The sequence below is a fragment of the Streptomyces sp. NPDC002328 genome (genome assembly GCF_042890065.1).
Taxonomy (GTDB): domain Bacteria; phylum Actinomycetota; class Actinomycetes; order Streptomycetales; family Streptomycetaceae; genus Streptomyces.
Genome location: NZ_JBIARQ010000002.1, coordinates 325,261 through 382,302, shown reverse-complemented (window position 1 = coordinate 382,302; position 57,042 = coordinate 325,261). Strand labels below are relative to the sequence as shown.

The following is a 57,042-nucleotide window of genomic DNA, read 5'->3' as shown; positions in this document are numbered from 1 at the left end:
CGGCTGCGCACACTCGCGCTCGTGGTCGTCGTCGCCGCGCTGGTCGGCGGCGGTACGGCGCTGACGTTGCAGAACTGGCACGACGACCGGCGGTCGGACTCCGGCTCCGCCGCGTCGGGCGCCTCGCCGACCGACGATCCCGGCCCGACGCCCACCGGCAAGCCCGCCCAGCAGGGCGCCGTGCCCGACTCCTGGGAAGAGGTCACCGACCCGCTGGGCTTCGGGCTCTCCCTGCCCGAGGGCTGGGAGCGGCAGGTGTTCCAGGACGACGGCGACCTGAAGCAGATCGACTACACGCCCGACGGCGGCGAGCACTTCCTGCGCATCGCCGTCGACGCCTCCCCGGACTTCGACGACCCCTACGCCCACCAGATCGACCTGGAAGTGCAGTTGCAGCGGCTGGTCGACTACAAGCGGGTCACCCTGGAGCGGAACGTGTACCGCGACCGCGAGGGCGCCGAGTGGGAGTACACCTGGACCGCGCTCGCCAAGGACACGGAGTTCCCCGGCCCGCGCCGCGCGATCGAGGAGACGTACATCGCCCGGGACGGCACCGAGTACGTGATCTACATGTCGTCCCCGGCCGAGGACTGGGAGACCGCCTCCCAGCAGTTCAAGTCGGTGCTGCGGAGCTGGCGGGAGCCGACGGGCACGCCGCCCGAGTCGACGGACACCTCCCCGGAGTCGACGGCCACCTCCCTGGAACCGACGCGCACTTCCTGAGCCGGCGAGAGCACGACCCTGAGCCGGTGAGAGCACGATCGCGAGCCGGTGAGAGCACGTTCGTGAGCCGGTGAGCACGTCCTGAACCGGTGAGCGCGGTTCTGAACCGGCGTGCGCCCGGGGGTCCGTGACTTGGCCGGTCGGCGCCCCGGAGGCGCGGCATCCGGTGCGGCATGATGGGGCGCATGGGGACCGAGGGGGACGACGGCCGGGTCATCGCAGGCCGCTACCGGCTGGAGACACGGCTCGGGCGCGGTGGCATGGGCGTCGTCTGGCGGGCCACGGACCGGCTGTTGGGACGGCGTGTCGCCGTCAAGGAACTGGTCCAGGACGACGCGCTGTCCGAGCAGGAGGCCCGTGGCCGCCGCGACCGGACGCTGCGCGAGGCCCGCGCGGTCGCCCAGTTGAGCCACCCGCACATCATCGTCGTGCACGACGTCGTCGTGGAGGACGAACGCCCTTATATCGTCATGGAGTTGATCGACGGCGGCTCGCTCGCCGACCGGATCGCCGAGAGCGGCCCCGTGGAGGCGCGCGAGGCGGCCCGGATCGGCGCGGATCTGCTCGGAGCCCTGCGCGCCGCGCACGCGGCCGGCGTGCTGCACCGGGACATCAAGCCCGCCAACGTCCTGATCGAGTCCGGCACCGGCCGTGCCGTCCTCACCGACTTCGGGATCGCCCAGGTCGCGGGGGCCACCACGCTCACCGAGACCGGTTCGTTCGTCGGCTCGCCCGAGTACACCGCGCCCGAGCGGATGTCGGGGGAGCGGACCGGCCCCGCCTCCGACCTGTGGTCGCTGGGCGCGCTGCTGTGCACTGCGCTCAGCGGTGAATCGCCGTTCCGCCGCGACTCGTTGGGCGGCATCCTGCACGCCGTCGTCTTCGCCGACATCCGGACGCCGCCGCAGGCCGCGCCGCTGCTGCCCGTCGTACGGGGGCTGCTGGAGCGGGACCCGGACCGGCGGCTGGACGCGGCGGAGGCGGAGCGGATGCTGCGCGCCTTCCTGGACACCGGGCGCACACCGACGGCGCATCGGGACACCGGGCGCACGGGGTCGGCGTGGCGGAACTCGGGGCGTACGCCGTCGGCGTGGACGGCGCGGGTCGGGGCGGCGCGAGCCGGTGGGGCGCGGGCGGGAGCGGGGGTCGGATACACGCCGACGCAGGCCGACCTGCCGTTGGGGCAGCCCTCGCTCCCGGAGGGCGGAGCGGGCGGGCCCGGCGGCCGGGAACGCTCCCCGCGGGGCATGCTGGTGGCGGCGCTGCTGGTCGCCGCGATGGCGGGGGCCGGGGTGTCCGCGGTGGCGCTGCTGGTGGACCGGGACGGCGACGGGGGCGGCGGCTCGACGACGAGCTCCGCGCCGGGACTGCCCACGGGCGCTTCGCCGACGGGTACGTCCTCGACGGCGGGCGCGTCCTCGACCGGGGGTTCCTCGACAGGGAGTTCCTCGGCATCCGCGGGGGAGCGGCCCTCCGCTCCCTCCGGTTACCGCGTCGCCGACGACCCCGCCGGGTTCGCGCTCGCCGTGCCGGACGGGTTCACCCGCGTCCCGCAGGGCGAGCGCATCTTCTACCTGTCCCCGGGCGGGACCTTCCGCCTCGGCATCAAGGTCTCCGCCCCACAGGAGGGCGGCCCGCTGGCCGTGATGCGGCGCGCCGCCGCCGAGGGCGCGGCCACCAACCCCGGTTACCGCGACGGCCGGGTCACCGAGACCACGCGCGACGGACGCCCCGCCGCTCTCTGGGAGTTCACCTGGAACGGCTTCAGCGCGGCGGAGGGCCCCCGGCACACCTACGACCTGTGCTGGGAGGAGGGCGGCCGGATGTACGACGTGTGGGTGTCGGCGCCGGTCGGCAGGGCGCGGGAGGCACGGGAGTACTTCGACGTCGCGGTCGACACCCTCGTACCGGCGTGACGCATATCATGTGCAAGCTCACCGTGGCCTGTCCGGGCGCGGGCGAATTCACCGAGCGCTGCCGCGAGGTGGTGCGGACGGCGATCGCGGGCCTGGAGCTCGACACGTTGTAGCGTCCGGCGGCGGGTCGCCGTGGTAGTCATGGGACATGAGCTACGACGGGGAGCCCGGAGGCGACAAGGGCCGGATGGTCGGCGGGCGTTACCGGTTGCTCGAACGCATCGGCTCCGGCGTCACCGGCACCGTCTGGCGGGCGCACGACGAGGTCGGCGAACGCGAAGTAGCCGTCAAACGCCCGCACTTGCCCGACGATCCCGAGGACGAGGCCCATCGCAGGGCCGCCCACCGCCTCTACCGGGAGGCACGCGCCGCCGCCCGCGTCGACCACCCCTCCGCGGTCGCCATCCACGACGTGGTGATGGAGGAGGACGAGGGCCGCCAGGACGGACTGCCCTGGATCGTCATGGAGTCGATCCGAGGCGAGTCCCTCCACGACGCCCTGCGCCGAGGCCCCCTCCCCCCACCCGAGGCCGCCCGCATCGGCCTCGCGGTCCTGGGCGCACTGCGCGCGGCGCACGCCGTGGGCATAGTCCACCGAGACGTGAAAGCCACGAACGTCCTGCTCGCCCCGGACGGCAGAGTGGTCCTGACGGACTTCGGCATAGCGGACGCCCACGGCGAGGAACCGGCAGGCGGGTTCGTCGAGCAACTCGCCGCTTCGCAGGGCGACTTCGTCGTCCCGCCGGAGTTCGTGGTGCCGCCCGAGCGGACGGACGGGCTGGGGGCCGCCGGGCCCGCCTCCGATCTGTGGTCGCTCGGAGTGCTGCTGTACGCCGCCGTCGAGGGGCGTCCCCCGTTCCGCCGTACGGTCCCGCAGGACACCCCCGACGCGGAGCCGCCCGCGCCGAAGCAGGCCGGGCCGCTGGGGCCCCTGCTCGTACGGCTGCTGGAGCGGGACCCCGAGCGGAGGCCGTCCGCGGCCGAGGTCGCCGTGGCGCTGGAGGCGGCGGAGGGGCGGACGCCGCCGGACCCCGGGGCGCTCCCGCCCGGACGGGACACGGCACCCTCCTCCGAGCCGCCCCGACCGGCACGATCCCCCGAGCAGGCAGCCGCCCCGCCCTCCAGCCGGCCGACGCCGGATGCCGGCCCGCCGACGCCCGATGCGGCACCGTCCCCCGGCCGCCCCGCCCCCGATGCGGAATCGTCCCTCGGCCGCCCTGCCCCAGAGGTGGAATCGTCCCCCGGCCGCCCTGCCCCCGAGACGGCACCGCCGCCGTCCCGCTCCCGCCGCACCCTCCCCCTGACCTTCCTCACCCTCCTCCTCGCCGGTGGCGCCTGGCTGGGGACGTCCTTCCTGGGCGAGCCCGACAGCGGGGCGAGCACGGAGCGGACGGGAGCCGCCGGCACCGCGGCCCCCGCACCGGCCGCCACCTCCACCCCCGCGCCCGCCACCACCCCGGCCGTCACCTCCACCCCCACCCCTACCTCAACCCCTGCCGCCACCCCCTGGATCGCTCACCCGCAGCCCGCCATGGACGCCGTCCTCTCCCTCCCCGCCGGTTTCCGCGAGACCGGCCCGCAGGGCGCGAGCGGCGGCGGGCCGCAGCCGCGGTTCGCGGTCTACTCGGCCGGGGCCGTCGTCGTACGGCTCACGCAGTGGGACCGGGCGCCCGCCTCCCCGGCGGAGCGGGCCGCGCAGGCGCGCGAGGCGTGGAGCGGGGCGGAGGGCGGCGCGCGGACGCTGACCACCGGCACGAGCCTCCACGGCTACGACGCCGTCCTCGCCGACACCGCCCGCGGCCCCGCCGACCGCCCGTCCCGCGTCGTCGAACTGTTCGTCCTCACCGACGACCGCCGCATGTACGAACTGCGGGTGGACATGCCCAAGGGGACGGCGGACGAGCGACGCGGCATGGAGGTTTTCGAGTCGGCCCGCGACCGTCTCCGGATCGGCGCACCCTGAGGCACCCCGCCTGATCAGCGGCTTTGTTGCCAGTGACCACTGGCGTCGTGTGCGCGCCCGGTGAATGACTATTACCGACGGGTACCAAAAGCCTCGCGCGCGTCATACTCTGCGCCTCATGACGGACTCGCAGGCCCCGGAAAAGACCGGCACCACGACCACGGCCGGTACCAACCCCCTCGCCCCCGCCCCCACGGGCGTCCGCACCGCCGCGGACGTGGTCACCCCCCAGCTCATCGCGCAGCTGACCAAGGACGTCGTGGGCTCCGGGCGCACGGCCAACCACACGCCGTTCACCGGCGAGAAGCTCGCCGACCTGCCGGAGTCCACCCCGCAGGACGTGGAGAAGGCGTTCGCGGCGGCCCGCGCCGCCCAGCGGGTCTGGGCGCAGGTCCCGGTGCGTGAGCGCGCCGCGGTCCTGCTCCGCTTCCACGACCTGGTGCTGGCCCGCCAGGGCGAGATCCTGGACCTGATCCAGCTGGAGACCGGCAAGGCGCGCCTCCACGCCCACGAGGAGGTGCAGTCGGTCGCCGTCGCCGCCCGCCACTACGGCCGCAAGGCCCCCGCCTACCTCAGGCCCAAGCGGCACGCGGGCGCCATGCCGACCCTGACGAAGGTCACCGAGCTGCGCCACCCGCGCGGCGTCGTCGGCCAGATCGCCCCCTGGAACTACCCGCTGGAACTGTCCGTCGGCGACGCCCTCCCCGCCTTCGCCGCGGGCAACGCCGTCGTGATGAAGCCGGACACCGAGACCTGCCTCACCGCCCTGTGGGCCCGTGACCTGCTCATCGAGGCCGGCCTGCCCGCCGAGGTGTTCCAGGTCGTGCTCGGCGAGGGACCGGTCGTCGGCCCCGAGGTCGTCAAGCACGCCGACTACGTCTCCTTCACCGGCTCCACCCGCACCGGCCGCGAGGTCGCGCAGGGCGCCGCCGCCCGGCTGATCGGCGTCTCCCTCGAACTCGGCGGCAAGAACGCCATGTTGGTCCTGGAGGACGCCGACATCGAGAAGGCCGCCGCGGGCGCGGTCCGCGCCTGCTTCTCCTCCGCGGGCCAACTGTGCATATCCATCGAGCGGTTGTACGTCCACGAGTCGATCGCCGAGGCCTTCGTGGACCGCTTCGCCGCCCGCACCAAGGGCATGCGCCTCGGCACCTCCCTGGCCTACGGCGCCGACATGGGCTCCCTGGTCGGCGAACGCCAGCTGGAGACCGTGCGCCGGCATGTCGACGAGGCCGTGGCCAAGGGCGCGAAGCTCGTCGCCGGCGGCGTCGCCCGCCCGGACGTCGGCCCGTACTTCTTCGAACCGACCATCCTGGACGGCGTCACCGAGCCCATGTCGGTCTGCACCGAGGAGACCTTCGGCCCGGTCGTCTCGATCTACCGCTTCCGCACCGACGACGAGGCCGTCGAGCTCGCCAACTCCACGCCGTACGGCCTGAATTCCTCCGTGTGGACGAAGGACGCCCGCCGTGGCCGCGAGGTCGCCGCCAGGATCCGCACCGGCACGGTCAACGTCAACGAGGGCTACGCGCCCGCCTACGGCAGCGTCCAGTCCCCCATGGGCGGCATGAAGGACTCCGGCCTCGGCCGCCGGCACGGCTCCGAGGGCATCCTCAAGTACACCGAGGCCCAGACGATCGCCCAGCAGCGGCTGCTGCCGCTGGCGCCCGCGCTCGGCATGGACGACGAGAAGTACGCGGAGTTCATGACCCGGAGCCTGCGGGTGATGAAGGCGTTCCGCTTCCGCTAGACAGCACCCGTTCTCAACGAGGAGAGCACGTGTCCCAGGACGCTTACGACTACGACGTCATCGTCGTCGGCTCCGGCTTCGGCGGCTCGGTGACCGCCCTGCGCCTGACGGAGAAGGGCTACCGGGTAGGCGTCCTGGAGGCCGGCCGCCGCTTCACCCGCGCCACGCTCCCGAAGAACTCCTGGGACCTGAAGAACTACCTGTGGGCGCCCAAGCTCGGCCTCTACGGCATCCAGCGCATCCATCTGCTGGGCAACGTCATGGTCCTGGCCGGCGCGGGCGTGGGCGGCGGCTCCCTCAACTACGCCAACACCCTCTACGTCCCGCCTAAGCCGTTCTTCGAGGACCCGCAGTGGCGGGACATCACCGACTGGCAGGACGAGCTCCAGCCGTACTACGACCAGGCCCGCCGTATGCTCGGCGTCCGCCTCAACCCGACGACGACCCCGTCCGACGTGCACCTGAAGGCGGCGGCCGAGCGGATGGGCGTCGGGGACAGCTTCCACATGGCGCCGGTCGGCGTGTTCTTCGGGGACGGGCAGGACGCCGACGGCTCGGCGCGCGCGAAGCCGGGGGAGGAGGTCCCGGACCCGTACTTCGGCGGCGTCGGGCCCGCCCGCAAGGCCTGCGCCGAGTGCGGCGAGTGCATGACCGGCTGCCGGCACGGCGCGAAGAACACCCTCAACGAGAACTACCTGTACCTCGCGGAGAAGGCGGGCGCGGTGGTGCACCCGCTGACGACGGTCGTCTCCGTCACCGACGACTCGCGCGGCGGCCACGCGGTCGCCACCCTGCCCACCGACGACCGCCGCAAGGCGAAGGGGCGCACCTTCACCGCCCGCAGGGTCGTCCTCGCCGCCGGCACCTACGGCACCCAGACCCTCCTGCACCGCATGAAGGCGACCGGCCGGCTTCCCCATCTCTCCGACCGGTTGGGCGAGTTGACCCGAACCAACTCCGAGGCGCTGGTGGGCGCCCAGACCGACGACCGCCGCTACCGCAGGGCGACGGGCCACAAGAAGGTCGACTTCACGCGCGGCGTCGCCATCACCTCCTCCATCCACCCGGACGAGAACACCCATATCGAGCCGGTCCGCTACGGCAAGGGCTCCAACTCGATGGGCGGCCTGTCCATCCTCCAAGTGCCGTACGCCGAGGGCTCGTCGAGGGTGGCCGGCTGGCTGGCGAACGCCGCCCGCCATCCGCTGCTCGTCCTGCGCTCCCTGTCCAACCGGCGCTGGTCGGAGCGGACCATCATCGGCCTGGTGATGCAGTCGCTGGACAACTCGCTGACGACGTACCTGAAGCAGGACGGCGTCGGCAAGGGACTGCTGACGGCACGTCAGGGACACGGAAGTCCCAACCCCAAGCAGATCAAGGCGGCTTCGGAGGCGGCCTCAGCGATCGCCGCCGACATCAACGGCTTCGCCGGCTCCAACGTGGGCGAACTGATGGGCACCCCGCTCACCGCCCACTTCCTGGGCGGCTGCCCCATCGGCTCCTCCCGCGAGAACGGCGTCATCGACCCCTACCACCGCCTCTACGGCCACCCCGGCATCTCCGTCGTCGACGGCGCCGCGGTCTCGGCGAACCTGGGCGTCAACCCGTCGCTGACGATCACCGCCCAGGCGGAGCGCGCGATGTCCTACTGGCCGAACAAGGGCGAGGAGGACCCGCGCCCGGCCCAGGGCGCGGCGTACGAACGCCTGAAGCCGGTCGAGCCGAAGACGCCGGCGGTCCCGGCGGACGCCTTCGCCGCGCTGCGGCTGCCGTTCCTGGGGATGCCGGCGGTACCGCCGAAGAAGTAGGACGCCGGGGCGGCGAGTCGGCTCACGGAGGTGGGCGCACATGAAAGAGGGACCTGCGCCCCCCTCCGAGTGCAGGTCCCTCTTCGTCCGTGGCCGACCCTCAGGGCCGGCTCAGGTTCACGCCACCGTCGTCTTGCGGCGACGCACCGCGAACACCACGCCGACACCGGCGACGACGGTCACACCGCCGACCAGGGCGATCATCGGCAGCGCGGAGTCGGAGCCGGTCTCGGCGAGGCTGCCGCTGATCGGCTTGGCGCCGCCCTGGGTCTTGGTGCCCTCCGTGCCGGTGGGCTTGTTCCCGTTGGGCTCGGCGTCGTCGACGTCGCCCGGCTTGCTGCCGGCGGCGAGGATCTCGACGTCGTAGAGGTCACCGTTGAAGTAGCAGGAGGAGTTCTCACCGGCGTAGAAGGCCGCGCTCAGTGCGAACGCCGAGCCGGCCGGCGCCGACGCCTTGATCTTGACCCGCAGGTCGAGGGAGGCGGAGCTGTCCTTCTCCAGCACGTCGAGCAGTCCCACGAAGGTGCCCGTGAGGTTGACCGTCTTGCCGTCCTCGTCCTCGTAGGACTCCTGGTAGGCGTCGGTCCACTTGCCGTCCTCCTTGACCTGGACGACGGCGAGGCCCTCGGTCAGGAAGACGTCCGTGTCGTCGCCGTACTCCAGCCCGGCCTCCATGTACACGTTCTTGAGGTCTTTGCTGGAGTTGTTCTCGACGACGTACTCGAAGTCGTGCCAGCCCGAACCGGCGACGATCTTGTTCGGCAGGCCCTTGATGTTCGCCGAGAGATTCTCGTCCAGGTCCAGCGACTCGCAGTCCTCCGCCGGGTCGAAGATGTCCTCGTCGGCCGGCGTGCTCGTCGAAGGCGTCGGCTTGCCGCCGGAGGAGTCCGAGGCGGAGGCGGACGGCGAACCGCTCGCGCTTCCGCTCGCCGACGCGGAGGCCGAGCCGGACGGGCTCGAGGTCGAGGACTCGGAGGCGCTGGGGCTCGTCGTGTCGGAAGCGGAGGCGGAGGCGGAGGCGGAGGAGCTCTCCGACGCCGACGCGCTCGGCGACGCGCCGTCCTCGGCGAAGGCGACGGGCGCGGACAGCAGGGCGAGCGGCGCGATGACGGCGGTCGCCGCCATGGTGACCATGGCGCGGCGGAGCTTCATGAAGACCTCGAAAGAGCAGGGATGAGCAGGCGTGATCCTTGGTTCTGTAGGTGTGACGGGTGAAAGCTGTGAACAGTTGTGCAGATCTCACGGGATCTTTATGTGCGGCGCGTCACATCGCTCCGGCGTCGCGATCGGCATGGCAATCGACATGGCGAAGGGCCCCGCGGGACGGATCCGCGGGGCCCTTCTTTCGTCAGCACCGGCGTCAGGGCAGCGCCGGTGCTTGGGAGCGGCGCCGGGGGGTTGCGCCGCTGGCTTGTCGTGCCGTCGGCCGCTCACGCGGGGGTGACCGCCGCGCCGTCGGGCCGAGTGTGCGCCGGGTCGCCGCCCCGGCGCACAAGGGATGTGCGACAGGTCTGGACCTTTGGCGGTAGAGCAGGACACCGCACCGTAAAGCGGGGCCCGGAAAGACAGTTGTGCTGTTCGGGGCTTTCTGTGCATCGTGCTGGATGAACGCGGCGCCCGCAACCGTTTGACCCAGCCTTTGTGCATTTTTGCAGTTTCCGCCGGTCGGCCCCGGGCGTCCCCGGGGCCGACCGTTCTCTTGGGTGACCGGGCTGCTGTCCCCTGCCGTCCGGTCACTTTCCTGGAGCGAGGTCCCACGACGCACGGCACGATCCGTACGTCTCATCGCTCCAGCGAGCCACGCGTGGTTCTTCCGGGCCCGCCCCTGGCTGGAACGGACACCGGGACCAACGAAGCCGTCCGGGGCCGGTCACGCGCCGTACGGGTGAGAGGGGCGCCGAACTCAGATGCGACCGCGGCACAGTTCGAGGAGCGTCATCGCGAGGGACGTGCCGGGCTTGCCGAGGGCCTCGCTGTAGTGGCCGAGGATCTCCATCTCGCGGGACAGGTTCACGCGCCGGCCGCCGGAGGCGATCCGGGCGTCCTGGATCACGGCCGAGACGGCCATCCGTTCCTGGATCAGACCGATGATCCGGTCGTCGAGCGCGTCGATGCGCTCACGGGCGCCGCCGATCACGTCGGCGGCCTCGGAGGTCCGGGCGCCGGTCACGTCGAGGGAGGTCGTGGTGGTCATGGAGGCTCCTGTGCTGGATCGGGAGCACCCCGGAACGGCAGGACCCGGAACCTACGACAGACGCCCCGGGCCTTGTCGGCCCGGGGCGCCTGGGAAGTCGCTCGGCGTTCAGCTCAAGCGGCACGACCATGGCAGCCGGCGGGCCGGGTGCCATAGGTAAAGAGGAAGGTCGTGTGCGCGAGCATGCGGCCAGTATGCCACGGCTCGTTCTCGGCCGACCGAGTCGGGCGGTGGGTGGGCGAAGGCCGGGGGGCCGGGGGCGGGAGCCCCCGGTGACGGGACCTTCCCTACGGTCACCCCGGTAGAATTGGCCAGCACAGAGACCCCGCCCCACCGCCGGAAGGCTCCCGTGTCATCAGCGACTCCCGCTGCCGCCGCCCCCGACACCGTCCTGGTCGTCGACTTCGGCGCGCAGTACGCCCAGCTCATCGCCCGTCGAGTCCGCGAGGCCCGGGTTTACAGCGAGATCGTGCCGAGCACCATGCCGGTGGCGGAGATGCTCGCCAAGAACCCGGCGGCGATCATCCTCTCCGGCGGCCCCTCGTCCGTGTACGAGGAGGGCGCCCCCCGCCTCGACCGCGCGCTCTTCGAGGCCGGCGTCCCCGTCTTCGGCATGTGCTACGGCTTCCAGCTGATGGCGCAGACCCTCGGCGGCACCGTCGACAACACCGGCGCCCGCGAGTACGGCCGTACGGAACTGCACGTCTCCCGCGTCTCCTCCACCCTCTTCGAGGGCACCCCCGCCGAGCAGGCCGTGTGGATGTCGCACGGCGACGCCTGCTCCGCCGCCCCCGAGGGCTTCTCCGTCACGGCGTCCACGGACGTCGTCCCGGTCGCCGCCTTCGAGAACGACGAGAAGAAGCTGTACGGCGTCCAGTACCACCCCGAGGTGATGCACTCCACGCACGGCCAGCAGGTCCTGGAGCACTTCCTCTACCGCGGCGCCGGCCTCGCCCCGTCCTGGACCACGGGCAACGTGATCGAGGAGCAGGTCGCGGCCATCCGCGAGCAGGTCGGCGACCGGCGCGCGATCTGCGGCCTGTCCGGCGGCGTCGACTCCGCCGTGGCCGCCGCCCTCGTCCAGAAGGCCATCGGCTCCCAGCTGACCTGCGTGTACGTCGACCACGGTCTGATGCGCAAGGGCGAGACCGAGCAGGTCGAGAAGGACTTCGTGGCCGCGACCGGCGTGCAGCTGAAGGTCGTGGACGCGGAGGAGCGGTTCCTGACCGCGCTGAAGGGCGTCTCCGACCCCGAGGAGAAGCGCAAGATCATCGGCCGCGAGTTCATCCGCGTGTTCGAGCAGGCGCAGGCCGAGATCATCGCGGACGAGGGCCCGGCCGTGGAGTTCCTGGTCCAGGGCACGCTGTACCCGGACGTGGTCGAGTCCGGCGGCGGCACCGGCACCGCGAACATCAAGTCCCACCACAACGTGGGCGGCCTGCCCGAGGACCTCGAGTTCAAGCTGATCGAGCCGCTGCGCAAGCTGTTCAAGGACGAGGTCCGCATGGTCGGCCAGGAGCTCGGCCTGCCGGAGGAGATCGTCCAGCGCCAGCCGTTCCCGGGCCCCGGCCTGGGCATCCGGATCGTCGGCGAGGTCACCAAGGAGCGCCTGGACCTCCTGCGCGACGCCGACGCCATCGCCCGCGAGGAGCTGACCGCCGCCGGCCTCGACCGCGAGATCTGGCAGTGCCCGGTCGTCCTGCTCGCGGACGTCCGCAGCGTCGGCGTCCAGGGCGACGGCCGCACCTACGGCCACCCGATCGTCCTGCGCCCGGTCTCCTCCGAGGACGCGATGACCGCCGACTGGTCCCGCATCCCGTACGACGTCCTGGCGAAGATCTCCACCCGGATCACCAACGAGGTCCGCGACGTCAACCGGGTCGTCGTCGACGTCACCTCGAAGCCGCCGGGCACCATCGAGTGGGAGTAGTTCCCGGAGCAGCTCTCGGAGAGCTCGCCACTGGTTTCAGGTCCGCTTGAGAGTCCGCACCGGCTCTCCGGGCTTCCAGACCTGGACGACCAGATACGTGTCGTCCTCGACGTAGGTCCGCACGACCTCCGTCACCTCGGTGCGGAAGAGGTGGAACGGCTCCGGCGGTTCCGCCTCTTCCACGTATCCGGCCTTCGCCGCCTCGTCGTCCCCGACCTCGACGGCCCGCCCGCTGATCCGGACGTCGCCCCCGCCCATCCCGGTCCCCTCCCCGGGATTGGCCTGGAGCGAGAACCGGGGATCACGCCGCAGATCGAGCGCCTTGAGCGAACCCGACATCATGCCGAGCCACAACTCCCCACCGGAGAACCGGACCTCCAGCCCACTGGTACGCGGCGAACCGTCCTTGCGCAACGTGGCCACCACATGATGGACGAACCCTCCGAACCGCCCCTCCACCACAGCGGCGAACTCGGGCTCGGCCCTCACGAACCCCGCCCAGCCCACCGCTTCGTCCGCACGCCCCGACGTCCCACGTTCCACAGTCATACGACGAGTCTGCCGCCGATACCCGACATCTCCTGTCGGGTATGCGCCGTGGTGCACTGTCGAGTCGCGGTGGCGCACGTCATGTTTGCATAACAAGCCTGTTTTCCTGCGCTGACCGACGGTAACTTCCGCCCCGTAAAGCAACCCTGTCTGGAGGACCGATGCACGGGCCCACCTCGCCTGCCCCGCTGCCCACCGACCGGTTGAGGTTCGCCATGCCGCCGATGCACGAGTCGGTCGAGGACGAGCGGCGGCACCGCAAGGAACGGCTGGCCGGGGCTGTGCGGATCTTCGGCCGGCTCGGCTTCGAGGACGGGGTATCGGGACACATCACCGCACGCGACCCCGAGTACAGCGACTGCTTCTGGGTGAATCCGTTCGGGATGCCGTTCAAGCACGTCACCGTGAGCGACCTGGTGCTGGCCAACGCCGACGGGCAGGTCGTCGAGGGCGGCTATCACGTCAACCAGGCCGCCTTCACCGTGCACGCCCAGGTGCACGCCGCGCGGCCCGACGTCGTCGCCGTCGCCCACTGCCACTCGGTGCACGGCCGCGCCCTCGCCGCCCTCGCTGAACTGCTGGACCCGATCACCCAGGAGAGCTGCGCCTTCTACGAGGACCATGCCCTCTACGACGCCTACACCGGCGTCGCCGTCGACGCCGAGGAGGGCCGGCGCATCGCGTCCGCGCTCGGCAGCCGCAAGGCGCTCGTGCTGCGCAACCACGGACTGCTGACGGTCGGCGACTCGGTGGACGCGGCTGCCTGGTGGTTCCTGTCGATGGAACGGTCCTGCCAGGTCCAGCTGACCGCCCGCGCCGCCGGGCGCCCCGTGCTGATCGACCACCGTGCCGCCGTCGCGACGCGGGAGCAGCTCGGCGGCGATCTCGTGGCGTGGATCAACTACCAGCCGCTGTGGCAGGACATCAGCCGGAGCGAGCCGGACCTGTTGTCCTGAGCGAGGGCGAAGCGAGGGTGATCCGTCGTCCCGCCTGAGAACCACAAGCCCCGCACGGCACTTCAGAAGCCCCGCAGGACCACCGCCTTCGTCCGGGCGAACTCCTCGTCCGTGAGCACCCCGTCCCGGTACAGCTGCCCCAACTCCCGCAGCCGGCGCAGCAGCACGTCGTGATGGTCCGTCCTCGGCGGGGGCACGGCGGCGGAGAGGTCTTCGGCGGGGCGGTCGTCGGGGGCGCCGGCTGTGGCGGGGCGGGTCGACGGGTGCGGCAGTCGTGCGGTGACCGCCGTCGCCACCAGCGCGGTCAGCAGGTCCCGGTGGACGCCGCCCCACAGGTCCAGTGCGTACGGGTCCTTCTCCGGCGGCAGCCTCGCGCACGCCGTGTCACCGGTCACGAAGCGCAGGAAGCCGTCCTGGCGTCCGGAGTTGGGCAGCCACTCCACCTGCACGAGCTCCCCGAGGCCGATGACGCGCGGGCCCGTCGCCCGCTTCACCCGGTCCGCCGTGTCGGCCCAGTCGATGCGCACCCGGCCGCCGTCGAAGGAGACCGTGCCGTCGGAGGAGCGGGCCGAGACCGGCACCGGCGGACCGGGCAGCAGGAACGCCCGGGTCGGCTCCTTGGGCACCGCGTCGAGCAGCAGCGCGTGCCGGATCTCCGCCGCGACGTACTCCGCGATCCCGGCGCGGTCGGCGTCCACCAGCAGCCGGTACGGGTCCGCCGCCTCCGGCAGCCGCCCGCCCGTCGCGTGCAGCAGCGGATCGGCGCCCTCCCGCAGCCGCAACCGCAGCCGGCCCCGCCTGCGTTCGGGCTCGTGGACGACACCGGCGACGGCCTCCAGGGGCACGGCGATCTCCCCGTACGTCTGCCGGAACAGCGGCACGCCGCGGTGGCGTCCCGGCGTGATGCGGACCGTCGTGCCGTCGAAGGCCCAGGCCCCGTCACGCTGGATGATCTCGGCCATAAGGGAATTCTCGCAGCCGGGTCAACGCGGCGGACCCCGCTTCACCCGCGCTGACCAGACCTGTCGAAACCGGACGCTGTGCCGTAGGGCACAATTCGCTCTCATCGCAGGGGAGTTGTTCGCAGGGCGGCGGCCGGAGAGTTCGAGGGCCGCCGGTCGTGAGGGTCGTGGGGAAGGCAGGCATCGGACATGGCGGTGCAGGAGGCGAGACAGGGCCCGGAGACGGGCGCGCACGACGGCGGCTGCACCTGCGGGGACTGCCCGCACGGGGCACGCGAGGGGCACCGGCGCGCGGTGGCCGCGTTCCTGTCGAAGCGCGACGAGTTCGCCGCCGGGCAGGGGCTGCCGGCCGCCGTCGCCCACTCGGTCTCGGCGTCCCGCCAGTGGGTCTCCGAGGAACTGACCCAGTCGGCGGAACTCGTCGCCGAACGCGGTCGCGCCGAGGGCGAGGCCTGGCTCGCCCGCCTCTGGCTGCGCACGGCGTGCACCGTGTGGGCGGCGGTCGTCACGCTGCTGCTGGCGCAGTCGCTCACCGCGATCGGCGCGGGCTGGAGCACGGCCCGCACCGCGGGACTGCTCGCCGCGCTCGTCGTCGCCGGCGCGCTCACCGCGGCCTCCTGGTTCCACCGGGCGCGCGGCGGAGCGCTGGCCCCCGTCATCGGCGAGGACAACCGGCTGTCCACCTCCCGCGCGATCGCCGCCGCCTGGGTCCTGCTCGTGGCGTACGCGGTGCTGGTCCTCGTCGGCCGGCTCGCCGCCGCCTCCGACTCCCGCGAGCGCGACGCGCTGATCGCCGGACTCGACCTCGCGCGCGGGGCCGGTGTGGTGACCGTCCTCGCCGTGGTCTGCGCGATCGCGGTGCTGGTGCGCCGGGTGGTCGGGCTGCGCGTCCTCGGTCAGCGGCTCCAGAAGGTCCGCGCCCACCGGCCCCGCGCGGCCGACCTGTTGACCGACGACTCCGGCCGCGGCGCCTTCGCCGACATCCAGTACGTCGTGATCAGCGCCGTCGCCGTGGTCTTCGCCGCGGTACGCCTCGCCCGCCGTCCCGACCAACTCCCCGACCTGCCCTGGGGGCTCGCCGTCGTGGTGCTGGTCTCGGCCGCGACCTACCTCGCCGGCAAGTACGCGGAGGGCGGCCGTCCCGTGATCCTCTCCGTCGTCCGCTCCCGCGAGGCCGGCGACCTGGACGCCCCGATCCGCACCGGTGACGACATCGAGATCCGCGGCGCGGGCTTCGTCCCGCCCGGCGCGCAGGCCGCCGACCGGCTCTCCCGCATGGTCGTGCGCATCGGCGCCGTCCACGTCCATGTGCCCCTCGTCCCCGTCGCGGGCGGCTTCAGCAATCCGACCGACGCGGTCCTGACCGTCCCGGTCCCGGCGGACGTCGAGCCGGGACGGGTCGACGTCCAGGTGGTCACCGCCGCGGGCGTGGAGACGAACCGGTACGCGATCGACGTGACCGACTGAGGCGCTCCGCGCGGCAGAGGACGCGGGCGGGAGCGCCGGAGAGAGCGCGAGCGGGCGAGCCCGACGGCGTCGCCGGGACGCGGAGAAATTCAACGGCCGCATTGCTGAGCGCACCTCCCATTTGGTACGTAAGGTCTGTCGAGGGGTCCACCACGGCGGGCGAGAGGCGGCTACGGGCGATGACTCACAGCATGCGGACGGACACGCACCCTCCCTCCCTCGACGGCGGCGGCGACTGGCGGGACACCGCCACTCGGTACGCCCTCCTCCCCCTGCGTGTCTTCCTCGGCGTCACCTTCATCTACGCCGGCCTCGACAAGCTGACCGACAGCGCCTTCGTCAAGGACAGCGGCGCCGGCTCGATCGGTGACACCATGCGCGCCGTCCGCGACTCCTCGGCCATCCCCGCCCTGGTCGACTTCGCCCTGAAGAGCCCGTCCGGCTTCGGCTACGCCATGGCCTTCGGTGAACTCGCCGTCGGCATCGGCACCCTGCTCGGCGTCCTCGCCCGACTGGCCGCCCTCGGCGGTGCCCTGATCTCCCTCAGCCTGTGGCTGACGGTGAGCTGGGCGTCCGACCCCTACTACTACGGCAACGACCTCCCCTATCTGATGGCCTGGCTGCCCCTCGTCCTCGCCGGCGCACCCGTCCTCTCCGTGGACGCGGCCTGGCGGACGAGGAAGCGACAGCGGGCGAGCGGCTACTGAGCCCCGCTGCGACGGGCGGCTGCTCGACCCCGCAGCGGCGGGAGGCTGCTCAACCCCGCAGCGAACGGGGGCTGCTGAACCCCGCCGTCAGGTCGCCGTCCCCGGTCCGGCCTCGGGCGTCCCCGATGCCGGACCGCGCCGTCTGCGCAGGGAACGGGTCAGCATTCCCGTCGCCCCCGCGAGGGACAGCCCGCCCACCACGACCGGGATCATCACGAACCACGGGGTGTCCCACAGCCCGCCCGCGTCGCCCGCGTAGATGACGCCCGCGAGGGTGAAGACCACGCCGGCGACCAGCCGGCCCGGCCGGAACTCATGACGCAGCACGGGTCACCTCCGCCTGTCCCGCCCCGACATGGAGGTCGAGGTCGATCGTCCCGGCGCCCTCGCCGCCCGATGCCGGCGACAGGGTCACCTCCGTGTGCTTGCCCGGTTGCACGTCCACGTCCTTCTCGTCCTCGCCCGGCAGTCGGATGTCGCCCAGGCCCACCTCGACGCTCAGCTTCACCGTCGCATCCGGCGGCACGACCACCTTCAGCCGCCCGATCCCCACCTCGGCGCCGGTGCTCACCGTCTGACCCTTCGCCAGGTCCACGCGTGACAGGTCCAGTACGGCTTCGCCGGTGCCGAGGTCGTAGTTCTCGTGCACGTCCGTCACCGCCGTGGGCCGCCAGGTCGTGTTCATCCAGTGCGTGTCGATGTCCTTGGGCAGGACCGCCGACCCGGCCAGCAGGGCCGCCGTGAGCACCGCCAGGAACACCGAGCCCGCGCCGGTGCGCCCGAGGAACGAGCTGACCGCGATGCCCACGCCCAGGATCACGAGTGCGGTGGCCAGACCCGCCTGGAGGCTGGTGCCCAGCGGATGCTCGTCCCAGGTGAGCCGGGTGACGAAGCTGCCCGCGAGCGCGGCGAGCAGGAAGAGCCAGCCGCCGATCCAGCGGGGCCCGCGCTGCCGGATCGCCTGGCCGCGCGCGCGGAGGGGGTCGTAGGGGATCTTGTGACCGGCGAGTCTGACGTCGAAGACCGACGTGACGTCCGGGGTCCCGGGGGCCCGGGGGCCCCACAGATAGCCCGTGCCGCCGTCGTGCGTGCCGTCCTTGACGATGGGGTCCCGCCACCAGGACGGGTAGGCGGCGGGAACCGGCGGCGCCTGGGCCTCCGGCGGGGCGTCGGCCACGGCCTGCGCGGCGAGCGGGTCGGTGTCGGCGTTGTCCCGGTGCCGTGACCAGTACGCCGCGCCGGCGAGGAGGAGGGAGAGGACGACGGCGAAGGTCAGCACGCCGCCGTTGTTCAGCATCGACAGGAACACTCCGCAGCCGACCAGCGCGAACAGCAGGGCCGCCAGCGCCTGCCCGTCGACCCGGCCGGTCAGGAGCCTGCGCACCTCGTTCTGGCCGTCGTCGCCGTACGGGACGATGAGCCAGGCGAAGCCGTAGAAGATGAGGCCGATGCCGCCCGTCGCGGAGAGCACGGCGAGCGTGATCCGGAAGATCACCGGGTCCATGTCGCACTGCCGCCCGAGTCCCGCGCACACACCGGCGAGCACCTTGTGCTCGCGGTCGCGGCGGAACCGGTGCGGGAGGTGGTCGGCAGGGCCGGGATCCTCGGGTGAGGTCGCGCCCGCCCGCCCGTGTGCGCGCGGTTCCTCACCTGCGGCGCCGGGGGCGCCGGTGGACGGGTGGGCCGCGTCGGGCGCGGCGCCCCCGTCGGGCACGGCGTCCGCGGCGTGCTGGTGATCTGTCATGAGTCCATGGTGGCGGGCGAGACGCCTCGACGGCAGTCGGGATGACCCTGGTCGGACCCTGATATCGGCCCCGATCCCGGGCCCGGGAGGCGTTCGACCTGCGACGGCGTCGAAGATCAGGGGCGTCTCGGGGGCAAACCCTGATGCCCGGGCCGGACCGCCGTGTGACCATCGTTGGCATGCCGGAAGCCGCAGCAGCGCCACTCGTCGAACCGCGGCCGCCGCGCAAGCTCTACCGCAGCAGCGACGGACGCTGGCTGGGTGGCGTGGCGCGGGGGCTCGCCGGGCATCTCGGACTGCCCGTGATCTGGGTGCGGCTCGTCTTCGTCGGCCTGTTCATGGCGGACGGCCTCGGCGCCCTGCTCTACGCGGCCTTCTGGTTCTTCGTGCCGCTCGGGATCGGCGGCGTCGGCGACCAGAGGTCACCCTCCCTCGTCGCCACCGAGACCGCGCCCGACGGCCGCCGCAGGCTCGTCGCCCGCAAGCCGGACAAGGGCCAGATCGTCGCCCTGCTCCTCATGGTCGTCGTGGCGATGGTCTTCGTCGGCAATGTGAACCTGGGCAGCGGTGCGAAGGCGTACCTCCTGCCCGCCGTCCTCGTCGGCGCGGGCGTCGCCCTCGTCTGGCGGCAGGCGGACAACGCCCGCCGGGCCCGCTGGGTCGAGGTCGGCCGCAGACGCCGTACGCTCACGCTCCTGCGCGCGGGCGCCGGCGTCCTCCTGGTCGCGGCCGGCGTGTCCGGGATCTTCGTGTTGCAGGGATCCGCCGCGCACCTCGGCTCGGTGCTCCAGGCGGCCCTCGCCGTCCTCGTCGGCATCACGCTGCTCGCCGGTCCCTACCTGGTCCGGATGACGCAGGACCTGTCCGAGGAGCGGCTGATGCGCATCCGGGCGCAGGAGCGCGCGGAGGTCGCCGCCCACGTCCACGACTCGGTGCTGCACACGCTCACACTGATCCAGCGCAACGCCGAGAACGCGAGCGAGGTGCGCCGCCTCGCCCGCGCCCAGGAGCGGGACCTGCGCACCTGGCTCTACAAACCCGAGGGCACCGGCAAGGACGAGGCGGACGAGCCGGACACCGTCGCCGAGGCGGTCAGACGCAGCGCCGCAGAGGTGGAGGACAAGCACGGCGTGCCCATAGAGGTCGTGGTCGTGGGCGACTGCCCGCTCGACGAGCGGGTGGCCGCGCAGATGCAGGCCGCGCGCGAGGCGATGGTGAACGCCGCCAAGTACGGTGGCGAGGGCGGCGCCGTACAGGTCTACGCCGAAGTCGAGGGAAGGACGGTCTTCGTGTCCGTCCGGGACCGAGGTCCCGGCTTCGACCTCGATTCCATACCCGCCGACCGCATGGGCGTCAGAGAATCGATCATCGGCCGTATGGAGCGCAACGGAGGCACCGCGCGGCTGCGTGCGGTGCCCGACGGCGGCACGGAGGTCGAGCTGGAGATGGAGAGGGCGGAGAAGACGACATGAGCGAGCCCACCGAGGCGAACGGAACGGCGGGAGCGGCCGAGGCGGCCGAGCCGGCGCGGTCCTCCGGCGACGGCGCGGGAGGACGCCGGGTGCGCGTGGTCCTCGTCGACGACCACCGTATGTTCCGCACGGGCGTCCAGGCCGAGATCGGCCGGACCGACGAGACCGGCGTCGAGGTCGTCGGCGAGGCGGCGGACGTCGACCAGGCCGTCACGGTCATCACCGCGACCCGGCCCGAGGTCGTCCTCCTCGACGTGCATCTGCCGGGCGGCGGCGGGGTCGAAGTGCTGCGCCGCTGCGCCCCGTTGATGGCGGACGCCGAGCAGCCGGTGCGGTTCCTCGCCCTGTCCGTCTCGGACGCGGCGGAGGACGTGATCGGGGTGATCCGAGGCGGCGCCAGAGGGTACGTCACCAAGACGATCACCGGCGCGGACCTGGTCGACTCCGTCTTCCGCGTGCAGGAGGGCGACGCCGTCTTCTCGCCGCGCCTGGCCGGGTTCGTCCTCGACGCCTTCGCCTCCACCGACGCCCCGCCGGTCGACGAGGACCTCGACCGTCTCACCCAGCGCGAGCGCGAGGTCCTGCGGCTCATCGCCCGCGGCTACGCCTACAAGGAGATCGCCAAGCAGCTGTTCATCTCCGTCAAGACGGTCGAGTCCCATGTGTCGGCGGTCCTGAGAAAGCTCCAGCTGTCGAACCGGCACGAGCTGACGCGGTGGGCGACGGCACGACGGCTGGTGTGACCCCGGGGGCGGCGCCGGCGGGCCCCAGTGCCCGCAGTGCCCACCGGTAGTGCCGTACGGCCTTCACCACGCCGATGAGGCCCGCCAGCCAGAGGATGGTGCCGACGCCCACGCGGAGGGTGACCTCGGCGTACGTCGACCGGCCGGACTCCGCGCCGGCCGCGGAGGCGAAGGACGCCCACAGGCCGATCGCGCCGACGCCGAGGGAGGAGAGCAGCCAGAAGAGACTGAGACCGGGGGAGCGCAGACGGGCGTCGGACAGCGGGTGGCTGTCCAGAGCGAGCCAGGCGTCGAGGAGTTGACGCAGCTGGTGGTCGCGGCGCACGGCGAGGGCCACGGCGACGACGGAGGGGGTCAGCGACGCGAGTCCGAGGAGCGCGAACACCGGGCCGAGGAGGAAGCCCGTCGGGTCCCTCTCCTCGAACTGCTGAATAGGCAGCACCAGCAGCGCCCAGCCGATGATCGCCGCGAGCGCCAGCAGCCACAGCAGCAGTACGCGGTGGACGCCGAGGCTGTGCCGGTGCAGCTCGTCCAACGCCCGCTCCCGGTCGGCCAGCAGCGCCGACCGGTCCGGCCAGAACCGGATGTGCGGCGGGGGAGGGGGAGGAGGCAGCGCGGCTGGGGACATCGGGCCTCTTTCGGGCGGGCCAGGAGCGGTGGCGGTGCGGGGCGGGACGGCGGTCTGCCCGACGCCGGCGTACAGGCGCGGTGCGGTTCGCTTCGCGCGCCGAACCTACCGTGTCGCATGCCCATGCCACGCAGACCCGACGGTCGGTGGACTTCGGGTCGCGCCGCCGGTCGATCCCGGGTCGCGCTCCTGACGACTGCCCTGCCCGGCCCTGTTCAGCCCTTCCCAGCCCTTGCCGGTCCTTCCCAGCCCTCCTCAGCCTCTGTCCGGCCTTGTCCGGACCCGCCTGGGCTCTGTCACACCACCCGGGTCGCCCCCGCGTAGGGCATCTCGTCGAGAGGGGCGACGCGTACCGGGGCCGACGGGTTCGGGGCGTGGATCATCTTGCCGTCGCCGACGTAGATGCCGACGTGGGTGATGCCCGAGTAGAAGAACACCAGGTCGCCCGGGAGGAGTTCGGAGCGGGAGACACGGCGGCCGGCGTCGATCTGCGCGTAGGTCGTACGGGGCAGGGCGACGCCCGCGGAGCGGTACGAGGCCAGGACGAGGCCGGAGCAGTCGAAGGCGTTCGGGCCGGTCGCGCCCCACACATAGGGGCTGCCGAGCTTGGAGTAGGCGTAGGAGACGGCGTCCGCCGCGCGGGAGTTGGGGGCCTGGGCGGCGGCGGAGCCGGGGGCCGGGAGGGCGTCGCGGGGGCCCGTGGAGCCGCGCGAGGCACGGGTGTCCGCGCTGCCGCCCGCACCTCCGCCGCCGCCACCCCCTCCTTCGAGCCGGGCCCGGTCCTGCGCCGTGAGCCGGGACAGCAGGTCGCGTGCGGCGTCCAGCTTGCCGGTGATCGTCTTCTTGTGCCGTCGCAGCTCCGCCTGGCGCTTCTTGAGCGAGATCAGTTCGACGCGGGCCGCGCCCCGCAGCTGCTCGATCTCCCCCAGCTGCTTGCGGACCCGGGCGACGGCGCCGGACTGGCGGTCGCCGGCCCGTTCGGCGAAGGCAGCGCCGTCCAGGTAGGCGTCGGGGTCGTCGGAGAGGGCGAGCTGCATCGCGGGGTCCAGGCCGCCGCCGCGGTACTGGGCGGCCGCCATCGAACCGAGCGCCTCGCGCGCCGTGTTCAGCCGCAGCTCCTTGCGGGCGGCCTCGTCCCGCAGGGCCTTCAGCCGGCCCTCGGTCGCCGTGGCCTTCTCCTGCGCGCCGTTGTACTTCTCGGTGGCGGCCTCCGCCTCCTGGTACAGCCTGTCCACCTTGGCCTTCACCTGCGCCGGCGTGGGCTCGGGAGCCGCGTGTCCGGCCCCTTCGAAGGCCGTCGCGCCCGCCGCGCCCGCGAGGGCGATGGTGACCGCCTTACGGGCCGCGTGGCCGCCGAACGAACGCTGACGAGGCTTGCGGTGCGCTGCCACGTGGGACTGCACGTCCTTTCGTACGCCCGCCTCGTCGGTACGGCCGTCGGATGGGGCCGGGCGGGGGCCCGTGCCCGCCGTGGGGAGCGGACGGACGTACGGCCGCGGGGAGCGGCTGACGCGTCCGGCGGCGGCCCGCACAGGGGAGCGGGGGCACGCCGCCGGACTTTCGGCGGTGGTGGCCGACTGCCGCCCCTGGTCCGGACGGCGGTGGGGAGCCGGTCACCTGGGGGAGGACGCTAGGCCCGGTGACGTCGGGTCGGTGACGCGATGTGCGGAAGTGACACGAGCGGACTGGCGGCTGACCGGATGTGGTCACCGAGCCGGTCCGAGGGAGTCGACTTCGCGCACCGCGCTGACCGATGCGGCGATTTCGGGGCACATCCGAGCGGTCGGCTGCTATGAGACGCATATATGCACGAGCCGCGCAGGGGTGGCCCGGTGTCGGGCAGGAGTGGGCCGGTGCCGCGCAGGGTGGGCCGGTGTCGGACGCCGGCCGCCCGGCTGATTAGCATCCGGCTCCATGGACGTACTCATCCAGTTCTTCGTCGGCCTGCACATCATCGGCATCGCCGCGCTCCTCGGCGGCTTCCTCACGCAGATGAAGGCGATGGGCCGGGGCACGGCCCGCTTCGTGCCCGCGATGCTGCACGGCGCGGCGACGATGCTGGTCACCGGCGTGATCCTGGTCGGCCTCAACCAGGCGGACGACCAGGCGGTCAACAACATCAAGATCGGGGTGAAGCTGGCCCTGCTGGTCGTGATCCTCGGCCTCGTCTATGTGAAGCGGGACGACGAGACGGTGGAGAAGCCGCTGTTCGGTCTCGTCGGGCTGCTGACCGTGGCCAACGTCTTCATCGCGGTCCTGTGGACCTGACCCGCCCGATCCCCTCACCCCCTCACCCCGCGCCGGACCTGATCGACTCCCTGGCCGCCAGGACCGCGCCCGCGGCGACGGCCAGCCACGCCGCCACCGCGATCCACAGCAGCACCTCGCCCGGGCCCTTCAGCCACGGGACGTCGAGGGCGGCGGCGACCGTCAGCGTCGACGCCGCGGTCATGCTCATGGGGAACACCGTCGCCCAGCGGTCCACGGCGTAGCGGGGCCGGGGCCACCACGCCTCGGCCAGGAGCAGCACGACGTAGCAGCACAGGTCGAGGACCAGCAGCGCGGCGGTCAGCGTGCGCAGGGCGCCGCGGTCGTCCGCGTTCCACAGGTACATGCCGCTCTCGCCGGCCTCGACGAGCTTCGCCCCGGCCAGCGCCGAGATCGCGAGCGCCCCGCCCGCCACCCAGTGGTCCCCGGCGCCCTCGGCCACCTGCCTCCGGTCGAACCGCCACAGCGCGATGCCGTAGAGGATCAGGCCGAGCCAGAACAGCGCGAGCGCGGTGTGCGCGAGCCAGGCCGTCGTCTCGGACCGGGCGAGGGTCGCGCCCAGCACAGCGAGCGCCTGTGTGGCCACGCAACACAGGAACACCGCCCCGGGCATGCGCCGCCCCCAGTGCCGTAGGACGGTCACGAGCAGCAGCGGCCAGAGCACCGCCGCCGGCGCCAGCAGCGCTTTGGCGAGCGCGTCCGGACCGGAGGCCGCGATCCGCGTGCCGAGCAGGGCCGTCGCCGCGACCGCGGTGAGCGCCCCGGGCGTGCCCGCCTCGGCCCACCACCGCTCGCGGTCCCGGGCCAGCCGCACGACGAAGTCCGCCGCCAGCGCCGCCCAGGCGAGGCCGGCCAGCACCAGGGCGATGACGGACAGGGTCTCGTGCCCGGCCAGCAGCAGACCGACCGAGAGGACGCCGGTCGCCATCACGGCGGCCCCGGCCGCCGGCGGACGCCGCGACCACCAGGCGCGCAGGGACGAAGAGCCGGGCATGCGGCGATGCTAAGGAGCCCGGGGCGGCTCGCTCGGGGGCACGCGCGGCGGCCACCGGAAATACGCGCGGGCGCACTACGGAGAACGCCGCCTCATACCTCCGGGGGACGCCGGACCTCCCCTCGAGGGGACTCAGGCCGGGCGGACCACGCTGTGGATCGAGGACTCCCCGTCGTAGTACACCGACTCCTCGCGCACGTACGCCCCCGGCTTGGGCGCGTGGATCATCATGCCGTTGCCGATGTAGAGGCCGACGTGCGTGACGTCGTCGTAGAAGAAGATCAGGTCGCCGGGCCTGGCGTCGGTCAGGGAGACGGTCGTGCCGGCGTCGACCTGGTCGTAGGTGGTGCGCGGGAGCGAGACGCCGGCGGCCTTCCAGGCGGCCTGGGTGAGGCCGGAGCAGTCGTAGGCGTCGGGGCCGGTGGCGCCCCAGACGTACGGCTTGCCGATCTGCGCGCGGGCGTAGGCGAGCGCCTTCCCGGCCTTGGTGGCGTAGGACGCGTCCGCCGCCGGGGACGACGGCGAGGACGGCGAGGACGGCGAGGACGGCGACGAGGGTGACGTCGGCGACGTCGACGGCGCGTCCGTGCCCGTGGAGCCGCCGCTCTCCTGCCGTGCCGCGGCCTGCTCGGCCGCCTGCTGCCGCGCCAGCTCCGCCGCCTTGCGGGCGGCCTCCTGCTGCTTGCGCTCCTCGATCGCGGCGAGCCGCGCCTTCTCCTGCGCCGTCAGCTGCGACAGCAGCACGCGCGCGTCGCCGAGCTTCTTCTGGACGGTGGCCTTGGCGGCCTTCAGGTCGTTCTGCGAGGCGGTGAGCGACTCGAGGCTCTGGGAGGCCTCCTGCCGCTTCTTCATCGTCGCCGACTGCTCGGTGACGTAGTCGTCGACCGCGTCTTTCTGCCGCTCGGTCAGCCGGCCCATCAGCTGGCTCTGGTCGAAGTAGTCCTGCGGGGTGTCCGCGAGCAGGAAGGCCGCGGTGTCGGGCGCGGAGGCGCCGGTGCGGTACTGGGCGGCGGCGAAGGAACCCAGTTCCTCGCGCGCCTCGTTGAGCTTCTGGGTGCGCTCGGCGACGTCGTCGAGGAGGGTGTCGACGCGCTTGCGCTGCGTGGTCGTCTTCTCCTGGGCGGCGTTGTACTTCTCGGTCGCCGACTCCGCCTGCCGGTAGAGGTCGCCGACCTTCTTCTCGACCTCCTCCAGGCTCGGCTTGTCGTCGGTGGAGGGCGCGGCGTTGGCCGTCTGCGAGAGCAGCGCCACAGAGGTCAGGGCGGCGGTGGCGAAGGCGGGGGTGCGTATGCCTGCTACGCGCGAACCCGGGGGGCGGGGCTTGCGGTGCTGCGACGCCAAGGGAGGCGACTCCTTCCGTGTTCCGCCTACCGGGTTAGCTGTCGGGTTCGGGCGGGTGCTTCGGAAGGGTTGCCCTACGGCCGCGTCCCCGAAGGGAAGGAGGGCCGATTCACCCCAAGGTCTCGGTGGGTCCCCGGCTCCGGCTGCCGCGAGGGGGCGCGCCGGACTCGGCGGAGGCCGCGCGGCCCGGCGAGGTTCGCCGGTGGGGGTCGTACGGCCTGCCCGGCACGGTAGCCAACTGGTGTGGTCCCTGTGAAGGTTGATGGGTGATATGCCCGATACATTTTCGTGACCTTGGGTCAGGGCTTCCACTTGCCGTGATCGATCCGGGTGAACCGGGAGGGTTTGTCATGCTTCGCCGGGTCCGTCGTGTGTGTCCGGCCGGGATGTTTCCGGGACGGCCGCGGGTTGTCAGTGCGGCCCCCTAGACTCGGAGAGCGATGAGCAGCCTCTTTGACGACAGCTTCCTGGCGAGCCTCCAGGCCCCGCGCGGCCACGAGGAGGAGCCCCCGCCTCCGCCCGAGGACGATCACGCTCCGGAGTCGGTTCCGGACGATCTGTTCGGCGGGAAGTTCGACGTGCCCCCGGACCGGGACGCCCACTACCGCGACGGCGCCCCGCGCCCGGTCATCGACGCCGCCGCGCTCCTGGACGGGCTCAACGACAACCAGCGCGCAGCCGTCGTCCACGCGGGCGCCCCGCTGCTCATCGTCGCCGGCGCCGGCTCCGGCAAGACGCGCGTGCTGACCCACCGCATCGCCCACCTCCTCGCCGAGCGCGAGGTCCACCCGGGCCAGATCCTCGCGATCACCTTCACCAACAAGGCCGCGGGCGAGATGAAGGAGCGCGTCGAGCAGCTCGTCGGCCCGCGCGCGAACGCGATGTGGGTGATGACGTTCCACAGCGCGTGCGTGCGCATCCTGCGCCGCGAGAGCAAGAAGCTCGGCTTCACGTCGTCGTTCTCGATCTACGACGCCGCCGACTCCAAGCGTCTGATGGCCCTGGTCTGCCGTGATCTGGACCTCGACCCCAAGCGGTACCCGCCGAAGTCCTTCAGCGCCAAGATCAGCAACCTCAAGAACGAGCTGATCGACGAGGAGGACTTCGCCGCCCAGGCCGCCGACGGCTTCGAGAAGACCCTCGCGCAGGCCTACGCCATGTACCAGTCGCGGCTGCGCGAGGCGAACGCCCTCGACTTCGACGACCTGATCATGACGACGGTCAACCTGCTCCGCGCCTTCCCCGACGTCGCCGAGCACTACCGCCGCCGCTTCCGGCACGTCCTGGTCGACGAGTACCAGGACACCAACCACGCCCAGTACGCCCTGGTCAGGGAGCTCGTCGGCACCTCCGAGCACCCCGTCGACGTGCCGCCCGGCGCGTACGACGTGCCGCCGGCCGAGCTGTGCGTCGTGGGCGACGCCGACCAGTCGATCTATGCCTTCCGTGGCGCGACGATCCGCAACATCCTTCAGTTCGAGGAGGACTACCCGGACGCGACGACGATCCTGCTGGAGCAGAACTACCGCTCCACGCAGACGATCCTGTCCGCCGCCAACGCGGTCATCGAACGCAACGAGTCCCGCCGCCCCAAGAACCTGTGGACCAACGCGGGCGAGGGCGCGCGCATCACCGGCTACGTCGCCGACACCGAGCACGACGAGGCGCAGTTCGTCGCCGACGAGATAGACCGCCTCACCGACGCGGGCGACGCGAAGGCCGGGGACGTCGCGGTCTTCTACCGCACCAACGCCCAGTCCCGTGTCTTCGAAGAGGTCTTCATCCGCGTCGGCCTGCCCTACAAGGTCGTCGGCGGGGTCCGCTTCTACGAGCGCAAGGAGGTCCGGGACGTCCTGGCCTACCTGCGGGTCCTCGCCAACCCGGAGGACTCGGTGCCGCTGCGCCGCATCCTCAACGTGCCCAAGCGGGGCATCGGCGAGCGCGCCGAGGCGATGATCGACGCCCTGTCCCAGCGCGAGAAGATCAGCTTCCCTCAGGCCCTGAAGCGCGTCGACGAGGCCTACGGCATGGCCGCGCGGTCGACGAACGCCGTGAAGCGGTTCAACACGCTGATGGAGGAGCTGCGCACGATCGTCGAGTCGGGCGCGGGACCGGCCACCGTCCTGGAGGCGGTGCTCGAACGCACCGGCTACCTGGCCGAGTTGCAGGCCTCCACCGACCCGCAGGACGAGACCCGCATCGAGAACCTCCAGGAACTCGCCGCCGTGGCCCTGGAGTTCGAGCAGGAGTCGGCGGAGGGCGAGGCGTCCGGCTCGCTCTCGGACTTCCTGGAGCGGGTCGCGCTCGTCGCCGACTCCGACCAGATCCCCGACGACGAGGAGGACGGCTCGGGCGTCATCACGCTGATGACCCTGCACACCGCCAAGGGCCTGGAGTTCCCGGTCGTCTTCCTCACCGGCATGGAGGACGGCGTCTTCCCGCACATGCGCGCCCTCGGCCAGGCCAAGGAGCTGGAGGAGGAGCGCCGTCTCGCCTACGTCGGCATCACGCGCGCGCGGGAGCGGCTCTACCTGACGCGGTCCGCGTTGCGCAGCGCGTGGGGGCAGCCGTCGTACAACCCGCCCTCCCGGTTCCTGGAGGAGATCCCGGCCACGCACGTCGACTGGAAGCGGACGGGGGCGGCCTCGCCGCCGCCCTCCCGCGGCCCGGCGTCCGGGGTGGCGGCCTCGCTGTCGTCGTCCCGCTCGCGCTCCTCGGCGTCCGGCGCGTCCGGCTTCGCCACGCGGCGCACGGCGGAGAAGCCGGTGGTCGCCCTGGCCGTCGGCGACCGCGTCACCCACGACCAGTTCGGGCTGGGCACGGTCGTCGGGGTCAAGGGCACGGGCGCCAACGCGGAGGCCACGATCGACTTCGGCGAGGCCAAGCCGAAGCGGCTGCTGCTGCGGTACGCGCCGGTGGAGAAGCTCTGACGGCCGGTGCAGCCCTGACAGCCGGTCGAGAAGCCCTGACATGAGAGAAGCCCCCGCCGTGAGGGCGGGGGCTCGCTCATCAGGGGTGCCGGGTCGGCTATGTCGGGTCCAGGCCGTGGCTGCGCAGCCACGACAGCGGGTCGATCGAGCTGTTCCCGCCCGGCCGGACCTCGAAGTGCAGGTGCGGGCCGGTCGAGTTGCCGGAGTTGCCGGAGTAGGCGATCGGCTCGCCGGCCTTCACCTTGGTCCCGGAGGCGACGCGGTAGCTGGAGAGGTGGCAGTACCAGGTCTCCGTGCCGTCCTTCGCCGTCACGATCATCATGTTGCCGTAGGCGACGTTGTACTGCGTGCGCACGGTGCCGTCGGTCGCGGCCATCACCGTCGTGCCGTAGGAGACCGGGAAGTCGATGCCGGTGTGCTGGGACATCCAGTTGATGCCGGACTGGCCGTAGAGGGCGCTGAGTCCGTGCGCGCCGACCGGCAGGGCGTACTTGGGACGCAGCCGCTCCTTGCGGGCCGCCTCCGCGATCGCCTTCTTCCGCTCGGCCTCCTGCTGCGCCTTGAGGTCGATGCGCTCCTGCGTACGGCTGGCGCGGTCGGCGAAGTCGTCGGCCTCGGCGCTCAGCGTCTGGAGCTGGGCGTCCAGCTTGTTGTTGGCCGCGGACGGCTTCACGGGCTGGGCTTCCGACGCGGACGCCGTGGTCTCCTTGTCGTCCCCGCCGGTCAGCGTGCCGACGGAGGCGGCGGCGATCCCGGCGACGCCCATCACGCAGGCGGAGGGCACGGCCACGGTCATGAGCGCGGAGCGCTTCGCGGGCGTCCGGCGGCGCGAGCGGCTCGCGGCGCGGGCGGCGACCCGGGAGGACGGGGCCGGCGTGGCCTCCTCCTGGCCGTCGAGGAGGGGGACCGAGGAGACGGCGGGCAGCTCGCCGGTGGCGGCCGGATCGCCGTCGGCGGCGGTGTGCTCGTCGTAGCCGGCGGCGTCGCCGTAGGGGCTCTCGTCGTACGCGCCCGTGTCGTCGTACGCGCCCGCCTCGTCGTAGGCGACGGCCTCGAAGGTGGCGGTGGCCTGCTGGTCGAACGGGACCTCGGTCTGGTGCTCGTAGTCGTCGCCGGACTGGGTGGCGGCGCCGTCGGAGTTCCACTGGGTGGCGTCGTAGGCGCCGGTGTCGAAGGTCTGCGTGCCCCATTCCCACTGCTGGGTCCGTTCGGCCGCGCCCTCGGACGGGTCGGGCTGGAGCCAGGCGCTCGCGTCCCACTGGCCGCTGGTGTCGGGGGCCGGGGACTGCTGCGGGATGGCGGACAGCTGCTGCTGGTCCGTGGACCAGGCGGTCGTCTCGTACGCGCCCGTGTCGTAGACGGCGTGGTGCTGGGCCGCGTACGGGTCGTAGTTCAGGGTCTGGTGGCTGCCCGTGCCGAGCGTCTCGTGGGTGCCCGTCGACCACTGCGTGGCGTCGTACGTGCCGGGCGGAGTTCCCTCGGCCGGCAGGTGGCCGAAGAGGGGGTCCGCCGCGTAGTGCCCGGTGGGGTGGGTGCCGGTGTCGGCGTTGCCGCCGTCCGCGGTGCCGCTGTCGTAGCCGTACGAGGTGAAGCCGTCGTACGAGGCCTCCTGGGTGCCGTAGGACGCGTAGTGCGCGGAGTCGGCGTCGGAAGCCGGGGCCGGGGTGGTCATGGTCCCCGACGGGTGACGGTCGTTCACCAACTTCTCTCTCGCCTCGACAACAGGGGCTGCCAGAGCAGTGCGGCGACTGTACCCGGCAGTACGCGGGCACGACAATCTTCCGCAGGTTTCGCGCCCGCGTGAAAGGGGCATTCGGCCCCGTTTCGGGGGAGGGCGGGCGCGGGTTTGGCCCTATGTTCGAGACGTGTTCGATCTCGTTCGGCTGTCAGGACGGTCCTCAGGCCACCGTGAGGCTGCTCGGACGGTCCTCAGGCCACGGTGAGGCCGTCCGTGTGCGGGGCCGCCGCCGCGGCTGCCGCCCGGTCGGTGTCGAGCGCCTCCCGTATGCCGGTCGCGACGGCCGGGTGCACGGGGAGGGCGAGATGGCCGACGCCGCTCACCTGGACGTTCTGCGCCCGCAGATCGGGGTGGTCGAGGCGGGCGCTCTCCAGGGGGTCCATCAGGTGGTCCAGGTCGCTCCAGAAGCTGACGAAGTTCGTGCGGCAACCGGGGGCGGGCCGGGACAGCTCCGCCATGACCTCCGACTCGGGGCGCATCTGGCGCACTATGGGGTGCGCGTTCGCCAGGGGCGCCACCCGTGTGCCGGAGTGCGGCGTGCCGAGCGTGACCAGCGTCCGCACCCGGCTGTCGCCGCCGAGGCACTGCACGTAGTAGCGGGCTATCAGACCGCCGAGGCTGTGCCCGACGACGTCCACCCGGCTGCTGCCCGTGCGCTCGCAGATCTCCTCGATGTGCCGGCCGAGCAGCTCGGCCGCGGTCCGGATGTCGCAGGTCAGCGGGGAGTAGTTCAGGGACTCGACACGGTGCCTGCCGTGCTGGGCGAGACTGCGGCGCAGCAGGACGAAGACGGAGCGGTTGTCGATGAAGCCGTGCAGCAGGACGACCGGGGGCGGGGCCTGGGTCGGCAGCCGGGCCGGATCGCTCGGGCCTTCCGCCGCGGGAAGCGGGGGGACGACCTGTCCGCGGCGCTCCTGGACGATGCCGGAGGGGTACAGGAGGAGGTGCCCGGCGAGGATCGCGAGCTCCAGGGCCGTCGCCTTGAGGAGCGTCACGGAGAGCCCCGCCAGCCTGCTCGGCAGCAGACGCTGACACAGCGGAAGAATGGGCTCCAGCGCCCGCGTGACCTGCATGGCCGACCTCCTGTCGGCACGCCGGGGACGCCTCTGTCCCCCGTGTGCCCTCGTCGGAAGTCGCGGCCGAAGAGACCGGCGACCGGCGGCAGACGTGCCCGCCGATGCGCGACATCGCCCTGGCGCGCGTCCTGCGCCCGGCGGTGCGGCGACCTCGTGTGCGGCTCCCGATGCGCGAGTACCCCTCTGATGAAGAAGGAACCACGCGCGGTGAACGTGTACATGTCCCACTGTGTGATTTCCCCCTCGCCGCACCCGAGAAACTGCCGGTTGCGGGATGCTGGAGATAACGTTCGTTCACTTCCTCCGGCCGGAGCGGTGGTACCTCTCGGTACGCAGGGATTCGGTACGGATGGATGAACTCGCTTCATGGAGGCAGTGATGGGTGTGGCAGCCGGTCCGATCCGCGTCGTGGTGGCCAAGCCGGGGCTCGACGGTCACGATCGTGGCGCCAAGGTGATCGCGCGGGCTCTGCGCGACGCCGGCATGGAGGTCATCTACACCGGCCTCCACCAGACGCCCGAGCAGATCGTCGACACCGCGATCCAGGAGGACGCCGACGCGATCGGCCTGTCCATCCTCTCCGGCGCGCACAACACGCTCTTCGCCGCCGTGATCGAGCTGCTCAAGGAGCGGGACGCGGCGGACATCCTGGTCTTCGGCGGGGGGATCATCCCCGAGGCGGACATCGCGCCGCTGAAGGAGAAGGGCGTCGCGGAGATCTTCACGCCCGGGGCGACGACGACGTCGATCGTGGAGTGGGTGCGGGAGAACGTGCGGCAGCCGGCGGGGGCGTAGGGCTCGTGCCGGTGCCGGTGCCGGTGCCGGTGCCTGTGCCTGTGCCTGTGCCGGTGTGAGCGCGTGTGAGCGCGGGTTGCCGGTGGGGCCGTGACCTGTGTGGCCGTGGCCGGTGTGTTCATGCCGGTACGGGCTCCTGTGCCGCCTCCAGCTCCGCCGTCATCGCCGCCCGCAACCGCAGTGTCGTCCCCAGTCGCTGGAACGCCTCCGCCCAGTAGCCGCCGGCCCCGGGCGAGGCGTCCTCCGGTTCGTCGGGGACCGCCAGCAGGGCGTCCAGACGGCCCGCCTCCGCCGGGTCGAGGCAGCGCTCCGCCAGGCCCATCACCCCGCTGAAGCTCCACGGGTAGCTCCCCGCGTCGCGGGCGATGTTCAGCGCGTCGACCACCGCCCGCCCCAGCGGCGCGGCCCACGGCACCGCGCACACGCCGAGCAGCTGGAACGCCTCCGACAGGCCGTGCGCCGCGATGAAGCCCGCCACCCACTCGGCCCGCTCGCCCACCGGCAGCGTCCCGAGCAGCTTGGCCCGCTCGGCGAGCGAGACCGCGCCCGGACCGCCCGCCCCGGGCGCCGACGGCGCGCCGAGCAGCGCCCGCGACCAGCCGGCGTCCCGCTGCCGCACGGCCGCCCGGCACCACGCCGCGTGCAGCTCGCTCATCCACTCGTCGGCGACCGGCAGCGCCACGATCTCCTCCGGCCCACGGCCGCCCAGCCGCGCGGACCAGGTGGCGAGCGGGGCCGCCTCCACCAGCTGGCCGAGCCACCAGGACCGCTCGCCCCGGCCGGACGGGGCCTTGGCCGCCACGCCGTCGCGTTCCATCGCCGCGTCGCACTCGTGCGGCGCCTCCACGACGATCGTCGGCGTGTCCCGGGTGCGGTCGACGGCCACGCACGCGCCTGCCCGCACCGCCATCCGGGCGGCGAGCGCCGAGCCCGGCAGCGCCGACAGCAGTTCCGCCGCCGTCGCCCGGACGTTGCGGCTGCGGTCGCCCAGGGCCTGCTCCAGGAACGGCTCGTCGCGCGGGCCGAGGCCGGTGCGCAGCGAGTCGAGGAACATCAGCCTGTCCTCGGCGCGCTCCGTCGGCCAGGTGGCCATGAGCAGCGCGCGGGCCGCGTCCGGGTCGCGGGACCGTATCGCCGCGAGGAGGGCGACCCGCTCGGCGAACAGTCCTTCCCGCCAGAGCCGCGCCACCCGGTCCTGCTCGTCCGGTCCGGGCAGGGACGCGCCGGAACCGGGGGCGGCGCGCAGGGCGAACCGCCAGTCCGGGTTGAGCCGGGCCAGCCACAGGGCGCGCGTGCCCGCGAACTCCAGGGCCGCCGGACGCAGGTCCGTGCGGGCCCGGGCCGCGTCCAACAGGGCGGGCAGGGTCTCGGGGGGCGGGGCGAAGCCGCGCGCGTTGGCCGCCGCCAGCCACTGGGGCAGCAGCTCCATGAGGTCGGGCGCGCTGCCTCTGCGGCCGGCTCCGCCCGCGCCGGGGCGGTCGGCCAGCAGGAGGGTGAGTCTGCGGGCCGCGGCGGTGGGGAGGGGCGGGCGGGGGTCGGGGGGCGCCGGCTCCGGACGGGGGGCCGCCCGACCCGGACGCAGGGCGGCCCTGCGGCGTACGGTGTCGGCGGCGGCGGCGTCGAGCAGGGCCGTGGGGGCGGTCCCGCCGGGGGGTGTGCCGGGGGGTGTCCGCCGGTCGGTGCCGAGGAGGGCTGCGGTGACTAGGTCTTCCCAGGTGAGGGGTATCGGGGACTGAGTGTGGTGATCGCCGGTCATCGGGTTCCCTTGCGGCTCATTCGGTGCCTGCCTTGCGTCGGGGTTCGGCAATTCGGGGGTGCCGGTGGGGCGAGGTGGCCGTGGGGGTGGGTGCCGCCGGAGGTGCGCTCACCGGCGCCGGCCGGGTGCCGCTGCGCCCACCCTCCCCCACTCTCGGCTTCGCTCGAGCGGGGGGACCCCCATCGCCCCAGCGGCACGACTGCCCGCAGCTAGGAGCTAGGGAAGGGGGATTGGTCTTTTGGGGGGTTGGGGCCAGGCTGTCAGGGGGGTGAAGCCTTGGTGGCCGCATTCGCCGGTGATTTTGATCGGGGTGCCGGCGGAGACGGCGATCAGGCGCCACAGGGCGGGGCGCGAGGTCGGGGTGAGGGGGAGGGATGTGTCGCCTTCGGCGTCGGCCAGTTGCCAGGAGTCGCCCGTCGGGGTCGGTACGACGTCGTCCAGCGTCACCGGGACGGAGTCCAGCCAGGGGTCGTCGCGGAGGGCCTCGCCGTAGTGGGCGGTCGCCTCGGCCGTCGTCATGCCGGGTGGGCGGATGCCGGTCGGGGCGGGTGGGGCGAACCGCTCGCCCAGGGAGGCCCGCAGCCCTCCGGTCCCGGGGTGGAAGGACAGCTCGGCGTCCAGGGTGAGGCCGACCGGCAGGGACAGCTCGGGGGCGCGGCCGGCGGCGCCGTAGGAGAGGAGGAGCGCCGTGCGGGACGAGGCCGTGCCGCGCAGCCAGATGCGGCGGGTGGTCAGCTTGGCGTCCGCGGTGTCGTACTGGGCGAGGACCAGCCAGTCGTCGCGCAGCGGTGGGCCGTCCGGCGCGGAGGGCAGGCCGACGCGGGTGCGGACGGTGGCCGCCAGGGCGTCCGGCAGACGGTCGCGCCGCAGCCAGCCCTGGTCGAGGAGGTGGAGCAGCGCGCACTCCTCCAGCAGCCGCACCGGCCAGCCGGGCCCGGACGACGGGATCGCCCCCAACTCCCGCACGCGTGAGGCCAGTCCGGGTGCCTGGGCGTCGACCATGCGAGCCGCCGTCTCCTCCCACAGCCCGTAGCCCGACTGCTCGGCCGTGGCCAGGCCGGAGCGCAGGAGGTCGGCGAGCCGCTGCTCCAGTTCCGTCGCCCCCGCCGTGATCCGCTCGGCACGCCGCTCCGCCCGTCGTCGCGCCCCCTCCGGGTCGGCCGGGCCGGATCCGGAACCCGGCGCATCCGCTGCCCGTTTCTCCCGTGCGCGCTCGCGCCGCGCCGCGATCCACGGCTCCGCCCAGTCCGGCCCCCGCCCCGACACCGCCGCCACCTCCCCGGCGGACCAGAGCAACAGCAGCCCCAGCGCGTGCTTGCACGGGAACTCACGGCTCGGACAGCTGCACTTGTACGCCGGACCCGACGACCCCACGGAGCCCGACGCGCCCACCGAGCCCAACGCCCCCGCCGCGCCCGTCACGTTCACGACGTCGACGACCGTCCGATACGGCCTGCTGCCGCTGCCTTTGCACAGCCCCCACACCGCCCCCTCGTCCGAACTCCCCGTCTCGGACCACGGACCGGCCGTGCCGAGTTTGCCTCCCGCTTTGCGTGACGTGGCGTCAGGCGCCAGTGCCAGCACCTGCTCCGCAGTCCAGCGCACCCCCTGCTGAGTCATGCCATCGAAGGTAGGTCCCCCCACTGACAATCGGCCCCGCCGCAGCGCTCGCCAGCGCGTTTGCGCAGGTCACATCGCGTTGTCAGTGGGGTGGTGCACGGTGGACACCAGATCCGAACCGGCCGAGCTGGAGGGGGCCTCAGCCATGTCCGTGTCCGTCGACCCGACGTCCGTGGAACCGAGTGAGCAGCATCCGACCGAGGCGTTGCGGCCGCACGCCGAGGCCGCCTTCGCCGGCGAACTCGCCGCGCTCGCCGCGCAGGACGACCGCCCGCGCCCGGCCCGTTGGAAGCTGTCGCCGTGGGCGGTCGCCACCTATCTCCTCGGCGGGGCGCTGCCCGACGGCACGGTGATCACACCGAAGTACGTGGGGCCGCGCCGCATCGTCGAGGTCGCCGTCTCCACGCTCGCCACCGACCGCGCCCTGCTGCTGCTCGGTGTGCCCGGCACGGCGAAGACATGGGTGTCCGAGCATCTCGCGGCGGCCGTCAGCGGCGATTCGACGCTGCTGGTGCAGGGCACGGCGGGGACGCCGGAGGAGGCGATCCGCTACGGCTGGAACTACGCGAGGCTCCTCGCGCACGGGCCCAGCCGGGACGCCCTCGTGCCCAGCCCGGTCATGCGGGCCATGGCGGAGGGGATGACGGCGCGCGTCGAGGAGCTGACCCGCGTCCCGGCCGACGTGCAGGACACGTTGATCACGATCCTGTCCGAGAAGACGCTGCCGATACCGGAGTTGGGGCAGGAGGTACAGGCCGTCCGCGGCTTCAACCTGATCGCCACCGCCAACGACCGCGACCGCGGGGTCAACGAGCTGTCCAGCGCCCTGCGCCGCCGTTTCAACACGGTGGTGCTGCCGCTGCCCGCGAGCGTCGAGGCCGAGGTCGACATCGTCGCGCGGCGCGTCGACCAGATCGGCCGCTCCCTCGACCTGCCGGCCGGGCCCGACGGCATCGACGAGATCCGCCGGGTCGTCACCGTCTTCCGCGAGCTGCGCGACGGGATCACCGCCGACGGCCGGACGAAGGTCAAGTCGCCGAGCGGCACGCTGTCGACGGCGGAGGCCATCTCCGTCGTCACCAACGGGCTCGCCCTGGCCGCCCACTTCGGCGACGGGGTCCTGCGCCCGGCCGACGTCGCCGCGGGCATCCTCGGCGCGGTCGTCCGCGACCCGGCCGCCGACCGGGTGGTGTGGCGGGAGTATCTGGAGGCGGTGGTCCGCGAGCGGGACGGCTGGACCGACTTCTACCGCGCCTGCCGGGAGGTGAGCGCATGACCGCGCCCCTCGGCGGCCGTGGCCGGTGCGCGCCGGACGGCGGCGACTCGACGTGGATCCGACGGCGGGGGAGGACGGGATGACGGGGACCGCGGAGCGGCCGCTGCTGCTCGGCGTGCGGCATCACGGCCCCGGCTCGGCGCGCGGGGTGCGGGCGGCGCTGGAGGCGGCCCGGCCGCGGGCGGTGCTGATCGAGGGCCCGCCGGAGGCCGACGCGCTGATCCCGCTGGCCGCCGACGAGGGCATGCGACCGCCGGTCGCGCTCCTCGGGCACGCCGTGGACGAGCCCGGACGGTCGGCGTTCTGGCCGATGGCCGAGTTCTCACCGGAGTGGGTCGCGCTCCGCTGGGCCCTGGAACACGGGGTCCCGGCCCGCTTCATCGACCTGCCGGCCGCCCACACCCTGGCCTGGGAGAGGGAGGAGCCGCCCGGGACCGAGGCCGGGAACAAGACCGGGACCGAGACCGAGACCGGGGCGGAGGCCGGGATCGCGGCGGCCGTAGGACCGCGCGTCGACCCGCTCGCGGCGCTCGCCGAAGCCGCCGGTCACGACGATCCCGAGCGCTGGTGGGAGGACGTCGTCGAGCATCGGTCGGAGGGGGAGCGGGACCCGTTCGCGCCCTTCGCCGCGCTGGAGGAGGCCATGGGGGCGCTGCGCGAGACGTACGACGGCACGGGGGCCGAGGACGGCAGGGACGCCGTGCGCGAGGCGTACATGCGGCTCCAGGTGCGGGCGGCGCAGCGGGAGCACGGGGCCGAGGGCGTGGCGGTGGTGTGCGGGGCCTGGCATGTGCCCGCGCTGCGGCGGCGGACCTCCGTCGCGGCCGACCGTGCGCTGCTGAAGGGGCTGCCCAAGGTGAAGGCCGACCTGACCTGGGTGCCGTGGACGCACCGCAGGCTCGCGCGGGCCGGGGGATACGGCGCGGGCATCGACTCGCCGGGCTGGTACGGGCATCTGTTCGCCGCGCCGGACCGGCCGGTGGAGCGCTGGCTCACCAAGGTGGCGGGCCTGCTGCGGGAGGAGGACCGGATGGTGTCCTCCGCGCACGTCATCGAGGCGGTGCGACTGGCCGGGACGCTGGCCGCGCTGCGCGGACGTCCGCTGCCCGGCCTGAGCGAGACGACGGACGCCGTGCGGGCGGTCATGTGCGAGGGCTCGGACGTGCCGCTGGCGCTGGTGCGCGACCGGCTGGTCGTCGGGGACGTGCTGGGGGAGGTGCCGGCCGGCGCGCCCGCGGTGCCGTTGCAGCGCGACCTCGACCGGTCGCAGCGGCGGCTGCGGCTGAAGCCGGAGGCGCAGGAGCGGGAGGCGGAGCTCGACCTGCGCGGGGAGAACGACGCCGAGCGCAGCCGGCTGCTGCACCGGCTGCGGCTGCTGCGCGTCCCGTGGGGCGAGCCGGTCGCCTCGCGGACCGGCACGGGCACCTTCCGGGAGACGTGGCGGCTGCGCTGGGAGCCCGAGCTGTCGGTGCGGGTCGCCGAAGCCGGCGTGTGGGGGACGACCGTCCTGGCCGCCGCGACCGCCAAGGCGGAGGCCGACGCCGTCGCCGCACGGGGGCTCGCCGAGGTCACCGCGCTCGCCGAGCGCTGCCTCCTGGCCGGTCTGCCGGACGCGCTGCCGACGGTGATGCAGGTCCTCGCCGACCGCGCGGCCCTGGATGCCGATGTCGGTCATCTCGCCGAGGCCCTGCCCGCCCTGGTCCGCGCCCTGCGCTACGGCGACGTGCGCGGCACCGACACCGGCGCGCTGGCCGGCGTCGCCGCCGGGCTCGCGGAGCGGGTCTTCGTCGGTCTGCCCTCGGCCTGCGCCGCGCTGGACGCCGATGCGGCCGAGGAGATGCGACGCCACGTCGACGCCGTGCACGGAGCGGTCGGCCTGCTGGAGGAGGCGGTCGAGCCGGTCGGGCCGGAACCGGGAGGGGACTCGGGGGACGCGCCCGCCGCACGCCACGGCGACCTGCGGGGACGCTGGCGCGGGGTGCTGCGCGCACTGTCCGCGCGGGACGCCGTGGCGGGGGTGATCCGGGGGCGGGCCGTCCGGCTGCTGCTGGACGAAGGGGACGTGGAAGGCGAGGAGGCGGCGCGGCTGATGGGCCTCGCGCTGTCACCGGGCACGCCGCCGGGGGACGCCGCCGCCTGGATCGAGGGCTTCGTCGGCGGCGGCTCCGGGGGCGGGCTGCTGCTCGTGCACGACGAACGGCTGCTCGCGCTGGTCGACGCCTGGCTGACGGGGGTGCCGACGGAGGCGTTCACGGACGTGCTGCCGCTGCTGCGGCGGACGTTCGCGGCGTACGAGACGGGGGTGCGCAGAACGCTCGGGGAGCTGGTGCGGCGCGGGCCGGCGGCGCGGGGGAGCGTCGTGGGGGCGGCGTCCGGGACACCCGGCTTCGCCGCCGAACCGGACGCCGAGCGGGCGGACGCGGTCCTGCCGGTGGTCCGACTGCTGCTGGGACTGGGCGGGGATTCGGGCGGCGGCCCGGCACAGGACGACAGCGATCTCGCGGGGGTGAGCACATGACGGACGGACCGACGCGTTCGACGAAGGCAGAAACGACGGCAGAAACGACGGCAGAAACGACGGCAGAAACGACGGCAGAGGAAGAGGACTCCGCGCGGGAGCGGCTGCGGCGGTGGCGGCTGGTGCTCGGCGGGGGCGACGCGGACGGCACCGGCCACGCGCTGTCCGGGCGGGACGCCGGAGTGGACGGCACGCTCGACGCGCTCTATGGAAGGAACGGGAGGAACGGAAGGACGGGGGACGCGCAGCGGGCGGGGCGGGACCGTTCGGCGGGGCTCGGGGCGTCGGCGCCGGCCGTGGCGCGCTGGCTCGGGGACGTCCGCAAGTACTTCCCCTCCTCCGTCGTGCGGGTGATGCAACGCGACGCCATCGACCGGCTCGGGCTGTCCACACTGCTGCTGGAGCCGGAGATGCTGGAGGCGGTGGAGGCGGACGTGCACCTCGTCGGCACCCTGCTCTCGCTGAACAAGGCGATGCCGGAGACGACGAGGGAGACGGCGCGGGCCGTCGTCCGCAAGGTGGTCGAGGACCTGGAGAAGCGGCTCGCGACCCGCACCCGGGCCACGCTCACCGGCGCCCTCGACCGCAGCGCGCGCGTCAGCCGCCCCCGTCACCACGACATCGACTGGAACCGCACGATCGCCGCCAACCTCAAGCACTACCTGCCCGAGCACCGGACGGTCGTGCCGGAGCGGCTCGTCGGCTACGGGCGGGCGTCGCGGTCCGTGAAGAAGGAGGTGATCCTCTGCGTCGACCAGTCGGGGTCCATGGCGGCGTCGGTGGTGTACGCCTCGGTGTTCGGGGCGGTGCTGGCGTCGATGCGGTCGATCAGCACCCGGCTCGTCGTCTTCGACACGTCGGTCGTCGATCTCACCGACCAGCTCGACGACCCCGTCGACGTCCTGTTCGGCACCCAGCTCGGCGGGGGCACGGACATCAACCGGGCGCTCGCGTACTGCCAGTCGCGGATCACCCGGCCCGCGGACACGGTGGTGGTGCTCATCAGCGACCTCTACGAGGGCGGCATCCGGGACGAGATGCTGAAGCGGGTCGCGGCGATGAAGGCGTCGGGAGTGGGGTTCGTCGCGCTGCTCGCGCTGTCCGACGAGGGGGCGCCGGCCTACGACCGGGAGCACGCGGCGGCGCTGGCGGCGCTCGGCGCGCCGGCGTTCGCCTGCACGCCCGATCTGTTCCCGGAGGTGATGGCGGCGGCCATCGAGAGACGCCCGCTCCCGGTGCCGGACCGGGACGACTCGGCGGCCCGCGGCAGCTGAAGCGGGCCGAAGGCCGGCGCGGCGGCTGAGGGGGAGTTCGCGTCAAGCTTTGTCGGCTCTCGCCGCTCGATGCGGCCTCGGCGGGGCATCCGTCTCCCCGGGAGTGCCGCTCGGACGGCCGAAAGCCGTCGGACGTGTCCGGGTCCGTGCCCCGCGAAGAGGGCGGGTCGTCCCCATTGGGGTGGGGATGGCCGGCCCTGAGGCCCCCCGGGGCCGTTCACGGGGTCTCACCGGGTCAACCCCAGCTCGGTGAGGCCCCTCCCTCGCGGCACTGCGTGTCAGTGAGCGCGGCATCATGTGACAGGTATCACCGCTCAGGTGTGACCCGCGATTTAGAGGCCCCCTGGAAGCAGAGATAACCTGCGAGACGGACATGCCGCGCGCTCGGACACCGTGTGCGCTTCCCTTGTGACACAGCGGACGTCGTCACGTTGCCCTTCGCGGCACGCCCACGCATCCAACGAACCGCGATCACTGATAGGGACGGAAGCGCGTGGACCTGTTCGAGTACCAGGCGAGGGACCTCTTCGCCAAGCACGATGTACCGGTGCTGGCCGGTGAAGTCATCGACACGCCTGAGGCGGCGCGCGAGATCACGGAGCGTCTGGGCGGCAAGTCCGTCGTCAAGGCGCAGGTGAAGGTCGGTGGTCGCGGCAAGGCCGGCGGCGTCAAGCTGGCCGCCAGCCCGGACGAGGCCGTCGCCCGCGCGACGGACATCCTCGGCATGGACATCAAGGGCCACACGGTCCACAAGGTGATGATCGCCGAGACGGCTCCGGAGATCGTGGAGGAGTACTACGTCTCCTTCCTCCTCGACCGTGCCAACCGCACCTTCCTCTCCATCGCGTCCGTCGAGGGCGGCGTGGAGATCGAGGAGGTGGCGGCCACCCGTCCGGAGGCCGTCGCCAAGACGCCGATCGACGCCAACGAGGGTGTGACCCCCGAGAAGGCCCGCGAGATCGTCGAGGCCGCCAACTTCCCGGCCGAGGTCGCCGACCAGATCGAGAACATCCTGGTCACCCTCTGGAAGACCTTCGTCGCCGAGGACGCGCTCCTCGTCGAGGTCAACCCGCTGGCCAAGGTCGCCTCCGGCGCCGTCATCGCCCTCGACGGCAAGGTGTCCCTGGACGAGAACGCCGAGTTCCGTCAGCCGGAGCACGAGGCCCTCCAGGACAAGGACTCGGCCAACCCGCTCGAGGCCGCCGCCAAGGAGAAGAACCTCAACTACGTCAAGCTCGACGGCGAGGTCGGCATCATCGGCAACGGCGCGGGTCTCGTCATGAGCACCCTGGACGTCGTCGCCTACGCCGGTGAGGCGCACGGCGGCGTCAAGCCCGCCAACTTCCTCGACATCGGCGGCGGCGCGTCCGCCGCCGTCATGGCGAACGGCCTGGAGATCATCCTGGGCGATCCGGACGTCAAGTCCGTCTTCGTCAACGTCTTCGGTGGCATCACCGCCTGCGACGAGGTCGCCAACGGCATCGTGCAGGCGCTGAAGCTCCTCGAGGACCGCGGCGAGGAAGTCACCAAGCCGCTGGTCGTGCGTCTGGACGGCAACAACGCCGAGCTGGGTCGTCAGATCCTCTCCGACGCCAACCACCCGCTCGTGCAGCGCGTGGACACCATGGACGGCGCGGCCGACAAGGCCGCCGAGCTCGCGGCCGCGAAGTAAGGGACGAGGGACACACAGCCATGGCTATCTTCCTCAACAAGGACAGCAAGGTCATCGTCCAGGGCATGACCGGTGCCACGGGCATGAAGCACACCAAGCTCATGCTGGCCGACGGCACGAACATCGTCGGTGGCGTGAACCCCCGCAAGGCGGGCACGTCGGTCGACATCGACGGCAACGACATCCCGGTGTTCGGCACGGTCGCCGAGGCGATCGAGAAGACGGGCGCGAACGTATCCGTCCTCTTCGTCCCGCCGGCGTTCGCCAAGGCCGCCGTGGTCGAGGCGATCGACGCCGAGATCCCGCTCGCGGTCGTCATCACCGAGGGCATCGCGGTGCACGACTCGGCGGCGTTCTACGCGTACGCGGTCGAGAAGGGCAACAAGACCCGCATCATCGGTCCGAACTGCCCCGGTCTGATCACCCCCGGTCAGTCGAACGCCGGCATCATCCCGGGCGACATCACCAAGCCGGGCCGCATCGGCCTGGTATCGAAGTCCGGCACGCTGACGTACCAGATGATGTACGAGCTGCGGGACATCGGCTTCTCGTCCGCCGTCGGCATCGGTGGCGACCCGGTCATCGGCACGACGCACATCGACGCGCTCGCCGCGTTCGAGGCCGACCCCGACACCGACCTGATCGTGATGATCGGTGAGATCGGCGGCGACGCGGAGGAGCGGGCCGCGGCCTTCATCAAGGACAACGTGAAGAAGCCGGTCGTCGGCTACGTCGCGGGCTTCACCGCCCCCGAGGGCAAGACGATGGGTCACGCCGGCGCGATCGTGTCCGGGTCCTCCGGCACGGCCGCGGCGAAGAAGGAAGCCCTCGAGGCCGCCGGCGTCAAGGTGGGCAAGACGCCCACCGAGACGGCGAAGCTGGCGCGGGAGATCCTGGCCGGCTGAGGTTTCGGCTGCGCCGAGCTGTACGTGCGTGGGTGGGCCCGTTTCCCCTGGTGGGGGGCGGGCCCGCTCGCGTTTCCGAAGGTGCCGTTGCTTGAGGGGGGCACCCGGCGCTGGTGGCTGTGCCCACCCTCCCCCACTCTCGGCTTCGCTCGAGCGGGGGGACCCCCATCGCCCTGCGGAACGACTGCCCACAGCCGGGGGGAGCTATCGCGGTTCTGGGGTGAGTCTCTGGGGGCCGTGGGTCAGTTCTGCGCGGAGTTTGGCTCGCAGGGCGAGTTCCTTGTCGGAGAGAGCGCCGGGGGCCGCTCGCGGGGGGACTCCGGGGACCGTCTCGCCCGGCGGGACCGGGGGTTCGTACCGGGTGGGGGCCGTCTGGAGGGTCAGGGCCGTCGCGCTGATCAGGGCGACCGTGAACGCGATCGCCGCCCTCGTCCAGAACCGGGCCCGGCGTTCGCTGCCCATGCGGACGACCGACGGCTTGGCCGCGCGCAGGCGCTCCGCGGACGCCACCTCCGCCAGCCGGCGGTGCAGTCGGCCCGGGGCGGCCAGATCGGGCAGCCGGGCGCTGACCGCCTCGCGGGCGTGCAGCAGGCGGTTCGCGGTGGCGGGTGTGCTGGCCTCCGTCTCCGCCGCGGTCTCCGGCAGCCCGAGGCCGATCCCGTCGTAGAGCAGCAGGGTGCGGCGGTAGGACGGCGGGAGGGACAGGAGCACGTCCATCAGCGCGCGGTCGGCCGGGACGGCGGGCGGGGGCTCGGGGTTGCGGAAACGCGGGCGGAACTGGTGCCAGGGGGAGAGGGCGTACTCGTAGGTCGTCGCCCGTACCCAGCCCGCCGGGTCGGGGTCCACGGCCACCTCGGGCCAGCGATCCCAGGCGGTCTGGAAGGCCCGTTCGACCGATTCGCGCGCGAGTTCGCGGCGGCCGGTGAGGAGGTAGGCCTGGCGGACGAGGGAGGGGGCGCAGAAGGCGTAGAGGGCGTCGAAGGCCTGAGCGGGCGTCAGGGAAGGGGAGTCGGGGGCGGGGGAATGCGGTGGCCGCGGTGGTGCGGGGGTGGTCGGCGTCGGGCGGGGGCGCAGGGCGCGCGCGGGTGCTCGGCGGGGTGCGCGGGCGGAGGTGCGATCGGGCGTGCGATCGGGTGCGCGGGTGGGGGTCCGCTCGGGGTCGGTGCCGGTGGGGGGATCGACGAGCGTTGCGGTCACGGGGGGTTCGGGTTCCGGGGTGTCGGTGAGTGAGGCCAGCAGCTTCGCGTACGCCTCCCGTCTGCGGCCTCGTGGAGTCGTGCGGCCGGATTCCCACGCGCGCACCGTCTCCCGGGCGACGCCCAGTTGTGCGGCGAGCTGAGCCTGCGTCAGCGAGGCGCTCTCTCGCAGGCGTCGGCGCTCCTTGGGCGGGGGGAGCGGGGTGCCAGGGCTCTGGGTCGTCACCGTTCGCCCCTCCGTCCGAAAAAGTACATAAACGTATATTGGGCGACACAACGGCGGTTCGCCTATTACGACGGGAAAGCGCGTGTCGTTGGGACCATGACGGGCGTGATCCAGATGACCGCTCGCCGACCGTCGTCGTCGCCCCTGCGCACCCGGATGCTCGGCCGTGCGCCCGCGGGGTTGGGCACCAGCCTGCTCGGCGGGGTGCTGGCGGCCGGGCTGGGGCTCGGCGCGCTCGCCGTGCTCGCGACGATGCTGTGGATCAGTTCGCCGTATCCCGACAGCGGGCCGGGGGGCGCGTTGCGGGTCGCGGCCTCGCTGTGGGTGCTGGCCCACGGGGCGGAACTGGTGCGCGCGGACACGCTGTCCGGGGTTCCGGCGCCGGTGGGGGTCACGCCGTTGCTGCTGCTCGTGCTGCCGGTGTGGCTGGTGCACCGCGCGGCGCGGGACGCGGTGGACGGGGGCGGCGGCGGGTGCGAGGACGGGGAGAGCGGGAGCGTGCCGCTGGTGAGCGCGCGGACGGCGTGGGCGGGGGTCGTCGTCGGGTACCTCGCCGTGGGCGCGGGCGCCGTGGTGTACGCGGCGGGCGGGGCGTTGCGGCCGTCGTGGGGGTGGACCGTCGTGTGTGTGCCGGCCGTCGCGCTGGGGGCGGCGGGGGTGGGGGTCTGGACGGCGTACGGGCGTCCGCGCGGGCCCGTGGAGCGGGCGCTGCGGTGGATCCCGGGTGCGGGCGGGGCGCGGCGGTTCGTCCCCGGAGGAGGGCTCGGGGGCGGCCTCGGTGGAGGGCTCGCAGGAGGGCTCGGGGGAGAGGACGGGCGGGCGGGGGCGGTCGCCGTGCGGGCGGCCGGGGTCGGGGCGGCGGTGCTGGCCGGGGGCGGGGCGCTGCTCGTGGCGGTGTCGTCGGTGTGGCACCTCGGGGCCGCGCGAGGGGCGTTCGTGCAGCTCACGGAGGGGTGGTCGGGGCGGTTCGCGGTGCTGTTGCTGTGTGTGGCGCTGGTGCCGAACGCGGCGGTGTGGGGGGCGGCGTACGCGCTCGGGCCCGGGTTCGTGCTGGGGGCGGGGCATGTGGTGGGGCCGCTGGGGTCGGAGCCCGCGTCTTTGCTGCCGCCGTTCCCGCTGCTGGCGGCGGTGCCGGAGGCGGGGGCGGGGACCTGGCTGAACTGGGCGGCTCTGGTGGTGCCGGGGGTGGCGGGGGCGTTGGTGGGGTGGTTCGTGGGGCGGGGCGCGCGGGTGAAGGGCGCGGGCGCAGGGGCGGGTGACGCTTGGTCCTGGCGGGGGACCGTCGGGGTCGTGGTGCTGTCCGGGGTGGTGTGCGGGGTGGGGTTCGGGGTGCTTGCGGGGTTCGCCGGGGGGCCGCTGGGCGTGGAGGTGTTGGCCCGGTTCGGGCCGGTGTGGTGGCAGGTGGGGGGCGCCGTGGTGGTGTGGGTCGTGGGGGTGGGGGTGCCGGTGGCTCTGGGGGTGCGGGGGTGGCGGGGGCGGGGGGCGGCCGCGGGGGTGGGGGCTTGGCATGGGGAGGGTGCACGGGAGGTGCGGTGGGCCGCGTTGCGGGAGGTGGCGGAGGGGGAGGGGGAGGGGGAGGGGGAGGGGGGCGGGGGCGGGAGTCGGTGACGGGTGACCGTCGAGGGGGATTTCGCCCCCGCCGCCCCTTCCCTCCCCCACTCTCGGCTTCGCTCGAGCGGGGGGACCCCCATCGTCCCCGGGGGCTCCGCCCCCGGACCCCCGTTTCGGCCCTGAACGGGCCTCGTCCTCAAACGCCGGACGGGCTGAACTTGACCCTGCCTACGCGTTCGCGCCCAGCACGTCCCGCAGTTGTTCCGGCAGCAGTTCGTTGCATGCCTGCGTCGCCTCGTTCGTCAGGGCGTCGTTCGTGCAGGTGTAGTAGTCGCGGTAGACCAGCTGCGCGGTGAAGGTCGCGGCGACCAGGGTCAGGGCCAGGCCCGCCGTGACCAGGCCGCTGATCGCCGCCGTGCGCTGGGGGCGGCCGGTGGGCTCGGGGGGCTGCGGGACCGTCGGGTCCGGGGTGCGCGGCTTTGCGCGCAGGGCGCTGATGCCCCAGTGGACGGCGAGCGCGCCGAGCATCAGGGCGACGTAGGGCCAGCCGAAGAGGGCGAAGAAGAAGGCCCACATGCCGCACAGCAGCGCGTAGCGCGCCCGGCGCTGGGTCGGGTCCGTCGGGTCCCAGCGCGGGGGCGGCGTCTGACCGCCGGGGCCGCCCTCGGGTCCGCCGTCGGGACGCTCGCCGAAGCCGCCGGGGGCGCGGCCGGGCTGGCGGTCGCTCCACTGGCTGCCCCAGGGGGGACCTGCGGAGCCGGAGGGGTCGGAGGAGCCGTCGGGGTCGCCGCCCGGGGCCGGGTGGCGGGGCTGCCACGGGCGGTCGGGGGCGTTCTCCGGCGGCGGGGCGAAGGGGTTGTCGTCCGTGGACGGGGACGCGGGGCGGGCGTCCTCGGGGGCGCCGTCGCCACGGGCGGAGGGCGCGTCGGGCGGGGTCGTTGGGCGCTCCCGCAGCAGCACGGCGCCGCGCTCCCCTCCCTGCGGTGACAGCGGGGGGAGCGTGAGGAGTCGCAGACTGCGGTCCGGCATCAAGTGAGCGTCTTCCCCTAGGTGATCACGGTTGCGGATGTGGGTGGTCGTCGGCGACCACGGCTGCACCCGCGGCCTCCTGCGGCCGCCGATGCGCGCGGTCACTTCGAGAACGCACCGCACGGCGGTCGCGTTCCCGCGCCCGCTCGACCCAGACGCTACCTTCCGGCCACGCCCCCGTCCCGAGGGGGCCGTCCGGTGTGCCGGTATCGTTGCTGACGGTCGGCCGGTTCGTAGACTTCCCCGTATCCCGGGGCGCGATGCATTCGTACGACCCTACAAACGCTCTCCCGAGAAAGGGCCCCGCCGTGGCCGCCAAGCCCGTGGCCGAGCCGGCCAAGCGCCTTGTCGTGCTGGTCTCCGGATCCGGCACGAACCTTCAGGCGCTGCTCGACGAGATCGCCGCCGCCGGCGTCGAGGCCTACGGCGCCGAGGTCGTGGCCGTCGGAGCCGACCGCGAGGGCGTCGAGGGGCTCGCTCGGGCCGAGCGCGCCGGGATCCCCACCTTCGTGCGGAAGGTGAAGGACTACGGCACGCGCGAGGAGTGGGACGCCGCCCTCGCCGAGGCCGTCGCCGGTCACGAGCCCGACCTCGTCGTCTCCGCCGGGTTCATGAAGATCGTGGGCAAGGAGTTCCTGGCGCGGTTCGGCGGGCGGTTCGTCAACACGCACCCGGCCCTCCTCCCCAGTTTTCCCGGCGCCCACGGCGTCCGTGACGCGCTCGCGTACGGCGCCAGGGTCACCGGCTGCACCGTCCACTTCGTCGACGACGGCGTCGACACCGGCCCGATCATCGCCCAGGGCGTGGTCGAGGTCCGGGACGAGGACGACGAGAGCGCGCTGCACGAGCGCATCAAGGAAGTCGAGCGAAGGCTGCTCGTCGAGGTCGTGGGGCGGCTCGCCCGCAACGGCTATCGCATTGAGGGACGAAAGGTAGTTATCCAGTGACCGCCGACAGCACTGTCACGGCAGAGAGCGGCAAGCGGGGCATCCGTCGCGCGCTCGTCAGCGTCTACGACAAGACCGGTCTGGAAGAGCTCGCGCGCGGGCTGCACGAGAGCGGTGTCGAGCTCGTCTCCACCGGGTCCACGGCCTCCCGCATCGCCGCCGCCGGCGTCCCCGTCACCAAGGTCGAGGAGCTCACCGGCTTCCCCGAGTGCCTCGACGGCCGGGTCAAGACCCTGCACCCCAAGGTCCACGCCGGCATCCTCGCCGACCTGCGGCTCGACAGCCACCGCGAGCAGCTCGCCGAGCTGGGCGTCGAGCCGTTCGACCTGGTCGTCGTCAACCTCTACCCGTTCCGGGAGACCGTCGCCTCGGGGGCCTCGCCCGACGAGTGCGTCGAGCAGATCGACATCGGCGGGCCGTCCATGGTGCGCGCCGCCGCGAAGAACCACCCGTCGGTGGCCGTCGTCACCAGCCCGGCCCGGTACGCCGACGTCCTCGCCGCAGTGCAGGCCGGCGGCTTCGACCTGACCACCCGCAAGCGGCTCGCCGCCGAGGCCTTCCAGCACACCGCCGCCTACGACGTGGCGGTCGCCTCCTGGTTCGCCTCCTCCTACGCGCCCGTCGACGAGTCGCGCTTCCCCGACTTCCTCGGCGCCACCTGGGAGCGCAAGAGCACCCTGCGCTACGGCGAGAACCCGCACCAGCCCGCCGCCCTCTACGTGGACGGCGGCGGCGGTCTCGCCGAGGCCGAGCAGCTGCACGGCAAGGAGATGTCGTACAACAACTACACGGACACGGACGCCGCGCGCCGTGCCGCGTACGACCACGACGAGCCCGCCGTCGCGATCATCAAGCACGCCAACCCCTGCGGCATCGCGGTCGGCGCGGACGTCGCCGAGGCGCACCGCAAGGCGCACGCGTGCGACCCGCTGTCGGCCTTCGGCGGGGTCATCGCCGTCAACCGGCCGGTCAGCAAGGAGCTGGCGGAGCAGGTCGCCGAGATCTTCACCGAGGTCATCGTCGCGCCCGACTACGAGGACGGCGCCCTGGAGGCCCTCGCGAAGAAGAAGAACATCCGTGTGCTGAAGGCCCCGGGCGCGCCCGCGAACCCCGTCGAGATCAAGCCCGTCGACGGCGGCGCGCTGCTCCAGGTGACGGACCGGCTCCAGGCCGACGGCGACGACCCCGCCCACTGGACCCTCGCGGCCGGGGACGCCCTCTCCGCCGACGAGCTGGCCGAGCTGGCGTTCGCCTGGAAGGCCTGCCGGGCCGTGAAGTCCAACGCCATCCTGCTCGCCAAGGACGGCGCCTCCGTCGGCGTCGGCATGGGGCAGGTCAACCGGGTCGACTCCGCGAAGCTCGCGGTCGAGCGGGCCGGCGCCGAGCGCGCGCAGGGCGCGTACGCCGCGTCCGACGCGTTCTTCCCCTTCCCGGACGGGCTGGAGATCCTCACCGAGGCCGGCGTCAAGGCCGTGGTGCAGCCGGGCGGTTCGGTCCGCGACGAGCAGGTCGTCGAGGCCGCGCGGAAGGCGGGCGTGACGATGTACTTCACCGGGACGCGGCACTTCTTCCACTGAGCCCGCAAGTTCCACTGAGCCCGCAAGAGCCTCACCGGCAGCCGGCCCCACAGCCGGCCGGATGAGCCGCGGACGGACCGAAGGGCCGTGCCCGCCCCCGCTCGGGGGCCGGGCACGGCCCTTCGGCCGGTGGTCGTCAGTGGCGCGGGCGGCGGAACCACTCCGCGGTCGGCCGCTTCGCCGAGAAGACGATGAGCATGATCGCGACGGCCATGAGGAGCAGCCCGAGCCCGTAGGCCGTGAGCATGAAGATCCCGGTGACGATGGCGAACGAGCCGTAGACGATCGAGCACACGCGCACGCCGTTGCCGCCCTTGGCGTACTGGAGCAGCAGCACGAGGCCCAGCACCGCGAACACGATGGCCAGGCAGGCGAAGAAGACGACGACGCCCTTGCCGATGTCGGCGAACTGCTCGGCGTTCGCGTCGCCGCTGATGCCCGCGTCGGCCATCTCCTCGTCCCACCGGGACAGCACCCAGAAGTAGGAGCCGGCGACGATGACGTGCGCCAGGACGACCAGGCCCAGCATGATGCGCGCCGCGCGCGTGATGCCCGGCATCGTCTGCGGACCGCCGTGGTAGCCGCCCCCCTGGTAGTGCGGGTCGGCGCCTCCCGGGTACTGCGGGTAGCCCTGCTGCGGGTACGGCGGCGCCTGCGGCACTCCGTAGCCCTGCGGGGGCGGGCCCTGCTGCGGATAGCCGTAGCCGGGACCGGCCGGAGGCTGGGGCTGGGGCTGCGGGGCCGACGGGGGCTGCTGCTGCGGCGGCCCGTAGGGGTTGTTCGGCTCGCCGAAACTCATGGCGGTCCTTCCTCCGTGTCACTCGTGTGCGGGGACGACGCGCGGCACGGTGCGGAGGAAACATCCCTACAGATGCGGTGCGTCCCCCCGGTACTGCCCGCGGCACTGTCCGTCAATCGTTCAGCAGCGGCGGGAGCGTTGTCCAGCGGCATCGCACACACGTTGTGCAAGTGCAACCTCGTGATCACTGTCCGGGGCCGGGCGGGCTCCCCCGGATTGGAACCGGGAGGGCGTCATCCGGGAGGATGGGTCCATGAGCGCCCAGCTTCTCGATGGCAAGGCCACCGCAGCCGAGATCAAGTCGGATCTGACCGCCCGCGTGGCGGCGCTGAAGGGGAAGGGCGTCACGCCCGGCCTCGGCACGATCCTCGTCGGGGACGACCCCGGCAGCCAGAAGTACGTCGCCGGCAAGCACCGCGACTGCGCCGAGGTCGGCATCGCCTCCATCCAGCGCGAGCTGCCCGGCACGGCGACGCAGGAGGAGATCGAGGCGGTCGTCCGCGAGCTGAACGACGACCCCGCCTGCACCGGTTACATCGTGCAGCTGCCGCTGCCCCGGGGCGTCGACGAGAACCGGATCCTGGAGCTGATGGACCCGGCCAAGGACGCCGACGGCCTGCACCCGATGAACCTCGGCCGGCTGGTCCTGAACGAGCCCGCACCGCTGCCCTGCACGCCCCACGGCATCCTCACGCTGCTGCGCCGGCACGGCGTCGAGATCAAGGGCGCCGAGGTCGTGGTCGTCGGCCGCGGGGTCACCATCGGCCGCCCGATGCCGCTGCTGCTGACGCGGCGCAGCGAGAACGCCACGGTCACGCAGTGCCACACGGGGACGCGCGACCTGTCGGCGCACCTCAAGCGCGCGGACATCATCGTCGCCGCCGCCGGGTCCGCCCACCTGGTCCGGCCCGAGGACGTCAAGCCGGGCGCGGCCGTCCTCGACGTCGGCGTCTCCCGCAACGCCGAGGGGCGGATCGTGGGCGACGTCCACCCGGACGTCCGCGAGGTCGCCGGCTGGATCTCCCCCAACCCGGGCGGGGTCGGCCCCATGACCCGCGCGCAACTGCTCGTCAACGTGGTCGAGGCGGCGGAGCGCAGTGCCGGCTGAGAACGCGCAGAAGCCGGAGAACGCCGCGAGCACGGAGCCCGTGAGCACGCAGCACAACGAGGCGTTCGAGGAACCGGTCGTCAGCGACCCCGTCAGCGCGCCCGACGCCGAGGGCGTCCCGCGCCGCACCACGCGCCGCTTCCCGCTGTTCACCCGGGACACCGCGCGTCCCGAGGGCGGTGGCCGGGCCGCGCCCCGCGACGCCCCGGCGCCGGCGCGGCAGTGGCCGATGCTCGCCGTCCTGGCGATGGTCGCGCTGGGGCTGCTGATCACCGCGTTCGACCTCTTCCGGGTCGGCATCATCCTCATCGGCGCCGCGCTGCTCACCGGAGCCGTGCTGCGCTGGCTCCTGCCCGGCGTCGGCATGCTCGCCGTCCGGTCCCGCTTCACCGACATAGCGACGTACGGCGTGCTCGGCGGGACGATCGTCCTGCTGGCGCTGATGGCGCAGCCGGACCCGTGGCTCCAGATCCCGTTCCTGAAGGACACCCTGCACTTCACCGTCAGCAACTGACCCTCGCGCGGCGCCCATTGAGGCGTCCGACGTGACCGGCGGCCCGTCCTCTCCCCCGAGCGGGGACGGGCCGCCGACGCGTTCCACGCTCCCGCACCCGCGGCGGCCGGTTCAATGGCTGTCCGTCCGCTGTGGCGCAGCGGTGACGGTTCCGCCATCGTGTGTCCGCCCGGCCACAGTCCCGGCGATCCGGGCCCTCGCGGGAACCGGCCGGTCGCCGGACGTCGTCCCCCCAACGGACCGAAGGGGAGGTGGGCGATGGGCGCCTGGCAGCCGTTGCCGGACGACCTGCCGTCGGAGGTGCGGCACTTCGTCGAGCAGTTGCGGCAGTTGAAGGACGGCACGGGCCTCAGCCTGGCCGCGCTCGCCGCCCGCACCGCCTACAGCAAGTCCTCCTGGCAGCGCTACCTCAACGCCGTCCAGCCGCCGCCCCGGCAGGCCGTCGCCGCGCTGTGCCGGGTGGCGGGCGTGGCCGGCGCGGATGCCGAACGCCACACCGTGCGCTGGGAACTGGCCGTCGAGGCCTGGCCCCGGCCGTCCCCGCCGCCGCTCGCGGCGACCGCAGGCGAGGCCGGGGCGTACGAGGAAGTCCCCACGGTCCCCTGGTGGGACCGGCTGGAGGAGCCGCCGCGGTCGCCGCGGCCCCGGGCGGCCGGGCGGCGGCTGCTGCTCACCGCCGTTCTGCTGCTGCTCGCCGTGCTGCTCACCGCCGTGGGGGGAGCGGTGGTGTTCGGCTGAGCGATACCGTTGCTCAACGGTCAAACGGGGCATGACGGATGAAGGGGGGACCGATGCCTCATCGGAGGGACCTTCCGGACGAACTCGACCCGCAGGTGCGGGAGTTCGCCCGTCGGCTACGACAGCTCGTGGACGACGCCGGTCTGAGCGTCGCCACGCTCGCCGACCGCACCGGGTACGGCAGGGCGTTCTGGGAGCGGTACCTGAGCGGAGGGCTGCTCGCCCCCAAGGGCGCGGTCATCGCCCTCGCCGAGGTCACCGGCGCGGACCCGGCCCGCCTGATCCCGCTCTGGGAGCGGACGGAACGCGCCTGGAGCCGAGCGGAGCCACGTGACGCCTTCCCCTCGAAGCCCGCCCCCCTCGCCCACCCGGACCCGCCTCCCAGGGCTCCCTCACCCCAACCGCCGCCCCCCGCACGGCAGTCACCGCCCCCTGCACCGCAGTCACCGCCCCCCGCACGGCCCCGCCCCGGCATGTTCCTCGCCGGTGTGGTCGGAGTGGTGATCGTCGCCGTGGGGGGCTTCCTTCTCACCGATGCCGACGGTGACGGCGGCGACGGCGGTGACGGCGGCCGTCGGGGCGGTGAGCGGGTGGGTGCCGTGTCGCCCTCGGGGGTCCCCGGTCCGTCCGCGCCCCTCCCCGTCGGTGTGCTGTGCTTCGGGGGCGGCTGTACCGGCAAGGACGCGGAGGCGATGGGGTGCAGCGGTGATCTGGCCGCCACCGCGAAGGACGTGACCGTCGGCGGCACGCTGCTGGAGGTCCGCTACAGCCGGACCTGCGGCGCGGCCTGGGGCCGGATCACTCGGGCGGGACTCGGCGACGAGGTGCGGGTGACCGTCGGCGCGGTGCGGTACGCCGGGAGCGTCACGACCGCCGGCGACGCCATCGCGTACACCTCGATGATCGCGGTGCGGGATCCGGCCGAGGCCCGCGCCTGCGCGGTGCTCGCCTCGGGCCGAGAGGGCTGTACCCCGTGAGGGCTGCACCCCCTACTCCACCCGGGTGACTCCGGCGAGAAAAGCCGGCCGTGCGGGATTAACCGAGCCGCGCCTGGGCACGCGAACCGTACCCCCACGGGAGTCCGGCCCCCCGGCCCCCCACCCGGCGGCCGCTCGATCCCCTCTCCCGGACCGGCGGCCGCCGTTTCGTGTGCGGCGGGCGGCGGGCGGCGGGCGGTGTGGCGGGCGGTGTGGTGACGGTCTGTGGGCTGGGCCACACAACCCCGGACGTCCGGGATCCCGGATGCGCGATAGCCTGACCGCTGGATGGATCTCTTGGTATCAAGAGATCGATCATCTGTACGTCCCACCCGGGGCAGGGACGCCCCGCCGCCAGCTGTCATACGGAGAACGCCATGACCCGCACTCCCGTGAACGTCACCGTCACCGGCGCGGCCGGCCAGATCGGTTACGCCCTGCTCTTCCGCATCGCCTCCGGCCAGCTGCTCGGCGCGGACGTGCCGGTCAAGCTGCGCCTGCTGGAGATCACCCCGGCGCTCAAGGCCGCCGAGGGCACGGCCATGGAGCTGGACGACTCCGCGTTCCCGCTGCTCCAGGGCATCGAGATCACCGACGACCCGAACGTCGCCTTCGACGGCGCCAACGTCGGTCTCCTCGTCGGCGCCCGCCCCCGCACCAAGGGCATGGAGCGCGGCGACCTCCTGGAGGCCAACGGCGGCATCTTCAAGCCGCAGGGCAAGGCCATCAACGACCACGCCGCGGACGACATCCGGGTCCTGGTCGTCGGCAACCCGGCCAACACCAACGCGCTGATCGCCCAGGCCGCCGCGCCCGACGTACCGGCCGAGCGCTTCACCGCGATGACCCGCCTCGACCACAACCGCGCGCTGACCCAGCTCGCGAAGAAGACGGGCTCCACGGTCGCCGACATCAAGCGTCTGACCATCTGGGGCAACCACTCCGCCACGCAGTACCCGGACATCTTCCACGCCACCGTCGCCGGCAAGAACGCCGCCGAGCTCGTGAACGACGAGAAGTGGCTGGCCGAGGACTTCATCCCGACCGTCGCCAAGCGCGGCGCCGCCATCATCGAGGCCCGCGGGGCCTCGTCGGCCGCCTCCGCCGCCAACGCCGCCATCGACCACGTCTACTCGTGGGTCAACGGCACGGCCGAGGGCGACTGGGTCTCCATGGGCATCCCGTCGGACGGCTCCTACGGCGTCGCCGAGGGCCTGATCTCCTCCTTCCCGGTCACCGTCAAGGACGGCAAGTACGAGATCGTCCAGGGCCTGGAGATCAACGAGTTCTCCCGCGCCCGCATCGACGCCTCCGTCAAGGAGCTGGAGGAGGAGCGCGAGGCGGTCCGCGCGCTCGGCCTCATCTGAGCTTCCGCTGCTTGAACCGATCCCCGGGCGGTGCTACCGCCCGGGGATCGGTCATGTCTGATTTGTCCCGCTTCCTACCCATCTCACGTGACACGGCGCACTTTCGGCCAAGGATTGCGCATGCAATCCGAGCCTCGGGGCATGCGGTCACGCGTCCCGGTGAGTCACACGCGTGTGACGCACCGGCAGTGAACAGGAACGGAAGGCAATCCCGATCATGGCGGACAACACAGAACCCCAGGCGCGGAAGACCATCCACGTGGACGGAGAATGGCGTGAAGCCGTGTCCGGCGCCACACGCGAGATCCTCGACCCCGCGGACGCCCTGCCCTTCGCCGTGGTCGCGGAGGGCGACGAGAAGGACACCGACCTCGCGGTCGCGGCCGCACGCCGGGCCTTCGACCACGGCCCCTGGCCGCACACCCCGGCCGCCGACCGCGCGGCCCTGCTGCGCCGCGTCGCCGACCTCCTCAGCCGGGACCGCGAGCGGCTCGGCCTGCTGGAGAGCCGGGACGCGGGCAAGACCGTCGAGGAGGGCCGCGTCGACATCGACTGCGTCGCCGACGCCTTCCGCTACTTCGCCGACCTCGTCGCCGCCGAGGCCCCCGGCCGGGTCGTCGACGCGGGTTCGCCCGACGTCCACAGCGTCGTCGTGCACGAGCCGATAGGTGTCTGCGCGCTGATCACCCCCTGGAACTACCCCCTCCTCCAGGCCAGTTGGAAGATCGCGCCGGCGCTCGCCGCGGGCGACACCTTCGTGGTCAAGCCGAGCGAGATCACCCCGCTGACGACCGTCGCGCTCATCGACCTGCTGGCCGAGGCCGGACTGCCCGCCGGCGTCGCCAACATCGTCACCGGCCCCGGCCACACCGTCGGCGCCCGACTCGCCGAGCACCCCGACGTCGACCTCGTCTCCTTCACCGGCGGCCTGATCAGCGGCACCAAGGTCGCGCAGGCCGCCGCCCCCTCCGTCAAGAAGGTCGCACTCGAACTCGGCGGCAAGAACCCCAACGTCGTCTTCGCCGACGCCTGCGCGACGGAGGAGGGCTTCGACACCGCCGTCGACCAGGCCCTCAACGCGGCCTTCATCCACAGCGGCCAGGTCTGCTCGGCGGGCGCCCGGCTCATCGTCGAGGAGTCCGTCCGCGACCGCTTCGTCGACGAACTCGCGCGCCGGGCCGGGAAGATCCGCCTCGGCCGCGGCACCGAGGACGGCGTCGAGTGCGGCCCCCTCGTCTCCGAGCAGCAGCGCGCCAAGGTCGAGGACTTCGTCGAGTCGGCGCTCAAGGAGGGCGCGGTGCTGCGCTCCGGCGGCCGGCGGCCCGACCCCTCCCCGGA

45 protein-coding genes and 1 riboswitch (2 of these 46 cut by a window edge) are annotated in these 57,042 nt (G+C 73.1%); of the genes, 28 read left to right on the top strand and 17 right to left on the bottom strand.

Features of this window, described 5'->3' with window-relative positions:
- From ACFYX4_RS08030 to ACFYX4_RS08010, 5 genes are all read left to right on the top strand, one after another.
- Window positions 1-723 carry the 3' portion of a protein kinase gene (locus ACFYX4_RS08030; protein ID WP_389327775.1) on the top strand. Its footprint begins 1,392 nt before the window's first position, so the window shows 723 of its 2,115 coding nt (coding positions 1,393-2,115); its start codon lies off the left edge, out of view; the stop codon is at window positions 721-723.
- Window positions 724-908: 185 nt separating this feature from the next.
- Window positions 909-2,639, top strand: a complete 1,731-nt coding sequence (locus tag ACFYX4_RS08025; protein WP_389327772.1) for a serine/threonine-protein kinase — start codon at window positions 909-911, stop codon at window positions 2,637-2,639.
- A gap of 148 nt (window positions 2,640-2,787) precedes the next feature.
- The gene (locus ACFYX4_RS08020; RefSeq protein ID WP_389327770.1) at window positions 2,788-4,602 is read left to right on the top strand and encodes a protein kinase; all 1,815 of its coding nucleotides are present in this window, start codon (window positions 2,788-2,790) and stop codon (window positions 4,600-4,602) included.
- A gap of 118 nt (window positions 4,603-4,720) precedes the next feature.
- Window positions 4,721-6,352, top strand: coding sequence for a succinic semialdehyde dehydrogenase (locus ACFYX4_RS08015; protein WP_389327767.1), 1,632 nt, complete (start codon window positions 4,721-4,723; stop codon window positions 6,350-6,352).
- Window positions 6,353-6,381: 29 nt separating this feature from the next.
- A complete protein-coding gene (locus tag ACFYX4_RS08010) occupies window positions 6,382-8,160 on the top strand; it encodes a GMC family oxidoreductase N-terminal domain-containing protein (RefSeq protein WP_389327765.1) in 1,779 nt (592 codons plus the stop codon).
- 117 nt (window positions 8,161-8,277) lie between these two features.
- On the opposite strand, the gene ACFYX4_RS08005 is transcribed toward ACFYX4_RS08010, so the two are convergent.
- Window positions 8,278-9,312 (bottom strand): LAETG motif-containing sortase-dependent surface protein, encoded by a 1,035-nt coding sequence (locus ACFYX4_RS08005; protein WP_389327762.1) that lies wholly within the window; start codon window positions 9,310-9,312, stop codon window positions 8,278-8,280.
- Window positions 9,313-10,063: 751 nt separating this feature from the next.
- Window positions 10,064-10,354: a chorismate mutase gene (locus ACFYX4_RS08000; protein ID WP_389327759.1), complete on the bottom strand. Its 291-nt coding sequence runs from the start codon at window positions 10,352-10,354 to the stop codon at window positions 10,064-10,066.
- A 349-nt stretch (window positions 10,355-10,703) separates the two neighbouring features.
- On the opposite strand from ACFYX4_RS08000, the gene guaA reads away from it, so the two are divergent.
- Window positions 10,704-12,284, top strand: a complete 1,581-nt coding sequence (gene guaA, locus ACFYX4_RS07995) for a glutamine-hydrolyzing GMP synthase (RefSeq protein WP_389327755.1) — start codon at window positions 10,704-10,706, stop codon at window positions 12,282-12,284.
- Window positions 12,285-12,320: 36 nt separating this feature from the next.
- On the opposite strand, the gene ACFYX4_RS07990 is transcribed toward guaA, so the two are convergent.
- The gene (locus ACFYX4_RS07990; RefSeq protein WP_389327751.1) at window positions 12,321-12,833 is read right to left on the bottom strand and encodes a pyridoxamine 5'-phosphate oxidase family protein; all 513 of its coding nucleotides are present in this window, start codon (window positions 12,831-12,833) and stop codon (window positions 12,321-12,323) included.
- 161 nt (window positions 12,834-12,994) lie between these two features.
- On the opposite strand from ACFYX4_RS07990, the gene ACFYX4_RS07985 reads away from it, so the two are divergent.
- Entirely contained in the window at window positions 12,995-13,789 is a 795-nt protein-coding gene (locus ACFYX4_RS07985; protein ID WP_389327748.1) for a class II aldolase/adducin family protein, read from the top strand.
- A gap of 62 nt (window positions 13,790-13,851) precedes the next feature.
- On the opposite strand, the gene ACFYX4_RS07980 is transcribed toward ACFYX4_RS07985, so the two are convergent.
- Window positions 13,852-14,751 carry a DUF4429 domain-containing protein gene (locus ACFYX4_RS07980; protein WP_389327745.1) on the bottom strand — a complete coding sequence of 300 codons (900 nt, stop codon included), beginning with the start codon at window positions 14,749-14,751 and terminating at the stop codon, window positions 13,852-13,854.
- A gap of 189 nt (window positions 14,752-14,940) precedes the next feature.
- Here ACFYX4_RS07980 and ACFYX4_RS07975 point away from each other — a divergent pair, with 189 nt between their 5' ends.
- Window positions 14,941-16,218, top strand: a complete 1,278-nt coding sequence (locus ACFYX4_RS07975; protein ID WP_389327742.1) for a hypothetical protein — start codon at window positions 14,941-14,943, stop codon at window positions 16,216-16,218.
- 179 nt (window positions 16,219-16,397) lie between these two features.
- A complete protein-coding gene (locus ACFYX4_RS07970) occupies window positions 16,398-16,925 on the top strand; it encodes a DoxX family protein (protein ID WP_389327739.1) in 528 nt (175 codons plus the stop codon).
- Window positions 16,926-17,012: 87 nt separating this feature from the next.
- On the opposite strand, the gene ACFYX4_RS07965 is transcribed toward ACFYX4_RS07970, so the two are convergent.
- Window positions 17,013-17,252 carry a hypothetical protein gene (locus ACFYX4_RS07965; protein WP_389327736.1) on the bottom strand — a complete coding sequence of 80 codons (240 nt, stop codon included), beginning with the start codon at window positions 17,250-17,252 and terminating at the stop codon, window positions 17,013-17,015.
- Window positions 17,239-18,669 carry a PspC domain-containing protein gene (locus tag ACFYX4_RS07960; RefSeq protein ID WP_389327733.1) on the bottom strand — a complete coding sequence of 477 codons (1,431 nt, stop codon included), beginning with the start codon at window positions 18,667-18,669 and terminating at the stop codon, window positions 17,239-17,241. The genes ACFYX4_RS07965 and ACFYX4_RS07960 overlap by 14 nt, the downstream gene beginning before the upstream one ends.
- A 179-nt stretch (window positions 18,670-18,848) precedes the next feature.
- Here ACFYX4_RS07960 and ACFYX4_RS07955 point away from each other — a divergent pair, with 179 nt between their 5' ends.
- Both ACFYX4_RS07955 and ACFYX4_RS07950 read left to right on the top strand, forming a co-directional pair.
- Window positions 18,849-20,141 (top strand): PspC domain-containing protein, encoded by a 1,293-nt coding sequence (locus ACFYX4_RS07955; protein ID WP_389327729.1) that lies wholly within the window; start codon window positions 18,849-18,851, stop codon window positions 20,139-20,141.
- On the top strand, window positions 20,138-20,884 hold the full coding sequence (locus tag ACFYX4_RS07950) for a LuxR C-terminal-related transcriptional regulator (RefSeq protein WP_389327726.1): 747 nt from the start codon (window positions 20,138-20,140) through the stop codon (window positions 20,882-20,884). Before ACFYX4_RS07955 ends, ACFYX4_RS07950 begins: the two co-directional genes overlap by 4 nt.
- Here ACFYX4_RS07950 and ACFYX4_RS07945 read toward each other — a convergent pair.
- Together ACFYX4_RS07945 and ACFYX4_RS07940 are read right to left on the bottom strand one after the other, a co-directional pair.
- The gene (locus ACFYX4_RS07945) at window positions 20,784-21,512 is read right to left on the bottom strand and encodes a hypothetical protein (protein ID WP_389327723.1); all 729 of its coding nucleotides are present in this window, start codon (window positions 21,510-21,512) and stop codon (window positions 20,784-20,786) included. The two genes, ACFYX4_RS07950 and ACFYX4_RS07945, sit on opposite strands and share 101 nt — an antisense overlap.
- 296 nt (window positions 21,513-21,808) lie before the next feature.
- Window positions 21,809-22,903, bottom strand: a complete 1,095-nt coding sequence (locus ACFYX4_RS07940; protein WP_389327720.1) for an NlpC/P60 family protein — start codon at window positions 22,901-22,903, stop codon at window positions 21,809-21,811.
- A gap of 523 nt (window positions 22,904-23,426) precedes the next feature.
- Here ACFYX4_RS07940 and ACFYX4_RS07935 point away from each other — a divergent pair.
- On the top strand, window positions 23,427-23,780 hold the full coding sequence (locus tag ACFYX4_RS07935) for a hypothetical protein (protein ID WP_389327717.1): 354 nt from the start codon (window positions 23,427-23,429) through the stop codon (window positions 23,778-23,780).
- A 22-nt stretch (window positions 23,781-23,802) separates the two neighbouring features.
- On the opposite strand, the gene ACFYX4_RS07930 is transcribed toward ACFYX4_RS07935, so the two are convergent.
- On the bottom strand, window positions 23,803-24,774 hold the full coding sequence (locus tag ACFYX4_RS07930) for a tellurite resistance/C4-dicarboxylate transporter family protein (RefSeq protein WP_389327714.1): 972 nt from the start codon (window positions 24,772-24,774) through the stop codon (window positions 23,803-23,805).
- 132 nt (window positions 24,775-24,906) lie between these two features.
- Window positions 24,907-26,115, bottom strand: coding sequence for an NlpC/P60 family protein (locus ACFYX4_RS07925; protein ID WP_389327711.1), 1,209 nt, complete (start codon window positions 26,113-26,115; stop codon window positions 24,907-24,909).
- An 8-nt stretch (window positions 26,116-26,123) separates the two neighbouring features.
- Window positions 26,124-26,284, bottom strand: a riboswitch (cyclic di-AMP (ydaO/yuaA leader).
- A 271-nt stretch (window positions 26,285-26,555) separates the two neighbouring features.
- Between ACFYX4_RS07925 and pcrA the strand changes: the two genes are divergently transcribed.
- The gene (gene pcrA / locus ACFYX4_RS07920) at window positions 26,556-29,045 is read left to right on the top strand and encodes a DNA helicase PcrA (protein ID WP_389327708.1); all 2,490 of its coding nucleotides are present in this window, start codon (window positions 26,556-26,558) and stop codon (window positions 29,043-29,045) included.
- 97 nt (window positions 29,046-29,142) lie between these two features.
- On the opposite strand, the gene ACFYX4_RS07915 is transcribed toward pcrA, so the two are convergent.
- Window positions 29,143-30,858 carry a M23 family metallopeptidase gene (locus ACFYX4_RS07915; protein WP_389327704.1) on the bottom strand — a complete coding sequence of 572 codons (1,716 nt, stop codon included), beginning with the start codon at window positions 30,856-30,858 and terminating at the stop codon, window positions 29,143-29,145.
- A gap of 116 nt (window positions 30,859-30,974) precedes the next feature.
- Window positions 30,975-31,856 (bottom strand): esterase/lipase family protein, encoded by an 882-nt coding sequence (locus ACFYX4_RS07910; protein WP_389327701.1) that lies wholly within the window; start codon window positions 31,854-31,856, stop codon window positions 30,975-30,977.
- 381 nt (window positions 31,857-32,237) lie between these two features.
- Between ACFYX4_RS07910 and ACFYX4_RS07905 the strand changes: the two genes are divergently transcribed.
- Entirely contained in the window at window positions 32,238-32,654 is a 417-nt protein-coding gene (locus ACFYX4_RS07905) for a cobalamin B12-binding domain-containing protein (RefSeq protein ID WP_389327698.1), read from the top strand.
- Between the two features lie 118 nt (window positions 32,655-32,772).
- On the opposite strand, the gene ACFYX4_RS07900 is transcribed toward ACFYX4_RS07905, so the two are convergent.
- Together ACFYX4_RS07900 and ACFYX4_RS07895 are read right to left on the bottom strand one after the other, a co-directional pair.
- Window positions 32,773-34,410, bottom strand: coding sequence for a DUF5691 domain-containing protein (locus ACFYX4_RS07900; protein ID WP_389327695.1), 1,638 nt, complete (start codon window positions 34,408-34,410; stop codon window positions 32,773-32,775).
- Between the two features lie 216 nt (window positions 34,411-34,626).
- Window positions 34,627-36,030 (bottom strand): SWIM zinc finger family protein, encoded by a 1,404-nt coding sequence (locus ACFYX4_RS07895; protein ID WP_389327692.1) that lies wholly within the window; start codon window positions 36,028-36,030, stop codon window positions 34,627-34,629.
- Between the two features lie 145 nt (window positions 36,031-36,175).
- On the opposite strand from ACFYX4_RS07895, the gene ACFYX4_RS07890 reads away from it, so the two are divergent.
- The 5 genes from ACFYX4_RS07890 (at window position 36,176) to sucD (ending at window position 43,675) form a co-directional block, all read left to right on the top strand.
- Window positions 36,176-37,306, top strand: a complete 1,131-nt coding sequence (locus ACFYX4_RS07890; RefSeq protein ID WP_389328644.1) for an AAA family ATPase — start codon at window positions 36,176-36,178, stop codon at window positions 37,304-37,306.
- Window positions 37,307-37,385: 79 nt separating this feature from the next.
- Window positions 37,386-39,824: a DUF5682 family protein gene (locus tag ACFYX4_RS07885; protein WP_389327689.1), complete on the top strand. Its 2,439-nt coding sequence runs from the start codon at window positions 37,386-37,388 to the stop codon at window positions 39,822-39,824.
- A complete protein-coding gene (locus ACFYX4_RS07880; RefSeq protein ID WP_389327686.1) occupies window positions 39,821-41,098 on the top strand; it encodes a VWA domain-containing protein in 1,278 nt (425 codons plus the stop codon). The genes ACFYX4_RS07885 and ACFYX4_RS07880 overlap by 4 nt, the downstream gene beginning before the upstream one ends.
- A gap of 493 nt (window positions 41,099-41,591) precedes the next feature.
- Window positions 41,592-42,770 (top strand): ADP-forming succinate--CoA ligase subunit beta, encoded by a 1,179-nt coding sequence (sucC, locus tag ACFYX4_RS07875; RefSeq protein ID WP_389327684.1) that lies wholly within the window; start codon window positions 41,592-41,594, stop codon window positions 42,768-42,770.
- Window positions 42,771-42,790: 20 nt separating this feature from the next.
- Window positions 42,791-43,675, top strand: a complete 885-nt coding sequence (gene sucD, locus ACFYX4_RS07870) for a succinate--CoA ligase subunit alpha (RefSeq protein WP_389327681.1) — start codon at window positions 42,791-42,793, stop codon at window positions 43,673-43,675.
- Window positions 43,676-43,879: 204 nt separating this feature from the next.
- Here sucD and ACFYX4_RS07865 read toward each other — a convergent pair whose 3' ends face one another.
- On the bottom strand, window positions 43,880-45,097 hold the full coding sequence (locus tag ACFYX4_RS07865) for a helix-turn-helix domain-containing protein (protein WP_389327678.1): 1,218 nt from the start codon (window positions 45,095-45,097) through the stop codon (window positions 43,880-43,882).
- A 96-nt stretch (window positions 45,098-45,193) separates the two neighbouring features.
- Here ACFYX4_RS07865 and ACFYX4_RS07860 point away from each other — a divergent pair, with 96 nt between their 5' ends.
- On the top strand, window positions 45,194-46,705 hold the full coding sequence (locus tag ACFYX4_RS07860; protein ID WP_389327675.1) for a DUF6350 family protein: 1,512 nt from the start codon (window positions 45,194-45,196) through the stop codon (window positions 46,703-46,705).
- A gap of 171 nt (window positions 46,706-46,876) precedes the next feature.
- Here ACFYX4_RS07860 and ACFYX4_RS07855 read toward each other — a convergent pair whose 3' ends face one another.
- Entirely contained in the window at window positions 46,877-47,677 is an 801-nt protein-coding gene (locus ACFYX4_RS07855; RefSeq protein WP_389327672.1) for a hypothetical protein, read from the bottom strand.
- A gap of 308 nt (window positions 47,678-47,985) precedes the next feature.
- Between ACFYX4_RS07855 and purN the strand changes: the two genes are divergently transcribed.
- Together purN and purH are read left to right on the top strand one after the other, a co-directional pair.
- Window positions 47,986-48,624 (top strand): phosphoribosylglycinamide formyltransferase, encoded by a 639-nt coding sequence (gene purN, locus ACFYX4_RS07850; protein ID WP_389327669.1) that lies wholly within the window; start codon window positions 47,986-47,988, stop codon window positions 48,622-48,624.
- A complete protein-coding gene (gene purH / locus ACFYX4_RS07845; RefSeq protein WP_389327666.1) occupies window positions 48,621-50,201 on the top strand; it encodes a bifunctional phosphoribosylaminoimidazolecarboxamide formyltransferase/IMP cyclohydrolase in 1,581 nt (526 codons plus the stop codon). Before purN ends, purH begins: the two co-directional genes overlap by 4 nt.
- A gap of 136 nt (window positions 50,202-50,337) precedes the next feature.
- Here purH and ACFYX4_RS07840 read toward each other — a convergent pair whose 3' ends face one another.
- Window positions 50,338-51,000, bottom strand: a complete 663-nt coding sequence (locus ACFYX4_RS07840; protein ID WP_389327663.1) for a proline-rich domain-containing protein — start codon at window positions 50,998-51,000, stop codon at window positions 50,338-50,340.
- 253 nt (window positions 51,001-51,253) lie between these two features.
- Here ACFYX4_RS07840 and ACFYX4_RS07835 point away from each other — a divergent pair, with 253 nt between their 5' ends.
- The 6 genes from ACFYX4_RS07835 to ACFYX4_RS07810 form a co-directional block, all read left to right on the top strand.
- Complete coding sequence (locus ACFYX4_RS07835) at window positions 51,254-52,108, top strand: bifunctional methylenetetrahydrofolate dehydrogenase/methenyltetrahydrofolate cyclohydrolase (RefSeq protein ID WP_389327660.1); 855 nt, start codon at window positions 51,254-51,256, stop codon at window positions 52,106-52,108.
- A gap of 40 nt (window positions 52,109-52,148) precedes the next feature.
- Window positions 52,149-52,622 carry a DUF3017 domain-containing protein gene (locus tag ACFYX4_RS07830; RefSeq protein WP_389327657.1) on the top strand — a complete coding sequence of 158 codons (474 nt, stop codon included), beginning with the start codon at window positions 52,149-52,151 and terminating at the stop codon, window positions 52,620-52,622.
- A 258-nt stretch (window positions 52,623-52,880) separates the two neighbouring features.
- Entirely contained in the window at window positions 52,881-53,360 is a 480-nt protein-coding gene (locus ACFYX4_RS07825) for a helix-turn-helix domain-containing protein (RefSeq protein WP_389327653.1), read from the top strand.
- Between the two features lie 53 nt (window positions 53,361-53,413).
- Window positions 53,414-54,337: a helix-turn-helix domain-containing protein gene (locus ACFYX4_RS07820; RefSeq protein ID WP_389327650.1), complete on the top strand. Its 924-nt coding sequence runs from the start codon at window positions 53,414-53,416 to the stop codon at window positions 54,335-54,337.
- Window positions 54,338-54,714: 377 nt separating this feature from the next.
- Window positions 54,715-55,704 carry a malate dehydrogenase gene (locus tag ACFYX4_RS07815; protein ID WP_389327647.1) on the top strand — a complete coding sequence of 330 codons (990 nt, stop codon included), beginning with the start codon at window positions 54,715-54,717 and terminating at the stop codon, window positions 55,702-55,704.
- A gap of 217 nt (window positions 55,705-55,921) precedes the next feature.
- Window positions 55,922-57,042, top strand: the 5' portion of a protein-coding gene (locus tag ACFYX4_RS07810; protein ID WP_389327644.1) for an aldehyde dehydrogenase family protein. It continues 400 nt past the right edge of the window; the window shows 1,121 of its 1,521 coding nt (coding positions 1-1,121); it begins with the start codon at window positions 55,922-55,924; its stop codon lies beyond the right edge, outside the window.

What these genes read in the sequence shown, in the direction of transcription:
- ACFYX4_RS08020 (WP_389327770.1), top strand. Translation starts at nt 2,788, where the DNA reads ATGAGCTACGACGGGGAGCCCGGAGGCGACAAGGGCCGGATGGTCGGC.
- ACFYX4_RS08025 (WP_389327772.1), top strand. Translation starts at nt 909, where the DNA reads ATGGGGACCGAGGGGGACGACGGCCGGGTCATCGCAGGCCGCTACCGG.
- ACFYX4_RS08015 (WP_389327767.1), top strand. Translation starts at nt 4,721, where the DNA reads ATGACGGACTCGCAGGCCCCGGAAAAGACCGGCACCACGACCACGGCC.
- ACFYX4_RS07895 (WP_389327692.1), bottom strand. Translation starts at nt 36,030, where the DNA reads ATGACTCAGCAGGGGGTGCGCTGGACTGCGGAGCAGGTGCTGGCACTG.
- ACFYX4_RS07860 (WP_389327675.1), top strand. Translation starts at nt 45,194, where the DNA reads ATGACGGGCGTGATCCAGATGACCGCTCGCCGACCGTCGTCGTCGCCC.
- ACFYX4_RS07905 (WP_389327698.1), top strand. Translation starts at nt 32,238, where the DNA reads ATGGGTGTGGCAGCCGGTCCGATCCGCGTCGTGGTGGCCAAGCCGGGG.
- ACFYX4_RS07885 (WP_389327689.1), top strand. Translation starts at nt 37,386, where the DNA reads ATGACGGGGACCGCGGAGCGGCCGCTGCTGCTCGGCGTGCGGCATCAC.
- sucD (WP_389327681.1), top strand. Translation starts at nt 42,791, where the DNA reads ATGGCTATCTTCCTCAACAAGGACAGCAAGGTCATCGTCCAGGGCATG.
- ACFYX4_RS07835 (WP_389327660.1), top strand. Translation starts at nt 51,254, where the DNA reads ATGAGCGCCCAGCTTCTCGATGGCAAGGCCACCGCAGCCGAGATCAAG.
- ACFYX4_RS07975 (WP_389327742.1), top strand. Translation starts at nt 14,941, where the DNA reads ATGGCGGTGCAGGAGGCGAGACAGGGCCCGGAGACGGGCGCGCACGAC.
- ACFYX4_RS07945 (WP_389327723.1), bottom strand. Translation starts at nt 21,512, where the DNA reads ATGTCCCCAGCCGCGCTGCCTCCTCCCCCTCCCCCGCCGCACATCCGG.
- ACFYX4_RS07985 (WP_389327748.1), top strand. Translation starts at nt 12,995, where the DNA reads ATGCACGGGCCCACCTCGCCTGCCCCGCTGCCCACCGACCGGTTGAGG.
- ACFYX4_RS08005 (WP_389327762.1), bottom strand. Translation starts at nt 9,312, where the DNA reads ATGAAGCTCCGCCGCGCCATGGTCACCATGGCGGCGACCGCCGTCATC.
- ACFYX4_RS07880 (WP_389327686.1), top strand. Translation starts at nt 39,821, where the DNA reads ATGACGGACGGACCGACGCGTTCGACGAAGGCAGAAACGACGGCAGAA.
- ACFYX4_RS07825 (WP_389327653.1), top strand. Translation starts at nt 52,881, where the DNA reads ATGGGCGCCTGGCAGCCGTTGCCGGACGACCTGCCGTCGGAGGTGCGG.
- ACFYX4_RS07990 (WP_389327751.1), bottom strand. Translation starts at nt 12,833, where the DNA reads ATGACTGTGGAACGTGGGACGTCGGGGCGTGCGGACGAAGCGGTGGGC.
- ACFYX4_RS08000 (WP_389327759.1), bottom strand. Translation starts at nt 10,354, where the DNA reads ATGACCACCACGACCTCCCTCGACGTGACCGGCGCCCGGACCTCCGAG.
- pcrA (WP_389327708.1), top strand. Translation starts at nt 26,556, where the DNA reads ATGAGCAGCCTCTTTGACGACAGCTTCCTGGCGAGCCTCCAGGCCCCG.
- ACFYX4_RS07950 (WP_389327726.1), top strand. Translation starts at nt 20,138, where the DNA reads ATGAGCGAGCCCACCGAGGCGAACGGAACGGCGGGAGCGGCCGAGGCG.
- ACFYX4_RS07840 (WP_389327663.1), bottom strand. Translation starts at nt 51,000, where the DNA reads ATGAGTTTCGGCGAGCCGAACAACCCCTACGGGCCGCCGCAGCAGCAG.
- ACFYX4_RS07935 (WP_389327717.1), top strand. Translation starts at nt 23,427, where the DNA reads ATGGACGTACTCATCCAGTTCTTCGTCGGCCTGCACATCATCGGCATC.
- ACFYX4_RS07980 (WP_389327745.1), bottom strand. Translation starts at nt 14,751, where the DNA reads ATGGCCGAGATCATCCAGCGTGACGGGGCCTGGGCCTTCGACGGCACG.
- ACFYX4_RS07910 (WP_389327701.1), bottom strand. Translation starts at nt 31,856, where the DNA reads ATGCAGGTCACGCGGGCGCTGGAGCCCATTCTTCCGCTGTGTCAGCGT.
- ACFYX4_RS07815 (WP_389327647.1), top strand. Translation starts at nt 54,715, where the DNA reads ATGACCCGCACTCCCGTGAACGTCACCGTCACCGGCGCGGCCGGCCAG.
- ACFYX4_RS07915 (WP_389327704.1), bottom strand. Translation starts at nt 30,858, where the DNA reads ATGCCCCTTTCACGCGGGCGCGAAACCTGCGGAAGATTGTCGTGCCCG.
- ACFYX4_RS07855 (WP_389327672.1), bottom strand. Translation starts at nt 47,677, where the DNA reads ATGCCGGACCGCAGTCTGCGACTCCTCACGCTCCCCCCGCTGTCACCG.
- ACFYX4_RS07820 (WP_389327650.1), top strand. Translation starts at nt 53,414, where the DNA reads ATGCCTCATCGGAGGGACCTTCCGGACGAACTCGACCCGCAGGTGCGG.
- ACFYX4_RS07955 (WP_389327729.1), top strand. Translation starts at nt 18,849, where the DNA reads ATGCCGGAAGCCGCAGCAGCGCCACTCGTCGAACCGCGGCCGCCGCGC.
- ACFYX4_RS07900 (WP_389327695.1), bottom strand. Translation starts at nt 34,410, where the DNA reads ATGACCGGCGATCACCACACTCAGTCCCCGATACCCCTCACCTGGGAA.
- ACFYX4_RS07960 (WP_389327733.1), bottom strand. Translation starts at nt 18,669, where the DNA reads ATGACAGATCACCAGCACGCCGCGGACGCCGTGCCCGACGGGGGCGCC.
- ACFYX4_RS07970 (WP_389327739.1), top strand. Translation starts at nt 16,398, where the DNA reads ATGACTCACAGCATGCGGACGGACACGCACCCTCCCTCCCTCGACGGC.
- ACFYX4_RS07930 (WP_389327714.1), bottom strand. Translation starts at nt 24,774, where the DNA reads ATGCCCGGCTCTTCGTCCCTGCGCGCCTGGTGGTCGCGGCGTCCGCCG.
- ACFYX4_RS07890 (WP_389328644.1), top strand. Translation starts at nt 36,176, where the DNA reads ATGTCCGTGTCCGTCGACCCGACGTCCGTGGAACCGAGTGAGCAGCAT.